Source organism: Sandaracinus amylolyticus, assembly GCF_000737325.1.
GTDB classification, from domain to species: Bacteria; Myxococcota_A; Polyangia; order Polyangiales; family Sandaracinaceae; genus Sandaracinus; species Sandaracinus amylolyticus.
In genome coordinates this window covers 3,046,992-3,103,502 of record NZ_CP011125.1, presented here as the reverse complement: position 1 = coordinate 3,103,502, position 56,511 = coordinate 3,046,992, and the positions used below count along the sequence as shown (strand labels likewise).

Here is a 56,511-nt window from a genome sequence, read left to right as displayed (position 1 = left end):
GATGGCGATGGGCGCCATGCTGTTCGGAACGGTGGCGGTGAGTGGACGCGATGGGCGCGGCGCGGAGGACATGCTTCCTCTGCTCAAGCGCCACGAGATCCAGGTCTTGCTCTCGGTCGCGATCCCGCTCGACGCGATCGCGGAGCGGACCGGTGTGTCGGTCGCGACGATCAAGCGCATTCGCGACGAGGCGCCCGTCGAGCACGTCGATGATCGCGCCGAGCATCGCAAGCGCGGGATCGGTCGGCCGTCGAAGGCCGCACCGTTCGCCGATGACGTGCGCGCTTGGCTCGAGGAGGAGCCGGATCTGCCGACGCAGGAGCTGCTTCGGCGCGCGCTGGAGAAGGGCTACGGCGGCGGCAAGAGCGCGTTCTATTCGCTCGTCGCGTCCGCTCGTCCTGCGCGTACCGCGCCCGTCGTTCGGTTCGAAGGACTGCCGGGCGAGTCCTCGCAGCACGACTTCGGGCACGTCGACGTTCGCTTCGTCGATGGCACGAAGAAGCGCGTTCACTTCTTCGCGTCGCGCCTGAAGTACTCGCGCTTCGTGGCAGTCACGCTCGTGCCGAACGAGCGCGTCGAGACGCTGGTGCGCACGCTCGTGAAGCACTTCAGGGAGTTCGGCGGCGTGCCGCTGCTCGCCGTGTTCGATCGACCGCGCACGATCGTGACCAAGAGCGGTCCCGGTCGCGAGGTCGAGCAGTTCAACACGACGTTCGCCGAGGTGATGCTCGAGCTCGGCGTGGGCGCCGAGATGTGCGCGCCGCGCAGCGGCAATCAGAAGGGCTCGGTCGAGCAGCTGGTGAAGTGGGTGAAGAGCTCGTTCTTCAAGTGGCGCATGTTCGCCGATGAACGAGACCTCGAGGCGCAGCTCGCCGCGTGGGTGCGTCAGGTGAATTTCGAGACGCCGAATCGCGCGACCGCAGAGATTCCGGAAGCGCGTCGGCAGCAGGAGCTGCCGCGTCTGCGGCCGGTGCGCCTGACTCCGGAAACTCTCGCGATGCGCGTACCGGTGTTCGTCGGGCCCACTGCGGAAGTCATGTTCGAAGGGCGCGCGTACTCGATGCCGCCGCAAGCCGCGAACGTGCCCGGCACTGCGTTCGTCTACGAAGATCGACTGCGCATTGTCGCCGGTCGCCACGAGGTCGAGCACGCGCGCGGCAAGCCTGGCGACCCGCCCGCGTCGCTGCCGGAGCATCGCGCCGACAAGCTCGCTGCAGTGCACGGCGCGCGAGCGCGCCTCTACGAAAAGCGCGAGCAGCTGCTTCGGCTCGGACCCGACGCGCTCGCCCTGCTCACGGCGCTCACGCATCGGGCGCCGACGCGCTCTGCCGAGCACGTCGAGCGCCTCTACGCGCTCTACGAAGAGCACGACGACGACGCGATGCGCGCTGCGATCTCTCGCGCCGTCGCACGAGGCACGCTGACCATCAGCGCGGTGGGTGAAGCACTTTCATCGAGCGACCGCGCGAAGGACGAGCGCGAGCTCGACCGCACGCGCGAGGCGCAACCGCGCGCTCCGCGAGCGCACGTCGCGAAGAAGCGAACGCCGCGCGCGGAACGCAAGCGAGGTGCGCGATGAGCAGCGACCTCGACCCGCTGCTCAAGCGTCTGTCGCTCGCGAACACGCGTCGCGTCTGGCGTGACCTCGTGCGCCGCGCCGAGACCGAAGAGTGGTCGTACGAGCAGCTGCTTCAGACGATCTTCAGCGAGGAGATCGCGCATCGTCGCGGCACGCGCTTGATGCGCGCGGTGCGCGCCGCGGAGCTGCCCTTCTTGCGCACCGTCGAGGAGTTCGACTTCTCGTATCAGTCGACGCTGCGCCTGACGACCATCGGCTCGCTGCTCTCGCCCGACTTCGTGACCGAGGGCAACTCGGTCATCCTCTTCGGCAAGACCGGACGCGGAAAGACGCACCTCGCGATCTCGCTCGCATACCGCGCGATGCAGAACGGCTTCGACGCGCTCTTCGCGAACTGCGCGGAGCTCATCGACGACCTCTCGTGCGCGAGCCGAGAGGGACGGCTGCGCGAGGCGCTCGCGCGCTACGTGAAGCCGCACGTGCTCGTCGTCGACGAGGTCGGCTATCTCGCGTACGGCGATGACGCCGCGAACGTGCTCTTCCACGTCGTCAACGAGCGACACATCAAGAAGCGCGCGATGGTCTTCACGACCAACAAGCACCCGAAGCGCTGGGGACCCGTGTTGCACGACGACGACCTCGCCGAGGCCATCGTCGATCGAATCCTCGACAGAGGCCGCCTGCTCAAGCTCGACGGCCCGTCGATCCGCACCAAGCACTTGGCGGAAGACAACGCCTTGGACGACGATCAGGACGAGACCGAGGCGCTCAGAGTTTCTGGAAAACCCGGCTCACAATTTCCGGAACCTGCACCCGCGCGCAGCGCGTTCCCATCTTCGCGCATCGCGCTCCCATTCCCGCGCGCAGCGCGCACACGCGCGGAGCGCGATGCTACCCGCGAGCGTCCGGGCCGCGGCGAAGCGCGGACCGGTCGCGAGCCATCTCACCCCAACCCAGCGAGGCGGCAGAACCGCGGTACCGGGCGGGGGGTGGAGGGTCCGACGCCCTCGTGCGACGGGGGCCGCCGGGGCCGACCAGAGACTGATCGAAGCATCGCGGCAGAGCGCGAAGCGCGCGCCGCGATGCGACCACCGCGTCCCGACGCTCGCGCCCTCTCATGACAGCAGCCCGGGAGCACACAGGGCGGCGGACCCTCCACCCCCCGCCTACGCCGAAGCGCTAGCTCGCGAGCGCCCGATCGATGATCACATCGCAGTGCGCGAGCGCGTGCCCCAGATCGAACTGCGCGCGGATCTCCTCCGCGCTCAGGTGCGCGCGGATGTCCGCGTCCGCCTCGAGCAGCGTCACGAACGGCGCCTCGCCCGCGAACGCGCGCATCGCGTTGCGCTGCACGAGCACGTACGCCGCCTGGCGCGCGAGCCCCTTGTGCACCAGCTCGAGCAGCACGCCCTCGCTCGCCCAGAGGCCGTTCGTCTTCTCGAGGTTGCGCTTCAGGTTCTCGGGATAGACCACGAGCCCTTCGATCAGGCGCTTGGTGCGATCGAGCATGAACGCGAGCGTCGCCGTCGCGTCGGGCATCATCATGCGCTCGACCGACGAGTGGCTGATGTCGCGCTCGTGCCAGAGCGCCACGTTCTCGAGCGCCGGGACCACCGCCGCGCGCACCACGCGCGCGAGGCCACAGAGGTTCTCGCTGAGGATCGGGTTGCGCTTGTGCGGCATCGCGCTCGAGCCCTTCTGGCCCTTCGCGAACGGCTCCTCCGCCTCGAGCACCTCGGTGCGCTGCCAGTGGCGCACGTTCGTCGCGAAGCGCTCGACGCTCGCGGCGACCACCGCCATCGCGCTCGCGAGCACCGCGTGGCGATCCCGCGGGACGATCTGCGTCGCGACGGTCTCCGGCGTGAGCCCGAGCTTGCCCAGCGCGTCCGCTTCGATCGCCGGCGTGAGGTGCGCGTACGTGCCGACCGCGCCCGCGATCTTCCCGAACGCGATCTCGCTGCGCGCCGCGACGAGCCGCGCACGACCGCGCGCGAGCTCCGCGTAGTGCCCCGCGAGCGCCACGCCGAACGTCGTCGGCTCCGCGTGGATGCCGTGCGAGCGCCCGATCATCGGCGTCTTGCGCTGCTCCTGCACGCGCGCGCGGAACGCGTCGAGCAGCGCGTCGGTGCGCGCGATCAGCTTGTCGGTCGCCTCGACGAGCAGGAGCGCGAACGAGCTGTCGAGCACGTCCGAGCTCGTCATCCCGCGGTGCAGCCAGCGCGCGGGCGGGCCCGCGAGCTCCTCGACGTGGGTGAGGAACGCGATCACGTCGTGCCGCGTCTCGAGCTCGATCGCGTCGATGCGATCGGGGTCGATGCGATCCGCGACCGGCCGCACCTGCGCCGCCGTCCCCGCGGGCACGATCCCCGCGCGCTCCATCGCCTCGCAGGCCGCGAGCTCGACGTCGAGCCAGGCGAGGTACTTGCGGCGGGGGCTCCAGAGCTGTTCGAAGTCGGCGGGCGTGTAGCGGGGAATCATGGCGGCGCGACCTTAGCGCCCCCCGGTCACCGCGCACGCCGCTGCTTGCTGGGCGCGCGGGACGACGGCAACCTCGCGCGATGTCGCAGCTCGAGCACGCCGCGCGGCTCCGCGAATTCGATGCGCCCGCGGAGATCACGGCGTGGGCCGCGAAGCAGCCGTCGTTCGACGAGGCGTGGGACGCGAGCCCGTCGTCGCGGCATCGCGTGTGGCTCGGCGCGGTGTCGGGCGTCGCGGTGGAGACGATCGCGGAGTCGGCGGCGGCCGCGTTCTTCGCGGTCGTCGAGAGCGCGCCGGAGACGCAGACGTTCGAGCACGCCGTCGAAGAGAGCGTCGCCGCGAGCGATGCCGAGACCGCCGCGAAGCTCGCCGAGCGATGCGAGCGCGCGGCGCACGCGCTCGGCAGCTATCGCGAGCGCGACCGGACGCGGGAGGCGATCATCGCGCGCGCCGCGGCGCACGTGTGCCGCGCGTTCGAGGCGCTGCGCGCGGCGGAGTCGTCGATGGAGTCGGATCGACTGCTCCGCGCCCGCACCACCGCGAGCTACATGGGCGGCGGCGTGCACGCGTTCCTGCCGGCGCACCCCGGCCCCGCGACGCTGCTCGTCACCGCCCCGTCGAGCGTCGAGCGTGGTCTGCTCGTCGACGCCGTGACGTCGGCGGGCGACGCGATCGCGCTGCTCGCGACGCTCGTGCTCGACACGGCGGCGCTCGACGAAGCGGTCTGGGACGCGCTCGCGCCGTCGTGAGCCCCGCCCGAGCCTCGCGACGGCACCGACGAGCCGCACGACCGCACCGACGAGCCGCACGACCGCACCGACGAGCGTCACGACCGCACCGGCGAGCCTCACGACCGCACCGACGAGCGTCACGACCGCACCGACGAGCGTCACGACCGCGCGCCCGAGCGTCACGACCGGACCAACGAGCCGTCCCATCAGTCCGACGGGCGCCCTCCCGACGCCGTCCGCGCCCTACCGACGCCCGGACGCGTCTGAGCGGAGCGTCCTCGATACGTACAGAATGCGCTGCGGTCCTGAGCGCATCAGCCGCGATAACGACAGAATCGATCAGCGACGCGCCCGCGGGTCCTCGGGTGGACGCCCCAGCAGGAGCCCGCTCAGCAGCTCGCTCGCGTCCTCGAGGCGCTCGCCCGTGTACATCTCGAGGTGCAGGTGCGCCGCGCTGCGCTGCATCCCGGTGCGGCCCACCGTGCCGATGCGCTGGCCGCGCGTGACGCGATCGCCGTAGCGCACCTCGACCGTCTCGAGGTGCATGGAGCACGAGCGCAGGCTCGCGTCGTCGCCCTCGCCGCGCCCGTGACGGATGCACACGTAGCGTCCACCGGCGCCGAGATCGCGACGCCCGTAGCGCTCGTACTCCTCGGCGCGCGCGACCTGCACGTGCGAGCGATGCCCCGGCAGATCGACGCCCGCGAACGTCACGAGCCCGTCGGCGATCGCGCGCACCGGCTCGCCGGGCAGCGAGTCCACGTCGATGCCGCGGTGCTCGCGCGCCCCGCCCTCGCGCTCCGCGCCGAGCCAGCTCAGCACGACGCGCGGACAGCCGTCGAGCGGACAGCCCATCTCGACGCCGCGCACGCGCAGCGGCGCCATGCCCTGGTGCGCGCCGTAGTACTCGAGCAGACGACGGCGATCGGCGAAGACGCGCTCTTCCTCCCAGTCGCTGCGCACCGCGTCGCCCCAGAGGAAGTGCGAGACCCAGTGGCGGTGCGCCTGCTGATCGAACTCGCCGTCGAGCGTCTCGTGCTGGTCCTTCCACATCGCGAGGATCGCGGCCGCGAAGTAGATGTTCGGCTCCGCCATCAAGAGCCGCGGCCCGGCGAACGGGAAGCGATCGACGCGGCGCTCGCGCTCGACCCAGCGATCGTTCTCGATCACGCGGTAGCGCAGCACGCCGTCGCGCAGCTGCTCGGCGTACATCTCGCGATGGATCTGGGTGAGCCCGAGCCCCGGGCCCTCGACGTTCTCGGCGTCGGGAAGACACCGGCTCTGCCGGTGGACGAGCGCGCCGATCAGGAAAGGATCGACGTCGAACTCCTGCGCGTACTGGGTGATCCACGTGGCCCAGCGCTCGTCGCGCCCGGGCGGCATGAACCCGCAGAGCTCGTGCAGCGCGCGAGCGAAGCGCGCGTGATCGATGCGCGCCGGCGTGCGCGGCTCGCTCGGCCAGTCCGCGGGCAGCACGCGCTCGGTCAGGATGTGGTTGGGACGCACGCCCGCGCGCCGCCGCGCGCGCCACGGACGTCCGGGCGCGAGCAGCAGGATCGACAGCGCGAGCACGAGGATCGCGGTGGTCCGGCGCACGTCCTCGACCATCGGCCCAACGCGCGCCGTGCGTCAAGGAACCGTCGCGGGGGCTGCACGAGCGGCGCCTCGGTGCGGCTCTCGAGCACGGGCGTGCGCGACGCGTCCTCGTTCTCGTCCCGGTCCGACGTGCACGTGCTCGTGCACGGTCGTGCCGGTCACACCACGAACGGGATCAGCGCGCGGCGCGAGGTCGGGTAGTCCGCGAACTTCTGGCGATACCACTCGTGGTGCTTGAGCGCGCGCGGCGCGAGGTTCGCGATCGTGTAGAGCGCGAACGCGAGCCCGGCGAGCGACCACGTCGCGATGGCCCATCCCGTCCACTCGAGGATCTCCCCGAAGTAGTTGGGGCACGAGATGAACCGATAGAGCCCGCCGTGCGGGATCTTGTACCCGGTCTCGCCCGGCTTCCGGAGGTTCATCAGCACCTGATCGGCGTGCTGGTTGATCGCGAACCCCGCGACGAAGAGCACGGCACCGATCACGAATCGCGCATCGTAGAGCCAGCTGATCGGATAGCTCCCGAGCTCCGAGACCCAGCGCGCGTTCACGTACGCATTGAGCGTGTTGAACACGATCGCGGTCGCGACGATCGAGACCGGCGTCGTCTTGCCCTCCGCCTTGATGCGGAACGGGAACACGAACGTGCGGTTCACGTAGTGGAGCTGCCAGAGCGCCATCAGCGCGAGCGGCGCGAGCTCGAGCGCGTGCGTGCCCGCGAAGTAGATGCCGAGCCAGAGCACGCACGCGGGCAGCTCCATCAGCACCCACCCGAGGCGCTGCGAGATCTCGGGACCCCACCCTTTGCGTCCGTGCCGCCCGTAGGGCGCGGTCACGAAGAAGAGCGACACGAACGTGAGCGCGGCGAGACCGATCTCGGTCCAGGTCGCGATGGAATGCAGCTCGGCCTCGGCCATGACGATGGCCGCGGAGCATACGCGCATTCCCCGACAGGAGTGCTCGCGAAGCAGACGGCGCGATTGAATCGAACGGGCCCGTCGAGCAGTCTAGGCTCGACTTCATGATGGCCCGACGTCTTGCCCTCTCGCTCTCGCTGGTGCTCGTGCTCGCCGTCGCGATCCCACATCGCGCGCAGACGCAGGACACGCCGCCTCCACAGCGCACCGAGGCCGAGCTGCGCACGTTGCTCGACGGCGCGTGGTTCCTCTCGACGCCCGAGCGCACCGGCCAGCAGCGCATCGACGCGGCGATCGAGCGCGCGGTCGGCGAGATGAACTTCTTCCTGCAGGGCGTGACGCGCGATCAGCTGCGCGAGAAGACGCCGCTCAACCGCCGCATCGACCTCGACTTCCTCGCCGACGGCCGCATCAGCTGCGTGTTCGACTCGCGCTTCACGTACACGACGCGCCCCGGCGTCGCGCAGCCGTTCACGCTGCCCGACGGCGCGGCGGTCGACGTGACGCAGCACTTCCGCGACGGCCGCCTCGAGCAGTACTTCGGGCACTCGCTCGGACGCCGCTGGAACCACTACGCGGTCTCGCCCGACGGGCGGACGATGACGGTCACCGCGACGCAGCAGGGCCCCATGATGCCGGTGCCGGTGCACTTCACGCTCGAGTACCAGAAGCGCAGCTGAGGGAGCACGACGGCGGCGCTCGCGCTCTGTGCACGCGCCGTCGCCGCCGCGATGCAGACGACGGCCGTCGAGGGCGCGCCCGAGATCGTCCTCGAGGCCGTCTCCGACGTCCTGTGGTCGACCGCGGCCGCAGGCGCGATCTTCTGTCTCGTGGTGCCGGTCGTCGCGGCCACCGCGGCGCTGCGCCTGCACGCGAGGACCTCGGTGCACCTCGTGGCGAGCGCCGGCGTCGCGATCGCGAGCGTCGGGACCGGCGTCCTCCTGCTACATCAGGTGAGCGGCGTCATCCACGGCGTCGAGGTGCTCGTGTCGACCGCGCCGGATCGACGCGCGCTCGCCTTCGCCGAGGAGGTGCGGCCGACCTCGTCGCTGCCGCTCCTGACGCTCTGGGCCGCTGCGCTCGTCGCCGTGCTCGCCGCGGTCGCAGTCGCCCGCCGCGCGCCGAGCACGGCGGGCGCCTGAGCGTCGCTCAGAGGTACGAGTCGGGCGGCTCGGGGCACTCGTCGCAGTCGCTCGGATCGAGCGCTTCGCCGTGCGCGTCCTGCTTGAGGCGCCCGTAGATCACGCCGAGGAACGTCTCGATGGTGGCGTGGTCGTCACGCGCGACCGCGTCGAGGTGGTACTGGTACTCGACCAGCGTCATCGACGGGTCTTCCTCGAACGGGCGCGCGACGAGCGAGCCCTCCATCACGCTGATCGCGCTGGTGCCCCACACCTTCTGCCAGCGCGTCGCGACGAGCGTCGGCGTCTCCGCGCCCGTGTCGTCGGTCTCGCTCTGGACCAGGTAGTGGCGCCACACCTGCTCCATCTCGAGATCGATGATGTCGTCGACGAAGAGGTACGTGCGGTAGCTGAAGTCGGGCGCGGGATCTTCGTCGCGCGCCACGTCCCACTCGAGCACGCGCCAGCGCGCCGTCGTCGTCGGATCACGCCCGGTCTGCGGGTTCCGGATCGCGCGCCACACGACGTCGAGCGGCTGGTGGATGCACGCGCGCGCGTGCACCGAGCGGGCGCTCAGCCAGCCGGTGCGATGGAACGTCAGCTCCTCCGCGCACGGCGTGCCTTCGTCCGCCGGCGGCATCGCGGCGAGGTTCTCCTCCCAGGGCTCCGCGCCCGCCGGGAACACCGTCGCCTCGTTGCCGTAGCAGCCCGCCTGCGCGAGCGACATCAGCGCGACGCACGCGCCACCGATCGCATGACGAATCGCGCTCACGTCGTCGCCTCCGCGTAGTCCTCGGCGATGATCCGCTCGATGCAGCGCTCGGCGTTCGCGCTCACCGTCCAGAACGGGTTCGAGAGCGGCGTCACGCCCGGGATGAGCGCGCCGTCGACCACGTAGAGGCCGTCCTGGTTGTTCACGCGGCCGTAGAGGTCCGTCGTCTGCCCGAGCACGCAGCCGCCGAGCGGATGGAACGTGACCGACTGATCGAGGTTCATGCGCGCCGTCGCGTCCTCGCCGGCGTTCATCTCGTTGAGGCGACGGATCACCTCGTCGGTGTTCGCGCGCGCCTCCGCGTCGAACGCGGGATCCCACACCGGCACGACGCGGCCGTCCGCCGCGTTCCAGATGAAGCGACCGCGCCCGCTCGGGATGCCCTGACCGGTCCCGATCAGCATCTGCATCTCGGAGCCGAGCGGCGCCGGCCCGTTCTCCATCGCGATCGGCGCGTCCTGATCGAACAACATGATGCACGCGGGACCGGCCTGGAACGCGCCGGTGTCGACGCCCACGCCGCGACGCGCGCGGATGTGCTGCCCGTTGTTGCCGAAGCCCTCGCCGAGCGAGTCGGGCAGATCCGGGATCGTGTCCTCGTCGCGAGCGCGGACGAGCAGTGCGTTCGTGTTCGCGGTGCCCGCGCAGACGAAGAGACGGCGCGCGGAGAACGCGATGCTCTCCTGCACCACGCCCATCTCGTCGATGACGTCGACCTCGACACGCCAGCGCGCGCCGTCGCGGATGATGCGCTGCGCCCAGTGCAGCGGGCGCACGTCGACGAGCCCGGTCGCCTCGGCCATGCCGAGATAGAGCTTGTCCAGCGTCGCCTTCGCGCCGTTGTTGAGGCCGAAGATGTACGAGCCGCGGATCAGCTGCGGCGGCAGCTCACCGCGCGCCTCGGCGCGCGCCTTGTCCCAGTCGAACCCGCAGAGCAGGCGCTGCACGTCGTAGCCCGCGCGCATGCCCTGCTCGATGAACGTGCGCGACGCGGCCCAGGGCTCGAGCTCGAGCAGATCGTCCGGGAGCGACGAGGGCTGCACCAGCTCGCGCACGCGCTCGTAGTACGGGTCCATCGAGCGCGCGGTGATCTCGCTCGGGAAGACCGACTCGAAGTGATCGTCGCGCGGCCGCACCATCATGCCGCTGTAGACGAGCGATCCGCCGCCGACGCCCGCGGCGCAGACGATGTCGATGCCGTCGCCCGGGATGCGCTCGAGCACGCCGGTGTACGGCACGAGCGGGCGCAGCGGAGGCAGGCCGGGCAGCGGCGCCGTCGTGCCGAGCCAGCGGCACCGATGATCGTAGCGATCGCCCTCGGTGAACCCCATGTCGCTGAAGACGTCGTCGCCGGGGTTCTGGACGGTCCAGCGACGGCCGCGCTCGAGCACGACCGAGGAGTGCCCCGCCTGCGCGAGGCGGTAGGCGCTGATCGAGCCGCCGAAGCCCGACCCGATGATGAGGTTGTCGACCTCCTCGGCCTCGGCGCCGGACGGGCCGCAGCCGACGAACGCGGCGGACGCGGCGCTCGCGGCGGCGAGCTTGACGAAGGTTCGGCGGGACAGTGGGAGGAACAGACGACGGCGTTGCTGCATGGCGAAGACGGGGCCGAGGGTGCTTCGGAGGAGCCCCGTTCGTCAAACTGACGCGCTCCGGAAACTATTGTGATGACAAGCATTTACGCCGATCGAAATCGTTGCGGCGACAAGCTTTCGGCCGCTTGGCCAAAGGTTGCCGAGAGGTCGTGAGGCGCGTGTCTGCGCGGACTGCCGCCCGTCCGTGAACAGCTCCATACTCGCCCGACCATGTCGACGAGCCGGACCTTCCCTTCGCTGCGCGTGCTCGAGGATCGTTTCGAGGCCGAGGGGGCCTTCGCCGAGGCGCAAGCCGAGTACCTCCAGCCCGATCCCGCGATCGTGCGCGAGCTCGACGCGCTGCTCGCCGAGAAGAAGATCGGCGTCGTCGCGCACTTCTACATGGACCCGCAGCTCCAGGGCGTGCTCGCGAGCTGCACGTGGCCGCACATCCACATCTCCGACTCGCTGGTGATGGCGGATCGCGCGGTCGCGATGGCCGAGGCGGGATGTCGATCGATCATCGTGCTCGGCGTCGACTTCATGAGCGAGAACGCGCGCGCGATGCTGGACAAGGCGGGGCTCCAGCACGTGCCCGTCTATCGCGTCGCCGCCGAGGCGATCGGCTGCTCGCTCGCCGCCGCGGCCGACACGATGACGTACCAGGCCTGGCTGACGAAGGCGGCGAAGACGCCGCGCGCGCTGCACGTCGTCTACATCAACACGTCGCTGCGCACGAAGGCGCGCGCCCACTCGGTGGTGCCGACGATCACGTGCACCTCGTCGAACGTCGTGCAGACCGTGCTCACCGCGTTCGCCGAGATCCCGGAGGTGCACGTGTTCTTCGGCCCCGACACGTACATGGGCCGAAACCTCGGTCAGCTCTTCGCGTCGATGAGCGAGATGAGCGACGAGGAGATCCGCAAGGTGCACCCCGCGCACTCGCGCGCGACGATCGCGAAGGTGCGAGAGCGCTTCGCGTGGTTCGAGCAGGGGCACTGCATCGTGCACCACATGTTCGGCGAGGACGTGGTGCGGCGCGTGCGCGAGGAGGAGAAGGGCTCGTTCGTGACCGCGCACCTCGAGGTGCCGGGCGAGATGTTCGAGCTCGCGCTCGAGGCGCGCGAAGCGGATCGCGGCGTCGTGGGATCGACCAGCGACATCCTCGGGTTCATCACGCGCAAGGTGAAGGGCGCGGTCGCGCGCGGCGGGAACGAGACGCTGCGCTTCGTGCTCGGCACCGAGGCGGGGATGATCACGTCGATCGTGCGCGAGGCGCAGAAGACGCTGCGCGCGCACGCGGGATCGGGCGTCGCGGTGGAGATCGCGTTCCCCGTCGCGAGCGAGGCGATCGCGGCGACGGGCGAGAGCGATCTCGCGATCGTGCCGGGCGTGTCGGGCGGCGAGGGATGCTCGACCGCGGGCGGCTGCGCGACGTGCCCGTACATGAAGATGAACTCGCTCGACGCGCTGATCGATCTCGTGCGCAGGCTCGACGTGGCGGACGACGACTCGCTCGCGTCGTTCCACCCGAAGAGCTACGTGGAGCTCGTGGAGGGCCGCACCGCGGCGGACATCGGCGGCGTGCCGATCCTGCACATGCGGCACTTCTCGAAGACCGGGCACCTGTCGCCCGAGCTCGTCGAGGACGTCACGACGCGCCACGAGCGTCGCGCGGCGCGCGCGGCGACGGCATGAGCATCGACGCGAGCGGTGGTCGGCCGAGCCACGACCACGACCACGCTCACGACCACGCTCACGACCACGTCCCGCTCGTCGGCGGTTGACGTGGAGGGGCGCGGGGAGTAGGCGCCTCTGTCCATGCAGCCGCTCGATCTCTCGCTCGTGCGCGCGGCGCTGCGAACGCAACCGCCGCACGAGATCGACGTCGGGACGCCGCAACCCGGCACGGAGATCCGCTACGCCGCGGTGTCCGCGATCCTGCGCCCCGGCGAGCTCGACGGGCCCGAGGTCCTGCTGATCCGCCGCGCCGAGCGTCCCTCCGATCCCTGGTCGGGCCACATGGCGTTCCCCGGCGGACGCCGCGAGCCCCACGACCCCGACCTGCAGGCCACCGCCGTGCGCGAGACGCGCGAGGAGGTCGGGCTCGATCTCGACGTGCACGGAGAGCTGCTCGGGCGCCTCGACGACGCGATCCCCGGCAGCGCGCGCGGGCTGATGACCGGGCTCGTGGTGAAGCCGTACGTGTGGCAGGTGCACGAGGTGCCCGAGCTCGTCCCGAACGGCGTCGAGGTCGACGAGATCCACTGGGCGCCGATCGCGCCGATGCTCCGCGGCGAGCGCGACGCGTCGCACGAGTACGTGTGGAAGGGCCAGTCCATGCGCTTCCCGGGGTTCCGCGTGGGCGACGGAGAGCACCCGCGCGTGGTGTGGGGGCTGACGCATCGCATGCTCACCACGCTCTTCGCGCGATTGCGCGCCGTGATGGAGTCGATGCGATAGAGTGCGAGAGGGCACCACGATGGACGAGTCGCGTTATCTCGATCTCGCGCACCGCACGTTCAAGCGAATCCTCGATGCGTTCGACGACGTCGACATCGAGGACGCGGACGCGGAGAGCGCCGGCGACGTGATCACGATCGCGTGGAAGGACGGATCGCGCTGCGTGGTCAACACGCAGCGCCCCGTGCGTCAGGTGTGGCTCGCGGGCGGCGATCGCGCGTGGCACTTCGACTGGGACGAGCGCAGCGAGCGCTGGCTCGACGACAAGGGCAGCGGGACCGAGCTCTGCGAGACGATCGAGACGATCGCGCGCACCAAGGGCGTCGAGATCGCGATCGCGAGGTGACGAGGTGAGCGAGCCGGCGGTCTATCGGATCCTCGAGGGCGCGCCGGGCGACGCGCTGGTGCGGCGACGCATCGTCGCGTGGCGTCGGCTCGAGCCGGGCGACGTGCGCTCGCAGGGCTCGGTCGACGTGCCCGAGAGCCCGTTCCTCGAGGCGAAGGTGTTCGAGATCGCGCTGCCCGCGCCGGTGCACGCCGAGATGAAGCGGCTCGCCGAGGCGAAGAGCAGCGCGCTCGCGCTCTCGAAGATCCCGCTGGTCGACTACGAGCCCGCGGGCGTGCTCATCTCCGCCGCGGGCGGCATGGCGATCGGCGTGTGGCTCGAGTACCTGCGGCCCGCGTCGTGGTTCCTCGCGACCGCCGCGGTGTGCTTCGTCGTCGGCGTGATCATCGCGGTCATCGCGAAGCGGCGTCGCGCCGTCGCCGAGGCGGCGGCCGAGGCGCGCTGGGCGAGCGCGCCGGAGCGCAAGGAGCACGACGCGCTCGCGCGCGAGATCGCGCAGGCGTGGCTGCAATTCGGTCAGCTGCTGAAGCGCGACACCGGGTTCCACGTGGAGATCCGCGTCGCGGAGGGCTCGAACGATCCGCTGCGCCTCGCGTCGATCGATCCGCGCCCGATGGAGGGCGCGAAGGGCTTCGACCCCGAGGACTGGCTGCCCACCGAGGGCGGCGGCGTCCGCTACGAGGCGCTCCACGCCGGCGGCGAGATCGCGACGCGCGCGATGCCGGGCACGACCGAGGTCGGCGGCGATCCCGCGCCGATCACGAAGAGCGACGTCGCGCCGAAGGGCGAGGTGGTCGCGGAGCACGGCGAAGTGGCCGACACGATCGACGAGCGCGCGGACGACGCGCCCTCGTCGATCGATCGCTCTGCGTGATCAGCCCCACCCGCGCAGGCGATTCTCCTGCGCCTGGTACAGGCGGATCGCCTCGCGGATCACGCGGTGCGCGTGCTCGGCGCCGAGCATGTCGTCGACCTGGACCTGCTTGTTCTCGAGGGTCTTGTAGTCCTCGAAGAAGCGCTTGATCTCGCGCCACGTGTGCCGCGGGATCTCGCTCAGATCCTTGTAGTCGGCGTACGCGGGATCGTGCGCGTGCACCGCGATGATCTTGTCGTCTTCCTTGCCCTCGTCGGCCATGCGCATCACGCCGATGGCGCGAGCACGCATGATCGAGAGCGGGTACACGCTCTCGTTTCCGAGCACCAGCACATCGAGCGGATCGCCGTCGTCGCAGTACGTGCGCGGCAGGAACCCATAGTTCGCGGGGTAGTGCACCGCGCTGTAGAGCACGCGATCGACGCGGACCATGCCCGAGGGCTTGTCGAGCTCGTACTTGACCTTCGAGCCCTTGGGAATCTCGATGACGACGTTGAAGCCGCGCTCGAGCTCGTGCTCGGGATTGGGGAGATCGTGCCAGGCGTGAACCATTGCGGGCCGAGTTGTAGCAGGCGCGGTCCGCCACGCCGGTCAGGGACGCTCTTGCGCCACCGCGTCGCCCTCGAGCTCGCGGCGCAGCGCCGCGTGATCGGTGATGTCGCGCCGCAGCGGCGTGACCGACACGAGGTCGTGCTCGACCGCCCACCGGTCCGTGCCCTCCTCGGTCGTCTCGACCGGGAGCGCCGCGAACCAGAAGAGCTCGCGGCCGTAGGGAGCGCGGTCGGGCACCACGCGTCCGTCGTAATGACGGAGCGACTGCCTCGTCCACTGGATCCCTCGCGGCGCGACGGGGAAGTTCACGTTCACCAGCTCGAGCGCGTGGTGGTGCGCCAACACCGCGAGCACACGCCGCACGTAAGGCGCGAGCGCATCGTAGTCGGCCGTGCCCTCGTCAGGCGCAGGCGCGCTCAGCGCGATGCCGCGGATGCCGAGCAGCGCTGCCTGGCGCGCCGCCGCGAGCGTGCCCGAGTGCCACATCCCGTTTCCCACGTTGAGCCCGAGGTTGATCCCGGAGAGCACGAGGTCCACCCGCTCCCACGCGTGCGCGCCGAGCGCGACGCAGTCCGCCGGCGTGCCGTTCACGCGATATGCGTCGAAGTCGCCGATCTGCGTCCGTTGCACGCGCATCGGCCGGGTCGCGGTGATCGCGTGCGCCACGGAAGACATCTCCGAGTCCGGCGCGACGATTCGCACCTCGCCGAGCTCCGACGCGAGCTCCGCGAGCGCTCGGATCCCCGGGCTGTAGATGCCGTCGTCGTTGCTCACGAGGATTCTCACGAGGCCTCCGGCGTGCTCGGGCGCAAGGCGTGCTTGCTCGTTGCGTCGCGCACCACGAGCGCGGGACGTTGCAAGGGGCGAGCACGCAGGAGCCAGCCGAATGCGCGCGCGGTTGATCCACAACACCACCGCCGGCGACGCGCAGCGCCCGTCGCAGGACCTCGTGGACGCGCTGCGGCACGCGGGATACGAGGTCTCGTGCGGGCGTCGTTATCGCCGGCGCAAGATCCCGCGTGGCTCGATCGCAAGCCGGACCTCGCGGTCGCCGCGGGGGGCGACGGCACGGTCGCTGCGACCGTGCGCGCGCTGGTGGGGCGCAACGTCCCGCTCGCGATCGTCCGCCTCGGCACGGCGAACAACATCGCGCTCACGCTCGGCCTGGACGGCAGCCCCGAGGAGCTGCTCGAGGGACTTCGTCATCCGATCCGGCGGCGCCTCGACGTGGGTATCGCGGGCGGCGCGTGGGGTGAGCGGCTCTTCGTGGAGAGCGCGGGCGTCGGGCTCTTCCAGCACGTGCTCGAGCACGAGGCGTCGAGCGCAGACAAGAGTCAGGAGCGCGGGCTCGGCGTGCTGCTCGACGAGCTGCGGCGACACCGGCCGCGCGCCTGGAGCATCACCGTCGACGGCGCCGATCGCTCGGGCGAGTACCTACTGGTCGAGGCCATGAACATCGCGTCGCTGGGCCCGCGCGTGCGGCTGGCGCCCGACGCCGATCCCTTCGACGGAGCGCTCGACGTGGTGCTCGTGCGCGAGCGTGACCGCCGCGCGCTGACCTCGTACCTCGCGGCGCTGCGCGCCGGCGATCACGGCGCGCGGCTCGAGGTCCCGACCGAGCGCGCGAGGCACGTGCACGTCCGCCTCGCGGGCGCGTCGGCGCGGCTCGACGACGACATCGTGTCGGGGCCGGGCCAACCCCCGTCCGAGCACCTCGACCTGCGCGTGCTCGCGGGCGCGGTCGAGCTCTGGCTACCCCGCCCTCGACGCGCGAGGCGCGACGGGTCACCTCGCTCACGCGCGAGCCCGTAGACTCGCTTTGCGGCGCGACGAGCGCTTGTTCGCAGGCGCCGAGGGCGGGAGCGACTCGCGGCAGAGCTGGCCGAGGCGCTCGATCAGCCAGGTCGCTGCGGGGCCGAGCGGAGTGTCCTGACGGTGCACCGCGGCCAGCGCGAGCTGGTGATCGGTGTCGCCCCATGCCTCGGGCCTCACGCGCACCAGCGTGCCGCGCTCGAGGTCCTCGGCCGCGACGTGGCCCGGCAGGCGGCCCCAGCCGAGGCCGGCGCGCAGGAGCGCGTGCTTCGTGTGCAGGTCCGCCACGCGCCACGTCAGCGGTGAGAGCACCGCGCGATCGGGCATGCCCTCGCGCGTGCGCTCGCTCGTGACGATCTGGACGTGCTCCGCGAGACGCTTCGTCGTGATGCGGCTCTTCTCGCGCGCGAGCGGGTGCGAGGGCGCCACCACCGGGATCATCAGGACGGTCGTGAGGTGATGGCGCTCGAGCCCGACCGCGGGCGCATCGGGGCCGACCACGCCGAGCTGACACGTTCCGTCGAGCACCAGCGCGCTCACGGCCGAGAGCGTCTCGGTGTGGATGCGCAGCGGCACCGTGGGATACGTGCCCGCGAACTCGCGACACGCGTTCGCGAGCGCATCCGTCGGGAAGATCGCGTCGACGGCGAGCCCCACCGACGGCTCGAGCCCACCGACCAGGCCCTGCGCGAGCGTGCGCAGATCTTCGGCGCTCGCGAGGACACGACGCGCGTGCGCGAGCACGAGGCGCCCCTGCTCCGTCAGCTTCGGCAGCCGCGCCGAGCGATCGAAGAGCTCGAGCCCGAGCTGATCTTCGAGCGTCGCGATCGCATGACTGATCGCCGATTGCACGCGGCGCAGCTTGCGCGCCGCAGCCGAGAAGCTGCCCTCGTCGGCGATGGTCACGAACGCGCGCAGCTGGTCGAGCGTGATGGGATCGATCACGCGCGATCCATGACACGAATCGATGGATGGCATCCACCTTTTGTCACTTCCTTCGATGGATCGCGCGACCTAACTTCGATGCTCGCGGAGGACGAAATGGGCACCAAGGTCGCGGTCATCTACTACTCGTCGACGGGCACCAACGAGGCGATGGCGAACGCCGTCGCGGAGGGCGCGAAGGCCGCCGGCGCCGAGGTTCGAGTGCGCCTCGTCGCGGAGAACGCGCCTGCGCAGGCGATCGCGTCGAACCCCGCTTGGCAGAAGTTCTACGACCGCACGAAGGATCAGCCCCGCGCGTCGCTCGACGATCTCGACTGGGCCGATGCGGTCGTGTTCGGCACGCCGACTCGCTTCGGCAACGTCGCGGCGCAGCTCAAGGCGTTCCTCGACACGACGGGCGGGCTCTGGTTCCACGGCAAGCTCGCCGACAAGGTCTACGGCGGCTTCACGTCCGCGATGAACGTGAACGGTGGACAGGAGTCCACGCTGCTCGCGCTCTACAACACGCTCTACCACTGGGGCGGCGTGATCGTGACGCCGGGCTACACGGACCAGAGCGTCTTCGCCGCGGGCGGCAACCCCTACGGTCCTTCGGTCACGACGGGCCAGGCGGGCAACGGACCGACCGATCAGGACGTCGCGCACGGACGCTATCTCGGCAAGCGCGTCACCGAGATCGCGGCGAAGGTCCGCGCGGGATCATGAAGCGACGAGACGCGATCACCACGGGCGTGATGGGAGCGACGGCCTTGCTCGCGGGCTGTCGTCCCGAGCCCACCACCACAGTCGCGAGCGGAAGAGAGATCGATCCGATGATCACGCTCCGAAGGGCCGACGATCGGTTCCACACCGACATGGGCTGGCTCGACAGCCGTCACACGTTCTCGTTCGGCGGGCACTACGATGCGCGCCACGTGGGCTTCCGCGCGCTGCGCGTGATCAACGACGATCGCGTGACCGCGGGCGCAGGGTTTCCGACCCACGGGCACCGCGACATGGAGATCCTGTCGTACGTGCTCGAGGGCGCGCTCGAGCACCGCGACAGCATGGGCACCGGCTCGGTCATCCGCCCCGGTGACGTGCAGCGCATGAGCGCGGGCAGCGGCGTGCTGCACAGCGAGTACAACCCGCAGGCCGACGCGGGCACGCGCTTCCTGCAGATCTGGATCGTGCCCGAGCGCGGCGGGCTCGCGCCCTCGTACGAGCAGAAGCGCTTCGACGAGGCGGAGCGACGCGGTCGCCTGCGCCTCGTCGCGTCGCGCGACGGACGCGAGGGCTCGATCCGCGTGCACCAGGACGTCGATCTGTACGCGTCGCTGCTCGGCGCGGGAGAGCGCGCGGAGCTCGCGCTGCGCCCCGGGCGTCACGCGTGGGTGCAGGTCGCGCGCGGCTCGGTCCAGCTCGGCGATCAAACGCTGCGCGAGGGCGACGGCGCGTCGCTCAGCGAGGAAACGCGGCTCGCGCTCGAAGGGCGCGAGGACAGCGAAGTGCTGGTGTTCGATCTCGCGTGAGCCGGGATACGATCGGGCCCATGACTCGACGGGTCGTGTGCTCGATGGCGCTCGTGGTGGCGATGGTGACCGGCTGCGGTGACGACGACGGGGCGACCGTCGACGACGCCGGAGCCGGCGCCGACGCGAGCACACCGATCGACGCCGGGCCGCGCGACGGGAGCACGCCGATCGACGCCGCGAGCGACGACGCGGGCAGCGACGACGCGGGCGCGATCGACTCGAGCATCGTCGACGCCGGCGACACGGACGCAGGCGCGGACGCGTCGACCGCCGACGCATCCACCGGCGACGACGGCGACACGTGCGAGGGCGCGATCGACGTCACCGAGGGCGCCACGCTGAGCGCGCAGAGCACGATGGACGCGACCGACGACTACGGCCCGATGGGCTCCGGCTGTCCGGCGGGCGGAGCGGCCTCGGGGCGCGACGTCGTCTACGTCGTGAGCCCGGCCGCGCAGACGACGTATCGCGTGCGCGTGACGCCGACCACGACCACGTTCGACCCGCTGCTCTACGCGGTGCGCACGTGCGGCGGCATCGGCTGCGTCGCGGGCACGACGCTCAACGACGCCGGCGAGCCGGAGGAGATCACGTTCACCGTCGACGCCGGCGCGACGGTGTACGTCGTCGTCGACGGCGAGCTCGCGTCGCGCGGCACGTTCGATCTCGCGGTGACGCTCGAGTGATCACTCGAGCGTCACCGGCGCGCTCACGCCATCCGAGACGCTGACGTCGAGCGCGTAGTCGCCCGCGACGACCTCGGTCGTCGTGAACGCCGTCACGTTCAGCAGCGTGTTCGAGCCGAGCGCTTCGGACGCGAGCAGCGCGGGGTCGACGGTGACCGAGCCGCGCGCGGCCGGGACGATGCAGCGCACTCCGGTGCCCGCGCCGACGAGCCCGACCTGCACCGACTCGGCGGTCGTCGCGCCCCACGTCAGCGTGAGCGGCGCGTCACGCGAGATCGTCGTGGGCAGCGTGATCGCGGGCGCGCTCGGCGCGATCACGTCCGCGGAGAACGCCGGCACGTCGGCGCCCGTCGCGGCGAAGCGCACGACGTCGCCGGCCTCGAAGGCCGCGCCCGTTCCGAGCGCCGAGTAGATGCCCGACGCGCCCGGCTCGCCTGCGACGAGCAGCTCGACGCCGTCGATCGAGGCGCTGAGCGCGCCGGCGTCGTGAGTCGCCGTCTCGCTGCCACCCGGGCACGTCAGCGCGATGCAGTCGCCGCGCTCGTCGTCGATCGTGCACTCCGCGAAGAGCAGGCCGGCGCGCAGATCCTCGATGGTGCCCGGCCCGAAGTACCCGAAGAGCACGTGGCTCCCGAGGTTCGTGTGGGTCAGCGACACGAGCCCGCTGCGCGGGGCGCCGGTCGTCGAGTCGGGCGCGGATGCGTCGGCGAGGGCCGAGGCATCGAGCTGGGAGGCATCGGTGCCTGCATCATCGCGCGCAGGCGCTGGATCCGAGCACGCAGCGAGCAGGAAGAGCGAGGCGAGCGGGGTGGTTCGCATGGGTCGCGCGACCCGATCACATGGCGTGCCGCGCGAAAGCGCCGCCGTTCGCGTCGACTCGCGCACGGCGTTGCGCGCCCGGTGTGCAGCGCGATGCACGCGTGACGACGGGCCGCGTGATCGCGTCGATCGTGGCGCGTCGTCGCGCACCGATCGTCTCTCTGTCCGAGGTCCGCGCGTCGGTACGACCGTTGCGGAGCCGACGCGCTGCGAAAGGAGAGACCGCATGGCGAACGCAACCGACAAGCCTCTCGCCGTCGTCACCGGCGCATCGAGCGGGATCGGGCTCGAGCTCGCGCGGCAGTGCGTGGCGAACGGGTTCGACGTCTTCCTCATCGCCGACGACGCGAAGATCGGCGATGCAGCGGCCGAGCTCGGCGGCAAGGGCGCGACCGTCTACGCGAGACAGATCGACCTCGCGACCTACGAGGGCGTCGAGGAGGCGTGGCGCGAGATCGCCGAGACCGGACGCCCGGTGGACGCGCTCCTCCTCAACGCGGGGGTCGGCGTCTCGGGTGACTTCGTGCGCGACACGAGCCTCGATCGCGAGCTGCGCATGATCGCGCTCAACTGCGACTCGATCGTGCACCTCGCGAAGCGCGTGCTGCCCGGCATGGTCGCGCGCAAGAAAGGCCGCGTGCTGATCACGTCGTCGGTCGCCGCGATCATCCCCGCGTCGGGCACGGCGGTGTACGGCGCGACGAAGGCGTTCGGCCTCGGGCTCGCGGAGGCGCTGCGCGACGAGCTGCGCGACACCGGCGTGACCGTCACCGCGCTGCAGCCTGGGCCCACCGAGACGCCGTTCTTCCGCCGCGCGGACATGGAGCACACGCGCGTCGGGCAGCAGAAGAAGGACGACGCGGCGCTCGTCGCGAAGCAGGGCTTCGACGCGATGATGCGCGGCAAGCACAAGCTCTACGGCGGCAGCCTCAAGACGCGCGTCATGGGCGCGATCTCGGAGCTGCTCCCCGAGCCCATCAAGGCGCGCGCGCACGGGAAGCTCGCCGAGCCGGTCTGATTCGCGTTGAACGCGGCGCGGACTGTCCCGTATCCCTCGCATGTCGCCGACGTCCGACGTCCGACGTCCGACGTGCGACGTGCGAGGGACATGTCCTTCGAGGAAAAGCGCACCTGGATCTACCTCGTCGTCACCGCGCTCTCGTACGCGGGGTACGTCGCGCTCGTGCTCGCGCGCGCGCAGGGCGTTCCGCTCGCCGACGTGCCCTACGCGGGCGCGATGCTCGGCGCGATCGGGATCGCGATCCTCGCCTCGATCGTGGGGACGATCGCGCTCTCGATCGCCACGCCGAAGGAGGCGCACCAGAAGGACGAGCGCGATCGCGCGATCGATCGTTACGGCGACGTCGTCGGCTACTTCGTGTCGTCGGTGGGCGTGGCCGGTGCGCTCGCGCTGACGATGGCCGAGGCGGATCACTTCTGGATCGCCAACGCGATCTATCTCGCGTTCGTGCTCGCGGCGCTGGTCAGCACGACGGTCAAGCTGGTCGCCCATCGGCGGGGCTTCGCGCCGTGGTGAAGCCGACGAAGGTCACGAACTCGATCCGCGCCCTGCGGTTCGCGCGCGGCGAGATGACGCAGGCGGAGCTCGCGGAGAGAGTCGGTGTCACGCGACAGACGCTGATCGCGATCGAGCAGGGGAAATACTCACCTTCGCTCGAAGTGGCGTTCAAGATCGCGCGCGTGCTCGGAGCCCCGCTCGATCAGGTGTTCCACTACCCCGACGCGGACTCGCAGTAGGCGCGCGCGCCCGGCTTCGCACGAGCGTCGCGCGGAGCGCGTGACTTTCGGTCGGCGACCAGGTGTGAGCGCGAGGGCCCGCGGCGATGTCCTCCGGACGATGCTTCCGGACGAGTGTGACGTCGTGGTGATCGGCGCCGGGATCGGAGGGCTCACGAGCGCAGCGCTGCTCGCGAAGTCCGGAGTCCGCGTCTGCGTGCTGGAGATGGCGGACACGCCCGGCGGATACCTCGCGGGGTTCCGCCGCGGGAAATTCGTCTTCGACACGGGGATCCACTGGCTGAATCAGTGCGGTCCAGAAGGCGCCGTGCGGCGAATCCTGCGCATCGTCGGGCCCGGCGCGCCGGAGACTCCGGCGCTGCGCCGCATCCGACGGTACAAGGGACAGAGCTTCGACTATCTGCTCACGGACGAGCCCGACGAGCTCCGCGATCGGATCGCGGCGGACGCGCCCGAGCAAGCAGAGGGAGTGCGGCGCTTCTTCGAGGCCTCGAAGGCGCTCGGCACGTCGATGAGCGGGTTCGCCGATCACATGCGGATCGCCGCGACGATGTCGCTCCTCGAGAAGGCCGCGCACGGCGTCGGGATGGCGGCTCGTGGCCTGCGCTCGAACTTGCTCGAGCACCTCAAGTGGTCCACCGAGGACGCGTTCGACGAGCTCTTCGAAGCGCGGGTGATGGCGCGGATCTTCTGCTCCGAAGAGCGCCTCTTGTCGTGCCTCTTGCCGCTCGGCTGGGCGTACACCCACGACTACCAGTCGGCGCCGCTCGGCGGCGCGCGCGAGCTCTGGCGCTTCTTGGTCCGCGCGATCCGCGCGTGGCGCGGACACGTCGCCTGCCGCACGCGCGTCGATCGGATCCACGTCGAGCGCGGGCGTGTGACCGGCGTCTCGTACACGAGGGGAGCGCGCGAGGGATCGATCCGCGCGAAGTACGTGCTCGCCGCCTGTGACCAAGCGAGCGTGTACGAGCACATGCTGCCGCCCGAGAGCGTCGATCGCGACTGGGTCGCGAAGCTGCGCGAGGCCGAGATCGGCCCTTCGCATCTCACGGTGTTCCTCGGCCTCGATCGTCCCGCCGAGGAGCTCGGCTTCGGCTCCGAGATCGTGATGCTCACGCGGGACGACGTCTCGCGGCGCGACCACAACGCGGGCGATCCGACGCGCGTCGCGATCACGGCGCTCGCGTCGTCGGTGCGCGATCCGAGCCTCGCGCCGCCGGGGATGGGCACGCTGAGGCTCACCGTGTCGGCCGACATCCGGGATCACGATCACTGGAAGACCGGGCCGAGCCTCGCGCGAGGATCCGAGTACGTCGCGTTCAAGAACGCCTATGCCGACATCCTGATCGCGCGCGTCGAAGCGGCGCTGTCGACGCGCATCCGCGAGCACGTCGTCGTGCGCGAGGTGGCCACTCCGATCACGCACCTTCGATATACGGGCAATCGCGACGGGAGCATCGTCGGCGCGAAGCCGAGCCGCGCCAACTTGTGGAGCGGAGCGGCGCACTACCTCACACCGATTCGACATCTGATCTTCAGCGGTCAGTGGGCCGAGCTCGGAGGCGGCGTCCCGATCGCGGTCAAAGCCGGTGTGAACGCGGCGCTGCTCGTGATGAAGCACGAGCGCAGCGCCGCGTTCCGCCATCTCGCCGAGGCGATCGACGGCAAGCGCGCCACCGACGCGCTCGACCCCGCCTGGCTGCAGACTCTGCCCGCGAGCGAGCCGCGCGACCGAGCCCGCCGTCCGGTGGTCGATGATCGCGGGTGTGCGCGTGATCGCGAGGCTCACGATCCCGCTCGCGTCGAGGAGCGCGTCGCCCGCGATCCGTGAGCCGCGCCACGCACGACCGAGCGCGCCCGTGCGCGCGAGGCGTGCTGCGCCGGAGCGCTCGCGGCTCGCCGCGCTGCGCCGCCCGGCGCGCCGCGCGGTGTGATCTCTCGCCCTCGGTCCGCAGCTCGCGAGCGCTTGGAACGCGGAGTGCGGAGCGTCCAGCGCGCTCTCGCGGGCGCAGGAGGACGTGGACCGATGCGGAGGATGTGGATCGTGGCGTCGGCGTGCGCCGCGTGGGCGGCGATGGCGCCGAGCGCGTCGGCGCAGGTCGAGGAAGAGACGCTGATCATCGAAGAGCGCGCCGGCGAGCCGCCGGTGATCGTCGAAGAGCGCGTCGTCGTCGAGCAAGAGGCACCGCCCGCACAGCTCGACGCCGAGGTGGCGCCGATGCACGAGGTCGAGGTCGACAGGCCCGACATGATCCGTCCGCGGCTCGGCGCGTCGATCAACGGTGGGTACACGTTCAACGAGCCCGAGGGCTGGATGCTCGGTGGGAGCCTCCGTCTCGGCATCCAGATCGGCGATCTGGTCGCGGCCTATTACCAGCCGACCGCGCAATACGCGTCGCTGGTCGCGCAGGGCGGCAGTGAGGAAGGCGCGTTCTCGCTCTGGAACTCGTTCATGTTCGAGCTCACTCCGGCGGACGTGATCTCGATCGCCGCGGGCCCGTCGATCGACGTGTGGACCGGCTGCGACGATGGAGCGCAGGGCGACGGACAAGTGGGCACCGCGCGCGATCGAGGCTGCGCGGGCTCGAACCCGTTCTTCGGCCTCCACGGGCGCGTGGCGCTGAACATCGGGAGCGACGGCCCGGGCAAGCGCCACGCGATCCAGGTCTCGTTCGAGGTGCACCCGACGTGGTTCGGCGACGACTTCCAGACCATCGCGCTGCTGGGCGGCCTCGGCTACGACATGTACTGACGCGCTCGCGCGGAGCGTGAGGAGCCGGGCGACGGGGTGTTGAAATCGCGTCCCTCGCTCGGCACGCTCGCGCACGTGGTGCGGTCCGACGATCACGAGTCTCCCTTCGCGCGCGACGACGACGACGACGCGGCGCGTCCAGCGCCCGGCGCGCCTCCCGACGGCGCTTGGAAGATCGCGATCGTCGACGACGAGCAGGAGGTGCACGACGTCACCGTGCTCGCCCTGCGGAGCGTCTCGTTCTCCGAGCGACGCCTCGAATTCCTGAGCGCCCGCTCCGCGGACGAAGCGCGCGCGCTGCTCGCCGACCATCCCGACCTCGCGCTCGTCCTGCTCGACGTCGTGATGGAGACCGACGACGCGGGGCTCGACCTCGTGCGCCACATCCGCGAGGCGCTCGGCAACCGCAACGTGCGCGTGGTGCTGCGCACCGGTCAGCCGGGACAAGCGCCCGAGTCGACGGTGATCCGCGACTTCGACATCAGCGACTACCGCACCAAGACCGAGCTCACCTCGACGCGGCTCCTCACCACCGTCATCGCGGCGCTGCGCACCTATCAGCAGCTCCTCGAGGTCACCGCGCAGCGCGAGGAGCTCGAGCGCGCGTACGCGGCGCAGACCGCGGCGCTCGACGAGATCGCGCAGCTCAAGCGGAGGCTCGAGCGCGAGCGCGACTACCTGCGCGAAGAAGTGTCCGAGGCGGGCGGCGGCGCGGAGATCATCGCGGCGTCCGCGACGCTGCAGCGCATCCTGAGCGAGGTGGACGCCGTCGCGGCGACCGACGCCACGGTGCTCGTGCTCGGCGAGTCCGGCGTGGGCAAGGAGCTCGTCGCGCGCGCCATCCACGCGCGCAGCGAGCGCGCGTCGGGGCCGCTCGTGAAGGTCAATTGCGCGAGCGTCCCGCGCGAGATCTTCGAGAGCGAGTTCTTCGGCCACGTGAAGGGCGCGTACACCGGCGCGCACAAGGATCGCGTCGGGCGCTTCCAGCTCGCCGACGGAGGGACGCTCTTCCTCGACGAGGTCGGCGAGATCCCGCTCGAGCTGCAGAGCAAGCTCCTGCGCGCGCTGCAGGAGCGCGAGGTCGAGCGCGTCGGCGACACCCGCGCCCAGCGCGTCGACGTGCGCGTCGTCGCCGCGACGAACCGCGACCTCAAGGCGTGCGTCGAGGCCGGCACGTTCCGCGCGGATCTCTACTACCGCCTCCACGTCTTCCCGATCACCGTGCCGCCGCTGCGCGCGCGACGCGCCGACATCGCGCCGCTCTTCGAGCACTTCGTCGCGAAGGCGTGCGCGCGTCTGCGCCGGCCGTTCGTGCCGCCCTCCCCGGCGCTGCTCCGCGCGATCGAGGCCTACCCCTGGCCCGGCAACGTGCGCGAGCTCGAGAACGTGGTGGAGCGCGCCGTGATCCTCGCGGTCGACGGAGTGCTGCGGCTCGAGACCATCCTGCCGGACAGCGCGAGCAGCGTGGCCGACGACGTGCTCGCCGAGCCCGCGCGCTCGTCCGCGGTGCCCGCGGAGCCGCGCGGCGCCTCGCGCTGGCCGACCCGCGGCTTCTACACCGCCGACGAGCTGCGCGACCTCGAGCGCGAGAACCTGCTCGCGGTGATGACCGCCGCCGACGGCAAGGTCGCGGGCCCCGGCGGCGCCGCGGACCTCCTCGGCGTGAAGCCCTCGACGCTCTCGTACCAGCTCAAGAGCTTCGGCATCACGCGCCGCTGATCGCGCGATCGACGGGGAACACCACGGTGAGCGTGGTCCCCGCGCCGAGCTCGCTCTCGAGCGTCACCCTGCCGCCGAGCGTGTCGGCCACCAGCGACTGCACGACGTAGAGGCCGAGGCCGGTCCCTCCCGTGCCGCGCGTCGTGGTGAAGAACGGCTGGAACGCGCGCGCGCGCGTCGCCTCGCTCATCCCGCGCCCGGCGTCGCGGTAGACGAGCGAGACGGTGCGCGCGGTCGGGCGCGTGATCGTGATCTCGACCGCGGTGCGCGACCCGTCGCCGCGCACGCCGTGCATGATCGTATTGGTCACGAAGTTCGTGACGATCTGCGCGAGCGCGCCCGGACAGGTGACGCAGCCGAGGTCGCCGCCGGTGCGGACGCGGACGTCGAGCCCCGCGCGGCGCACCAGCGGTCGCAGGCTGTCGAGCGTCTGCTGCACGTACTCGCCGACGTCGATGCGGCGCGGCTCCTCGCTCGAGTGATCGACCGACACGCGCTTGAACTTCGTGATCTCCGCGGCCGCGCGGTCGAGGTTGGAGCGCACCATCTCGGCCGCTTGTCCGCCGCGCTCGAGGAACGCGCGCAGCGAGCCCTTGGTGAGCTCGCCGTGCTCGAAGAGCGTGCGCAGCGCGCTCATCTCCTCGCCGACGACGCCCATCGCGGTGACCGCGACGCCGAGCGGCGTGTTCACCTCGTGCGCCACGCCCGAGACGAGCAGGCCGACGGTCGCGAGCCGCTCCTTCCGCACCAGCTCTTCCTGCGCCTCGCGCAGCCGCTCGATCGACCGATGCAGCTCTTCCTCGACGCGCTTGCGCTCGAAGTAGGTGGGGATGTCGATCGCGCTCTCGCGCATCGCGCCGCCGCGATCGCCGCCGCCGAAGCGCGCGCGGATCTGATCGGCGATGCGGTGCGGCGGCGCCATCACGAAGAGGCACTCCTCGTCGCCGCGCGCCTTGCACGCGACCTCGACCGCCGTGAGCTCGAGGCCGAAGCTCGCCTCGCACCACCCCGACGAGTAACCCGCGCCCATGATGCACACGGGCACGTCGGAGCTGCGCCCGGACGCGATGAAGCTCGCCGCTTCGAACGAGTACGGGTGCGCGTGGAGCAGGAAGAAGTCGTCGTCGGCGATCGGCCTGCTCTCGGGTCGGATCTCGACCTGGCCCCACCCCGTGTACGCGAAGCGGATCGGCCCGCCGGCGAGCTTCTCGAGCGGCTCGCGCGAGCGGAGCTGCTCGTGCATCGAGCGCGCGTCGTGCAGGCCGATCGTGTGCGCGATGTCGAACAGGAACCCGCGCGCGATCGACAGCGCCTCGCGCTCGCCGCGATCGGCGTAGAGCTGCACGAGCGTGTCGAGGAAGTCGGTCGCCAGCGACGACGCGCGCACGAGCAGATAGCGCTCTCCCGCGATGCCGATCATCGCGCGCGCCGGGTCGATGTCGATCTGTCGGAAGCGCTCGCGCATCGTCGCGCCGACCTGCGCGAAGAGCGGCGCGAGGTCGCCCGGGGTGCGCACGACCTCGGGTGTGCTCGGCTCGAACACGCCCGCACGCAGGCGCGCGTTCTCGCGCTCCAGCTCGGCGATGCGGGCGCGCAGCGAAGCGAGATCGGCGTCGTTGGACATCGGCGAGCGAGGATAGCGCGCGCGGCGTCGCGCGACGGACGGACAGGTCTCGGCGCGCCGCCTCCAACACCTCTTCGAGAGCCACCCGGCTCTCTGGGGGGACGCCTGGATGCCAGTCGCGAATCTTCGCGACTGGCGCTCTCGGAAGCTCGCGACTCGCAGATTCCCGCGACCCGCATGCTCGGGAAATCGCCCGAAATCGAGGCAATCCGACGCGGCACGTGCGCTGCAATGAGAGCCCGTCGGGCAGGGGGCGCGACGAGGTCGCGGTCGTCCTTCCGCTCTTCTTCGACACGTGGAGACAGACGACATGAAGCGCTACGTCCTATCGATGCTGATCGTGACGCTCGCGGGCTGCGCCGCCCGCGGCAACGACGCCGCGCCCGAGCCAGAGCTCGACGCCCCCGCCGTCACCCCCGTCGAGGTCGTCCTTCCCGAGGACCTCGAGCCCGACGAGGCGCTCACCGCGGACATCGCATCCCTGCGCGACTCGCTGGGCGAGATGACGACCGAGCTCGGCTTCGGCGACGACGCCGACTCGCGCATCGTCGTGCGCTATCGCGGTCGCGGCGAGGTCGTCTCGGGCGACGACGCGCCGTTCGAGGTCGAGTACGGCGACTCCGACGACGACGCGACCGTCGCCGACGACCCCGACTTCGCGACGTGGGTGGCAGTCCACCTGCAGACCGGGAACGAGTTCGAAGTCCGATTCCCGCGCGACGTCCTGCACGCCGCCGACGATCGCGCGCACGAGCGCGGCATCGATCGCGGCACGCGCGAGCCCGTCTCCGAAGCGTCGGAGCGCCCGACCGTGCCGTTCGTCGAGGACGACGCCGCGCTCGATCCCACGACGCGCAAGGGCTGGTCGAACGCGCAGGACACTCGCACGCTGCGCGGGACGATCGGAGTCGCGCACACCGACTCTGCGCATCGACGTCTCGTGTCGCTCGGCACGAACGGTGGTTGTTCGGGCACGCTCGTCGGGCCGAAGCACATCGTGACCGCCGCGCACTGCATCCGGAACTTCACCAACGGCACCTGGCGCGGGACCACCGCGTACGCCGGGCGCAGCGGTCCGAGCGCGTGGCGCTCGTCGGCGCCGTACAACCCGAATCCCGACGTCGCGGCGACCTGGTACTGGGTGCCCGGCAACTTCATGGCGCTCTCGGACGGGCTCGCGGACATGCCCTACTCCGCGACGCCGTGGGACATCGGCGTGATCGTCACGCACGCCTCGCGCCTCGGTGAGACCGTCGGCTGGATGGGCTGGTACTGGTGGGGCGACAACGGCGAGTTCGCCAATCGCACTCGGTTCAACCGCGGATATCCGGTGTGCGGCGCCGTGAACGCGCCGGCCTCGTGCCAGCGACTCGGGCTCTACGGAGACACGCAGGCGTGCAACGTCGGTGAGCACTCGTCGACGGACGCCGATGGAATCGAGCGTCGATTCCGATTCAGCTGCGACATGTCCGGAGGTCACAGCGGCTCTTCGCTCTACAGCTATCTCGACTCCGACACCGTCGCGGTCACCGGCGTCGTGAGCTGGGAGCACTGCTTCACGTGCGGTGGCGACGACGACCGCCCGAACACCGGCGTGCGCATCACCCGCGAGTACTCGGGGATCATCGCGTCGCTCCGCCAGAGCATGCCGTGACGTGATGCGAGGCCCGCGACGGCGGGCGAAAAAGAGAAACGAGGAGCCGCGCGCGCAGCGCGGCTCCTCGTTCTCGTCTCGCGTGATCAGCTGGCGACGGCGGGGTCTGACCCGCGGCGGTGCCTCGCGTCGATCGACGACATCGGAGAACGCGCCTGTCTTCACGTCTCGGAGAGGAACGGCCCGTTCGGCCCCGTCGGATCGATCACCGGCGTCTTGGGCTCGCTCGGATCCGACGGCTCGCTCGGATCCGTCGGCTCGACCTCGCCGTCGTCCTCGCGCGTCGTGCGCGTCGAGCGGTAGCGATCGACGGGGACCGCGACCGCCTTGCGGAAGCGCTCGACGCTGCGCGGGTCCTCCTCGTCGACCTTCGCGAGCATCAGGCGGCTGTAGCGGCCGACCGCGCGCTGGAATTTGCCGAGCAGGTTCTGCACCGCGGTCGGGTCGGGGATCTCGATCGGCGTGCGGCCTGCGCCGATGAGCTCACCGAGCGCGCTCGTGACCTTCTTCGCCGCCTTGAGGTGATCGGGGCCGATCAGCTCGTCGATCTGACGATCGGCGCCGCTCTCCGCGATGCGCGACAGCAGGCGGTCACCGTGTGCCCACGCCTGCGGCGCCGCGAAGCGCGTGAACCCGAGCGCGTCGGGGAACGTGCTCGCGACGAGCTTCGCCGCCCGCGCGCCCTTGGTGCTCGCCGACGCCGGGATGCGGCTCACCGCGTCGAGCGCGCCGTACACCGCGCTCCAGCCGTTCACGAAGTCGAGGAAGGCGTCGCGCACGCCGCCCATCCCGTCGCGCTGCTTGAGCGCGGCCTCGAGCTGCGCCGCATGACCGCCCACACGGTCGAGGAGCTCGCGCTCTTCGCGGGTGAGGTCGGAGGGCGCCTGGTTGACGAGAAGACGCCAGAGCGGCTTCGCGTTCTGCGCGGGCACCTTCGGAGGCCCGCCGTGCTGGTTGAAGATGATCTCGGACACGGGAACGCCTCGACTTTTTCTCCCGGAGAGCCCGGGCTGAGAGCGCGACCGCTCGGGAGGCGCGTCGCGCGGACGAGGTGCTCATCGGAGCCTCGATCAAGGCGTTGCGTCGAAGACGTGTTGTTCGCGATCGAGAGCGAGCGCGAGCCGCGGAGAGCGGGCAGTGGAGGCACCGTCAGCCGTAGCGTTCTCGGAGAGGCCGGTGTCCAGCGACGCTGACGATGTCGCCGACCGAGAGCCGGAGGTCGCGGAACCGGTATCGCTGTCGAAGCGGGACCTCGCGACGTGCGGGAGGGCGTAACGTTGTCGCTGGGCAACAGAGATCTGTTCCGGATCGCTAACGTTAGCGATCGGCAACAGAGATCTGTTGTCCAGCGACTGCAATGGGGGCAATGGGGCCGTGGACGTGGGCGCCGTCGCGAGAACGCACGGTCTTTGGGTCGTGCTGACCGCGCGGCTTCGGTGTGCGCTCGCTCCAGGTTCGCGCCTTCGGCGCGAACGTCGCTCCGCTGGTTCGTTTGGCTCTCGTCGAGCGGGCCGCTCGCGGTGGGGTTGCTTCGCGGTGGGCGCGATCTCGGTCCCGCAGAGTCTCTTTCGGGGGCGTGTTGCCGAGTCCCCGCAGCATCGCTCGCGACCGCGGCGTGCCGAGTCCCCGCAGCATCGCTCACGGTGACGCTCTCGCGAGAACGCACGGTCTCTGGGTCGTGCTGACCGTCCGGCTTCGGTGTGCGCTCGCTCCAGGTTCGCGCCTTCGGCGCGAACGTCGCTCCGCTGTTTCGTTTGAGTCTCGGCAAGCGGGCCGCTCGTGGTGGGGTTGCTTCGCGGTGGGCGCGATCTCGAGTCCCCGCAGAGGCTCTTTCGGCGGCGTGTTGCCGAGTCCCCGCAGCGTCGCTCGCGATGGCGGTCTGCCGAGTCCTGGCAGCATCAAGAGCGCGTGTCCTCGAGATCACGCCCACCGAGAACGACTCCGCGGAGACTCGAGATCGCGCCCCCGAGAGAGACTCCGCGGGGACTCGGCACACCGCGCTCGCGAAGCAACCCCACCACGAGCGGCCCGAAGGTCGAGACCCTTTGAAACCAGCAGAGCGACGTTCGCGCCAACGGCGCGAACCTGGAGCGAGTGCACACCGAAGCCACACGGTCAGTACGACGCAAAGACCGTGCGTCCTCGAGACCAACTCCACCGCAAGCGACGCCGCGGGGACTCGGCACGAGCTACCGAGAGAGACTCCGCGGGGACTGAGAAGGCGCCCACCGCAAAGCAACCCCACCACGAGCGGCCCGAACGCCGAGACCCTTGGAAGCCAGCAGAGCGACGTTCGCGCCGAAGGCGCGAACCTGGAGCGAGTGCACACCGAAGAGCGCAGGTCAGTACAACCCAGAGACCGTGTGGCCTCGAGACATGCCGCCCGCCGCGAGCCCTGGGCGTCAGCGCGCCGGGCGCGTGATCTCGATCGGCAGCACGACGTTCGCGCCGGCGCCCGGGCTCTCGTAGGTCCAGCCGCGCATCGTCTCGGCGACACAGCTCGTCAGCGCCGCGCTCTCGACGTCGCTGCGCACGATGTCGATCGACGGCGCGCCGCTCGCGCTCGGGAACGTGACGCGCACCCACACGCGTCCCGGTGCTTGCACCGCGGCGCGGCGCGCGCACGCGCCGAGCGCGTCGGGGTGCGCGGCGAGCGCGGCCTGCACGCTGGCGAGCGCGCGCGCGTGCAGCTCTTCCTCGGTCGGCGGCTGCGAGGGCGCCGCGACCGGAGGAGACGGCGTGGGTGTCGGCGCCGCAGGCTCGGTCGCGCCCGCGATCCTCGGCGTCGGCGTGCCGACCAGCGCGTGCACCACGGCGCGCGTGCTCGCGTCGCGCTCGGGGAAGCGCGCCGCACCGAACGCGCGCGTGAGGCACCGCGCGAACCGGCGCTGGCTGCTCGTGAGCTCGCTCGTGATGCGCGGCGTCGCGCGCCCGCGCGCGCTCACGTCGACCGCGACGACGATGTCCGCCGGATCGGTCGGCCGCTCCCGCAGGCACGCGCTGATCGGCGCGAGGAGCACGCGCAGCCCGGTCTCGAGCTCGTCCGCGCCGAGCGCGCCCGAGGGCGCCTCGATCGCGATCACCGCGTCGGCGACGTCGGGGTCGCGCACCGTGCGTGGCTGTGCGTGGGCGACGAAGGGCGCCGCCGTGGCGACGACCGCGAGCACGATGGGTGCGACGACGCGGGTCACGTACTGGTTGTACCCGATCGTCGATCCACGCGCGGAAATCCGCGCTCGCCGGAGCGTTCCGCTCGGGTTGACGTCGCCCTCACGGGGCGAAGCGACAGGTCCCCTCCGGGCTGCACTCGAGCCCGGGCCCGCACGCGAGCGGCGGATCGCAGCAGAACGTGTCGAGCTGACCGCAGCGCACGCACTGCCCCTCGGGCACGCACACCAAGCCGGGCGCGCACTCGACGTCTCCGTCGCAGCACGCGCCGCCCTCGGCGCCGCACGTCGGCCCGGACAGGCATCGTTCCTCGCCCGCGATCGGACGGCAGCCCGAGCCGGACGCGCATCGCGGCTCCTCGTCGCAGCAGAGCGCGCCGATCTCGCCGCACGGCGGAGGCGGACCGCAGAACGCGCCGAGGCACTCGAGCCCGTCGTCGCAGCCGCGCTCGGGACAGCACGCCTGTCCCGACGCGCCGCACGGATCACAGGTGCCGTCGATGCACTCGAGCGTGCCCTCGCACGCGGGATCGGCCTCGCAGCACGCCGCGCCCGCGACGACGCCGCACGGCGCGATCACGCACGTCCCCTCCTCGCACACCGCGCCGCGCGAGCAGAGGTCGCGCTCGCAGCACGGCGCGTCGATCGCGCCGCATCCGCGGAGCGTGCACATGCCCGCCTCGCAGCGGAGGTTGCCGCCGCAGCGTCCGTCGGCGCAGCACGCCTCGCCGTCCTCGTCGCATCGCGCGCGCGAGATCGGCGCGTCGACGGGCGCGGCGTCGGGCGGTCCCGCATCGCTCGTCGCGGCGTCGACGCCCGCGTCGTCGTCGAGCGAGGGATCACGCGTCGTGCACGCCGAGGCGAGCACGACGAGCACGAGCATCGCGCGCGTGATCATTCCGGCCCCCGCGGGCGGCAGAAGCCGTCGTGGCACTCCTCGCCGTCGGGGCAGTCGGCGTCGGTCTCGCACGGCTGCCGCCTCACCGAGAGCGCCCACTGCGCGATGAAGTTGCCGACGCCGTACGTCTGCGCCGGGATGCGGAACGCAGGGCGCGACGGGTCCTCGGGATCGGCCTCGGGATCGAACGCGGCCATCCAGATCTGCCGGTTCGCGTCGGAGAGCAGGCCGTAGTCGCGGCGGCTCGAGAACGTGAGCCAGAAGATGCGCCGGCCGCGGTGCGAGTACGGGTTCGGGTTCCATCGCGCGAACGTGACGTCGTCGTCGACGGCGGCGCGGCGCAGGTGCACGACCTGCTCGTCCGCGACGTGCAGCACCGCGAGCAGCGAGCGCGTCGGGTTCGCGGTGTCGGTGCCGACGTACGAGATCCAGTGCGCGTCGGGCGCGAACGCGGGGAACGCCTCGGCGTCGGTGGTCGGCGTCGGGATCACGCGCGGCTCGCTCCACGCGTCACCGTCGCGCGTGACGAGGTGGAGCTCGGACGGGCCCGACAGCAAGTGCGCGGCGTACACGGCGTGCTCGCCGTCCGCCGACCAGTCGCCGCCGCGACCGACGACGCCGAGGTCGTGCAGGAGCGCGCCGTCGGCGGAGAAGAAGCGGACCGGCGCGTCGGTCATCGCGCCGCTCACGAGCATGTCGCCGGTCGGGCCGTACGAGACGAGATCGCCGGGCACCGGCGCATCGAGCACCATCGTGCGCGACGCGACGTCGTAGATGCGCGAGCCCGGCTCGCCGCTCGGCCCCGCGACGCCGACCGCGATGCGCGAGCCGTCGCGCGAGAGCGCGTGACAGCCGATGCAGCTGCCCTCCTCGGCGCCGCTCAGGAAGAGCTCGGAGCTGCGGCGCGCGAGGCCGAACTCGTAGCGACGGATCGACGGAGGCTCGACGGTCCAGAAGTAGATCCCGCCGAGGATCGGCTCGTCGGCGAGCTCGACGTGGATCGGCTCCGACGGCGTGCTCGCGAGGTCCCCGGCGAGGCCGCGGATGCGCACCTCGAACGGGCCGTCGGGGCGGCGGCGCGCGAGCTCCTCCCAGATCTCGGTGCCGGGCTGGAACGTGCACCCGGTGCCCATCGGCGTGCACCACGTGTACACGACGACGGCGGGCTCGCCGTGCTGTGAGAGCGTGATCTCGAAGGTCTGGAACCCGCTCGGATGGAAGTGGAAGTCGACGCCACGGAGGTTCGGCGGGATGAGCGTGCCGTCCTCGGGGTAGACGAGCGACGGAGGCGCGGCGGGGCTCGCGCCCGCCTCGTCGAAGCGACGCTCGATGTCCGGGTCGATGCCGTCGTCGACGAAGACGCGACGCGACGGGCCGGCGTCGGGCGGCGGCGCGAAGGCATCGGGGCCGTCGCCGCCGTCGGGATCGAAGACGCGGACGCCCTGTGTGCACGCGCCGACGGCGACGCACAGCAGGCACGAGAGCATCGAGATCGAGCGAACGCGGTGCATCTCGTTGTGGACCATCAGCCGCGCGGGACGGCTCACGTGGAACATCGTGAGCCGATCCACGAGGCTGGTGGTCCCGAATGAACATGGTGTGGAGCGCATGAAGCCGTCGCGCCTGCGCGCGCCGCGCGTCGTCACGCTGCGGACGGCGGACGCGCTCAGCGATCGCGAGCTCGTGCAGCGCGCGCGAGGCGGCGATCGTTGGGCCGAGGACGCGCTGGTCCGCCGCCACTTCGCCGACGTCGCGGCGACGGTCGCGCGCCTGCTCGGTGATCGGCTCGACGCCGAGGACGTGGTGCAGGACACGATCGAGGCGACGCTCGCGGAGCTCCCGCACCTGCGCGATCCCGACGCGGTGCGCTCCTGGATGATGCAGATCGCGGTGCGCAAGGTGCACCGACGGTTTCGCCGGCGGACGCTGCTGCGCGCGCTCGGGCTCGCGTCGGGAGAGCCCGAAGGCGGCCTCGCATCGCTCGCGAGCGACGCGTGCTCGCCGGACCAGCGCGCCGAGCTCGCGCTGCTCGACCGCGCGCTCGCGAAGCTCGCGGCCGCCGATCGCATCGCGTGGTCGCTGCGGTACGTCGAGGACATGCCGCTCGAAGACGTCGCGCGGAGCTGCGGGTGCTCGCTCGCGACGGTGAAGCGGCGCATCGCGCGCGCGGACGAGCACGTGCGCGCCCACGTGTCGTTCGAGCCGGAGGAGGACTGAGCGTGGCGAAGCGACTTCCTCTCCCGGTGAAGCGCGTGCTCCGCGATCCGTTCGAGGATCACGAGGTCGCGGCGATGGTGCGCCGCGCGAGCGCACCGCGGCCGCGACGGCGCGTCGCAGCGGCGAGCGCGGTGGTGGTGGCGGCGATCGCGCTGCTGGCGATCGTCACGATGCCGCGCGGCGAGGTGCACGAAGCGCGCGCGCCGCTGCCGCTGCGCCTCGAGGGCGGCGGGCCCTTGCCGGCGCTGCTCGCGGGTGTGACCCGCCTCGACGACGGATCGATCATCACGGTCGAAGCGTCGGCGCGGCTTCGCCGGCTGCAGAACGACGATCGTGATCTCGTGCTGCTCCTCGAGCGGGGCACCGCGCGCTTCGACGTGGTGCCGGGCGGACCGCGTCGCTGGACGATCGAATGCGGGCTCGCGACCGTCGTCGTGGTCGGGACGCGCTTCACGATCGCGCGCGCCGAGGAGCGCGTCGTGGTCGAGGTCGAGCGCGGCGCGGTGCTGGTGCGCGGTGAGCACGTCCCGGATCGCGCGCGCACGCTCGGCGCGGGCGAGCGCATCGAGGTCGCCGCGCCGGCGCCGATTCCACCGCCGCGATTCGAGCCGGAGCGCGAAGCAGCGCCTCCGCCCGAGGCCGCGGCACCGCGCGCGACCACCCCTGCGCGGCCGCGGTGGCGCGAGGCCGCCGAGCGCGGCGCGTGGGACGACGCGTATGCGGCGATCGGCGAGCGGCTCGAGAGCACGTGCGAGCGCGCGAGCGTCGACGATCTCTTCCTGATCGCCGACGTCGCGCGCCTGTCGGGTCACACCGCCGACGCGATGGTGCCGCTCGAGCACGTCGTGCGCCGTCACCGGCGCGATCCGCGCGCCGCGCTCGCGGCGTTCACGCTCGGTCGTCTCGCGGCGAACCTCGGTCAGTACGAGCGCGCGGAGCGCGCGTTCGAGACCGCGCTCGCGCTCGACGTGCCCGACGCGCTGCGTGCCGACGCGCTCGCTCGCCTCGCGCATGCGCGTCGCGCGCTGGGCGATCTCGACGGCGCGCGGGCCGTCGCTGCACAGTACGTCGTGGAGTATCCGAGCGGCCGCGAGATCGATGCCATGCGGCGCATCGGAACGACGGAGTGATCGCCACACGGTCTCGGTGCATCGCTGGTGTGAGCATCGCGCTCGCGATCACGCTCGGCGCGCCCTTCGCGAGCGCGCAGGCGCCGCGGGCGTTGTTGCTCGACGTGGAGCCGTGCGCCGACGCGCCGATCGAGACCGATGCGCTGATCGCGCGGCTCGAGGTCGAGCTCCACGACGACGGCATCGAGGAGGTGCGTCTCGCCGGACGCGGCGCGCCGATCTCGCGTGCCCCCACGGAAGAAGTGCGGGTGGTGCAGCTCGCGCTCGAGCGCTGCGAGATCGGCGCGGCGGCATTCGCGGTGAGCGTCGAGGACCTCGCGGGGAACGTGCTCGTCGCGCAGCGCATCGACGTGAGCGGCACCGCGGAGAGCGCGCGCCTGCGTGCCCTGGCCCTCGCGCTCGCCGAGCTGCTGCGATCCGCGCCGAGCGCCGCACCCGAGCCGATCGAGGAGGCCCCGCAGGACGACGCCCCGATCGTGCAGCACGCGCCGATCGAGCCTGCGCCGCCCGTCGCGCCCGCCGAGCCCGAGACGCGCGCGGCGAGCACCGCCGTCGCAGCGGCGTTCGTGGTGCGCGCGTTCCCGAGCGGAGGGATCGCGCCGCTCGGAGGTCGGCTCTCGGTCGACGTCGCGGCGCTCGCGCCGCTCGTGGTGCGCATCGACGCGGAGGTGGTGGCCGGCGTCGCGCTCGATCCCCTCGGCGAGATCGACGTGGGACTCGCGACGGCGGGCATCGCGCTCGCGTGGGCCGGAGCGCTCGGGCGCGACGTGCTGCTGACGCTCGGCGGTCGCGTCGCGGCAGGCGTCGCGTGGGCGGAGGGACGACCGTACGACCCGGCGACGCCGGCCGGCGACGGCGCGGGCCCGGTGGTCGCGCTGGGCGGCGTGTGCGAGCTCGACGTGCGCGTCGTGGGCCCGCTCTCGTTGCGCTTCGGCGTCGAGGTGGGCGCAGCGGTGCTCGGCTTCGAAGCGCGCGTCGGCGCGATCCCGGTCGCAGCGGTGAGCGGTGGCTCGCTCGCCGGCTGGGCGGGTCTCGCGATCACCGAGTGACGAAAAGGAACGAGCCGCCTCGCTGCGTTCGGCAGCGGGCGGCTCGTCCTCGTGCGCGGAGCGCTACGGAATCAGCAGCGAAGACGTGTCGCGCCGACGGGCGCGACGCGTCGAGAGCGCTTCGGGCGGGTGGGGGACCCGGGCCGGCTTCGCAGAAGGACTGATTGCAGCGCGCTCGCGCCGAAGAGCGCGAGCGAGCGTCGCAATCAGTAGCGGTACCACTCGCTCTTGAACGGACCCTGCACGGGCACGCCGAGGTACTCGGCCTGCTTGCTCGTGAGCTTCGTGAGCTTCACGCCGAGCTTGTCGAGGTGCAGGCGCGCGACCTTCTCGTCGAGCTCCTTCGGGAGCACGTAGACCTTGCCGCGCTCGTACTTCTTCGGCTCGGTCCAGAGCGCGAGCTGCGCGAGCACCTGGTTGGTGAAGCTCGCGCTCATCACGAAGCTCGGGTGACCCGTGGCGCAGCCGAGGTTCACGAGGCGGCCGCGCGCGAGCACGATGATCTTCTTCCCGTCGGGGAAGACGAAGTGATCGACCTGCGCCTTGATGTTCTCCTCACGCACGCCGTTCTTCGCGTCCGTGAGCGAGGCGATCTGGATCTCGCTGTCGAAGTGACCGATGTTGCACACGATCGCGTTGTTCTTCATCCGCTTCATGTGCTCGAACGTGATGACGTCGGCGCACCCGGTCGCGGTCACGAAGATGTCGGCCTTGTCCGCCGCCTCGTCCATCGTGACGACGTCGTAGCCCTCCATCGCCGCCTGCAGCGCGCAGATCGGATCGACCTCGGTGATCCACACGCGCGCGCCCTGGCCGCGCAGCGACTGCGCCGAGCCCTTGCCCACGTCGCCGTAGCCCGCGACGACCGCGATCTTGCCGCTCAGCATCACGTCGGTCGCGCGCATGATCGAGTCGACCAGCGAGTGACGGCAGCCGTAGAGGTTGTCGAACTTCGACTTCGTGACCGAGTCGTTGACGTTGATCGCGGGCAGCGCGAGCGTGCCCTTCTTCATCATCTCGTAGAGGCGGTGCACGCCGGTCGTCGTCTCCTCCGAGAGGCCGACGATCTGCGGGAGCAGGTCCTTGCGCTTCTCGTGGACGAGGATCGTGAGGTCACCACCGTCGTCGAGGATCATGTTCGGGCCCTTGCCCGTCTCGAAGCAATCGAGCTGCTGCTCGATGCACCACCAGTACTCCTCCTCGGTCTCGCCCTTCCACGCGAACACCGGGACGCCCGCCGCCGCGATCGCCGCCGCCGCGTGATCCTGCGTCGAGAAGATGTTGCAGCTGGTCCAGGTGACCTCGGCGCCGAGCTCCTTGAGGGTCTCGATCAGCACCGCGGTCTGGATCGTCATGTGGAGGCAGCCCGCGATGCGCGCGCCCTTGAGCGGCTGCTTGCCCTTGTGCTCGGCGCGGATCGCCATGAGGCCGGGCATCTCGGTCTCGGCGATCTCGATCTCCTTGCGACCCCACGCCGCGAGGCTGATGTCGGCGACCTTGTACTTCGCGGTCTGGTTCGGCTTCTGCGTCATCTGTCCGGTCTCCTCGTTCTCTTCGATCGTTCGAATGCGCTCACGCGCGGCGCGCGACGAGCACCTGCCATCCGACGTGGGCGTCGGGCCCGCGTCCTCGCACGCCGCTCGGCACGCCGCGCACCACTGCGCGCGCGAGACCGGCGTCGTGCGCCATCGAGACGAGCTCGCGCTCGTCGAAGCCGAGCCACAGGTCGGCCTGCTGCTCGCGCAGCCGCTCGTCCTCGTGGGTCTGGTAGTCGAGCACCACCACCGCGCCGCCGTCGCAGCCGTCCTTCGCGGGACGCGCGAGCGCGGCGAGCGCCTCGAGCAGCTTCACCGGCTTGGGCGCGTGGTGGAGGATGCGCGACGCGAACACGACGTCGGCACCGCCGAGCGCGCGCACGCGACGTCGCACCGCCGCGTCGTCGACCTCGCCCTCGACGAGCTCGACGTTCGCGTAGCCGCGACGCGACACGCGCTGCGCCGCGCGCGCGAGGCGCGCCGAGCTGCGATCGAGACCGACCACGCGATCGAAGAGCGGCGCGAGCACGTCGAGCAGACGACCGTCGCCGGTGCCCGCGTCCACGGCGAGCTGGCGTCGCTCGATCAGCGGCGCGAGCGCGGCGAGGTACGCGGGGAGCTCGGGCGGGAGCGCGTCGGGCTCGAGCTCGCCCTCGCTCTGACCACCGCGCGCGAAGAAGTCACGCGCGGCCGCGTCGCGCTTGCGCACGATCTCGGCGACACGCGCGAGGCTTCCGTCCTGCTCGCAGAGCGCACGACCGGCACGCAGCGCGTCGGCGACCACGGCGTCCTCGGGCGCGCCCTCGGCGACGCGCACGAAGACGCGCGTGCCCTGCTTGCGATCGACGAGCAGCCCGGCGCGACGGAGCGCGGCGACGTGCTTGCTGACGTTCGGCTGCGACTCGTGGAGGAGCTCCGCGAGCTCACCGACCGAGAGCTCGTCCTCCGACGCGAGGACGAGCAGACGGATGCGGAACGGCTCTCCGAGCAGTCGGTAGAGCTCCCAGCGCGCCTCGGCGAGGAGGGCCGACGAGAGGGCGTTCGCCGCGTCCACGGCGGACGATATATGCGACGATGCGCATGGACGCAAGCAACGAGTTTTGTCTCAGGAATTGGGGTGATTCACTGGAAGTTCTGGACCGCCCAGACCTCGCCGTCGGGCGTCGTGAAGAACCCGCAGGCCACCTCGCCGAAGTCCGGGTTCGTCATGTTCAGGTAGTGGCCGTGCGCTGCGAAGTCCTCGCCCGGGCCTTCGTCCCACATGAGCTGGAGGCACCCGCTGATCGTGTCGTCGACGCTGCCCCACCCCGGGCACTCGTTCTGTCCGAACCCGCCCGGCGAGCAGATGCCGTCGCCGAAGCCGGCGTGCGGCGAGCGCGTGCTGTCGTGCTCGGCGTGCATCGATGCGCACGACTCGCCCTCGGTCCAGCGCGCGAGCGGCGGCAGGCACTGGCACTCCCAGCGCAGCTGGTTGATGCGCGCGACGCAGTCCGCGGCAGGGTCGCCGGTGCTCGGAAGCGGAGCGGGCGAGCAGTCGGGGATCGGCGCGGCGAGCGGGCCGTCCTCGCAGTCGCCGCGCGTACCGCCGTCACCGCCGCCCGAGCCTCCGTCGTCGTCGCCGCACGCGACGAGCGAGAGCACGAGCAGCGAGAGCACCACGGATCGAGATGCGCGCACGGGACCTCCGCAGGAGGCCCCCATCGTACTCTCACGCGATCACAACGACGACGCGGCGAACGTGTCGCACGCGGCGGGATCGCCCGCCGAGAGCCCCTGACGGAACCAGCGCACGCGCTGCTCCGAGCTGCCGTGCGTGAACGACTCCGGCACCGCGTAGCCGCGGGCGCGCGCCTGCAGTCGATCGTCTCCGATCGCCGCGGCGGCGCGCAGGCCTTCTTCGACGTCGCCCGGCTCGAGCAGGCCGCGCTGCGCCGCGTGATGTCCCCACACGCCGGCGTAGCAGTCGGCCTGCAGCTCCTGTCGCACCGACAGCGCGTTCGCCTGCGCCTCGGGCAGCGCGCGCATGCGCGCGTCGACCTGCGACGACGTGCCGAGCACGTTCTGCACGTGATGACCGACCTCGTGCGCGATCACGTACGCCTGCGCGAAGTCGCCGGGCGCGCCGAACTCGCGATCGAGCTCGCGGAAGAACGAGAGGTCGAGGTACACGCGCGAGTCGGGCGGACAGTAGAACGGACCCACCGCGGCCGACTGGAAGCCGCACGCGGAGCGCACCTGCCCATCGAACAACACGAGCTCGGGCTGCGGGTACTGCACGCCGTGGCGCGCGAGCAGCGCGGGCCACGTGTCCTCGGTGCTGCCGAGCACGACCGACACGAACTGCGCGGTCGCGTCGCTCGCGGGCGGCGCGACGGCGGGCGCGTCGCTCGGGTACGAAGCGTCGCCACCGCCGGTGAGCATGCTCGGATCGACACCGAGGAAGAGCGAGATCGCGAGCACCGCGAGCGCGACCAGACCGCCGCCGGCGCGCATCGGGATGGGGAGGCGCATTGCACCACCTCCGCCACCGCTGCCACGGAGATCTCGGACGTTCGTGCTTCGTCGACCTTGCTGCCAGCGCACGACGAGGGATGTAGTCCCGCGCCTTCGATCAACGACGCTTCGCGAGCAGCACCACGCCGAAGATCACGCCGAGCGTGAGGATGATCGTCGCGCCGCTCGCGACGTTGAGGTGGTAGCTGAGCAAGAGACCGAGCGCGGCGCCGCCGGTCCCGAGCGCGAGCGCGTACGCAGCGACGCCCGGCAGCGTGCGGCCGAGCATGCGCGCGGTCGCGGCGGGGATGACGATGAACGAGCTCACGAGCGCGATGCCGACCGTCTTCACCGCGACGACGATCACGACCGCGACGAGCGCGAGCAGCATCGAGTCGAGCGCGGCGACGGGCACGCCTGCGATCGCGGCGAGCTCGGCGTCGAACGTCGCGAACGCGAGGCGCGACCACGTCGCGGCGAGCACGAGCCCGGACGCGACCGCGACACCGGCGACCACCCAGAGATCGTTGTTCGAGATCGCGAGGATCGATCCGAAGAGCACCGACTCGACGTTCACCGGCGGCGCATCGTTGGGGCGCAGCCCGAGGAAGAGCACGCCGAGCGCGAACGACACCGAGAAGAACACGCCGACCGCGACGTCGCCGCGCAGCTTTCCGCGGCGCAGCACCCACGCGATCCCGAGCGCGATCGCGACGGTGAACGGCAGCGCGACCCACGTCGCGCGGTCGACCGCGACGCCGATCAGCAAGCCGAGCGCGATGCCGCCGAACGCCGCGTGCGCGAGACCGTCGCCGAGGAACGAGAGGCCGCGCTGCACGACGAACACACCGAGCGTCGCGCAGAGACCGCCGACGATCGTCCCCGCGATCAGCGCGCGGATCATGAAGCTCTGCGAGAGCGGCTCGAGCAGCCAGTCCATTCAGTCCTCGTCGGGAAACGCGCTCTCGCTGCCGAGCGCGCGCGCCGAGGCTCCGTCGTGCAGCGCCTCGAACGAGCGTCGGCCGAGCAGCTCGTGCGGAAGGCCCCACGCGGTGAGGTGTCCGTCCGTGAGATACACGACGCGCTCGGCGGTGCGCGCGATCGCGGCGAGGTTGTGGGTCACGAGGATCGCGGCGAGCTCGTCGGACGCCGAGACTTCCGCGAGCACGTCGAGGAACTCGCCGCGCCCCTTCACGTCGACGCCCGCGGTGGGCTCGTCGAGGATCAACAGCGCGGGGTCGTTCACCAGCGCGCGCGCGAGGAACACGCGCTGGGTCTCGCCACCGCTGAGTCCCGCGATCGGCTTGTCGAGCAGCGGCTCACCACCGACGCGACGCAGCACCTTGCGCGCACGCTCGCGCTCCTGGTCCGTGATGCGGAAGGGCCAGGTGCCGCGCATCGACGCGACGATCAGATCGATCGCGCGCGCCGGGAAGTCGCGATCGAAGCTCTTTCGCTGCGGCACGTAGCCGACCGCGTGGCGCCCTTCGTGGGCCGGCTTGCCGAGGATCTCGATCGTGCCCGACGTCGGCTTCAAGAGGCCGAGCACCGTCTTGAGGAACGTGCTCTTGCCCGCGCCGTTCGGGCCGCAGAGACACACGAACTCGCCCTTCGGGATCCAGAAGCTCACGTCGTGCAGGATCACGCGCGACTCGATCACGACGCTGACCTGCTTCGCGTCGAGCACGATCGGCAGCGACGTGCGATCGGGGATCGTGAGCTGTCGCGAAGACGTCGTCATCGCAGCGCGCGCTCGAGCACGTCGGTGTTCGCGCGGAGCAGCGCTTCGTAGCTCGTGCTGGTGCCGCTGCCGCCGATCGGATCGAGCTCGAAGAGCGGCACGTTCGCTTGCTGCGCGACGACGCGCGCCGGGCGCGGATCGAGCTGCGGCTCCGAGAAGAGCGCGGCCGCGCCGCTCGCGCGGATCGCGCCGAGCACGTCCTGCATGTAGCGCGGCGTCGGCTCGCGACCGGGGAACGGCTCGATCACCGCGGCGATGTTCAAGCCGTAGCGCTCGGCGTAGTAGCCGAACGAGCCATGGAACGTGACGATCGTGCGGCGCGTCCAGGCGCGCGCGCGTGCGTCGATCTCGTCGTGGAGGCGACCGAGCTCGGCCTCGACCTGCGCGCCGCGCTCGCGGAAGCCGGCCGCGCCCTCGGCGTCGATGCGCGAGAACGCCTCGACGAGGAGCGGCACCGCGCGCCGCATGCGCACCGGATCGAGCCAGAAGTGCGGGTCGATCCCGCCGTGGTGATGATGGTGCTCGTCCTCGTGCGCGCCGTCGTCGTGGTGCTCTTCGTCTTCGTGCTCGTCGAGCTCGTCGCCGACCTCGTGCGCGGTGAGACGACGCGGCTCGAGCCGCGGACCGAGCTCGAGCATCTCGGGCTCGGCGTCGCTCGCGCCGCGCACGATGCGCTCGGCCCACTCGTCCATCTCGAGCCCGACGAGCACCGCGAGGCGCGCATCGGCCACCCGCGCGACCTCGCGCGGCGTCGGATCGTAGCCGTGCTCCGAGCGCCCGGGCGGGAGCACGCAGACGACGTCGAGGCGATCCCCCGCGACACGACGCGCGACGTCGTAGAGCGGGAAGATCGACACCGCGACGCGCGGTCGCCCTCCCCCGCTCTGCTCCCCACCGCCGCTGCCGCACGCGATCACGAGCGCGGCGAGCGCAGCGCTCACGAACCGCCCCACCCTGAGCCTCATCGCCGCGAGCCTAACACCGGGCGCGCAGCGACTCAGCTCACGTCGTCGCGAGGCCCGCCTTCACGCGCAGCGCCTGGAACTCCGGGAGCGCGCGCAGCGGCGCGAGATCCCCATCGCGATCGATCACCGAGGGATCGGAGAGCCCCGCGTCGATCGCCTTCTCGAGCCACCCGAGCGCGTCCGCGCCGCGCCCCAGCTGACCGAGCGCGCACGCGACGTTGAACGCGTCGCTCGCCTGCCCGAAGCGCGCGAAGAGTCGCTCGCCGAGCTTCGCCGCGGGCTCGTGGTGCCCCGCGTAGAACGCCTCGTTCACGACGATCTGGAGCGCACGCACGCCGACCGCTTCGCTCTTACCTGCGTCGTCGAGGATCGCGAGCACGTCGTCGTAGCGCGCCGATCCCGCTGCGGCGCGCGCGAGACGCTTCGCGACGAAGTCGTCCGCGCGGCCGACGATCGCCTCCGCGAGCGGCTTCACCGCCTGCGCGGGACGGCCGAGCTCGAGCTGGATCACGCCCTCGAGCAGCGCGTCGGGAAGACGACCGCGCGGCAGCATGCGGAGCGCCTGCGCGGCGCCCTCGGGATCGTTGGTGAGCGCGCGGCCCCACGCGAGCAGGTGCGCGACGTCGAAGCGATCGTCGTCGCTCCGAGCGCGCGACACGAGCGCCTCCGCGATGCGATGCACGCGCGGCGCATCGCCGGCCTCGAGCGCCGACCAACCTTCGCGCAGCGGCGCCTCGAGCGACTCGGACTGCGGTGCGGGCGCGCGCGGACGCATGCGCGCCTGGCTCTGAAGTCGATCGGCGAACTGCGAGCTCGCCTGCCACTCGCGGTAGTTCTGCCAGGCGAGCATCCCGATCACGAACACCATGAAGAGGTTCTGCACCGCGAGCGCCAGCGCGATCAGCGCAGCCGCGACGACGATCGAGAACAGACGTGCGAAACGCTGACCGCGCGCACCGAAGAAGCGATCTAGCGCGGCGGCCATGATGTTCCCGCCGTCGAGACCGACGATCGGAACCAGGTTGAAGATCGCCCACCAGAAGTTGGTGAGGAAGATGTCACGCGCGATCATCGTCGCGACACGCGGCATCGCCACCGACGTGAGCGCGAAGTAGGCCGCGCCTCCGATGACGAGCCCGACGAGCGGCCCGGCGAAGCTGACCCAGATGCTCCGCGCGTGCGTGAGCCTGCCTGCGGCCATGCGCGTCACGCCGCCGAACGCGAGCAGGTGCACCTCGGGGTTCAACCCGTAGCGCCGCGCAGCGAGCGCATGCCCCATCTCGTGCAGGAGGATCGCGACGAAGACGATCGGGATCCACCACGTGAGCCCGATCGGCTCGTCCCGGTACCACGGCATGCCGAGGAACACGGCGGAGAGCCAGAAGAACCCGTGGACGCGCACGGGGATGCCGAGGAACGAGAAGGTCACGTTGAGCCCGAAACTCTGGAGCCAGGCGCCGGCACACGCCACCCCGCGAGCGCCTTGCCCACGAAGTCGAGCCGGTCCTGCCCCCAGAACAGCTGATTCCCGACCACGAAACACGGGGCGCCCGGCGCACCGATCTCCATCGCGCGTGTCGTCGCGTCGAAGAGCGTCTGCTTCGCGTCGCCTGCTCGATCGAGCAGCGCGGGATCGAGCGACGCCTCGCGCAAGCACGCGCGCAGCACGTCCGGATCGGCAGGGTCACGATCCTCGACCCAGCACGCACGCATGATCGCGTGCACGAGCGACGCGCGCCTGTCTCCCTCGAGCGACAGAGCGTCGTCGAGCAGCAGCGTCACGCGCAGCGCGTCGACGGTGCGCAGCGGGAAGCGCGACGTGAAGCGGAACGGCACGCCCCAGTGATCCGCCCAGCGCTCGAGATCGATCCGCGCGTGACGGCGCTTCGCTTCACCGAAGCTCTCGAGCGGCACGAGCGGCGTCCCGATCTGCTTGAACAGCGCGCCGAGCAGGAACGGCCGCCACGCGACGCGCGCACCGTGCTCGCGCGCGACGCGCTCGATCTGCGTCGTCCCGAGGTACGCGAACGGGCTCGAGTAGTCGAACCAGCACTCGACGGTCTTGGAGTTGAGATCGATCACGCGCCACGAGCATACCGCCGCGGTTCCCGGTGCGGATCCGCACTTCCGGCTCCACGGCGATCACGACGCTCGCGTATCGTGCCCGGTCACCATGACCATCTCGTTCGACACGCACCCGAGCCGCTACAAGCACTGGAAGCTCTCGTTCGACGGAGAGATCGCGACGCTCGCGATGCAGGTCGATCCGAACGGCGGATTGAAGGAAGGCTACGAGCTCAAGCTCAACTCGTACGACCTCGGCGTCGACATCGAGCTCGCCGACGCGATCCAGCGCGTGCGCTTCGAGCACCCCGAGGTGAAGTGCGTGGTCGTCACGAGCGGCACCGATCGCGTGTTCTGCTCGGGCGCGAACATCTACATGCTCGGCTCGAGCACCCACGCGTGGAAGGTCAACTTCTGCAAGTTCACCAACGAGACGCGCCTGTACCTCGAGGACGCGTCGAAGCACAGCGGCATCAAGTTCCTGTGCGCGGTGAACGGTGCCTGCGCCGGCGGTGGCTACGAGCTCGCGCTCGCGTGCGACGAGATCCTCCTCGTCGACGACGGCTCGAGCGCGGTGAGCCTGCCCGAGGTGCCGCTGCTCGCCGTGCTCCCGGGCACCGGCGGCCTCACGCGCGTCGTCGACAAGCGCAAGGTGCGCCGTGACCTCGCCGACGTGTTCTGCACGACCAGCGAGGGCGTGCGCGGCAAGCGCGCGGTCGAGTGGGGCCTCGTCGACGCGATCGCGCCGCGCAGCCGGTTCGCGGACGCGGTGAAGGAGCGCGCGGCATCGCTCGCGAAGAAGGCGGGCGACGCGAGGAAGGGCGCGGGCATCGAGCTCGACGCGCTCGCGCCCGAGATCGACGGCGGCACCTATCGTTATCGCTTCGTCACGCTCGCGATCGACGCGACGACGCGCGTCGCGACGCTGACGATGAAGGCGCCGACGGGATCGACCCCCGAGGGCGGCGATGCGATCCAAGCGGCGGGCGCGTCGCAGTGGTCGCTGCGTGCGTTCCGCGAGCTCGACGACGCGCTGCTGCGCCTGCGCATCGATCACCTCGACGTCGGCATGCTCGTGCTGCGCACCGAGGGTGACGCGGCGAAGGTCGTCGCGACCGATCGCGCGCTGCACGCGGCGAAGGATCACTGGCTGGCGAACGAGATCCTGCGCCTGCAGGCGCGCGTGCTGCGCCGCCTCGATCTCACGTCGCGATCGATCTTCGCGCTGATCGAGAAGAGCTCGGCGTTCGGTGGCTCGCTGCTCGAGCTCGCGCTCGCGTCGGACCGCATCTACATGCTCGCGGACGACGACGAGGAGGTCGCCATCGCGGTGTCTCCGGCGAACGCGGGCGCGCTCCCGATGAGCCACGGCCTCTCGCGCCTCGAGGCGCGCTTCCAGCGCGAGCCCGAGCGCGTGCAGAAGGTCCTCGCGACCGAAGGCGCGATCACGACCGAGGACGCGAACGCGCTCGGTCTCGTCACCGTCGCGCCCGACGAGATCGACTGGGACGACGACGTGCGCATCGCGATCGAAGAGCGCGCGAGCCTCTCGCCCGACGCGCTCACGGGCATGGAAGCGAGCCTCCGCTTCGCGGGCCCCGAGACGATGGAGACGAAGATCTTCGCGCGCCTCAGCGCGTGGCAGAACTGGATCTTCCAGCGACCCAATGCGGTCGGTCCGCAGGGCGCGCTCACGAAGTACGGGCAGCCCGATCGTGCCGTCTTCGCGTGGACGCGCTGCTAATCGCGCAGCGGCACACGACGCACGAGTTAACACGCGTGTTCACACCGCGGCGAGGTGCTACGAAGCACCTCGCCGTGCGCGTTTTCACGCGCGTCGGGTCATGCGTTTCCGTGAGTGATCACAGCGCCTTTCCACGCGCAGAAAGACGCGGGTGAGCCACCGCACGCGCGGGGTTCGCGAGTGAGCCACCGCACGACGGCCGAAGTGCGCAGCAACCTATCCTGCCACCCGAGATACGCACTCATGTCGCTCACCGACTCGATCCCGAACAACGTCGATCTCGGCTCGGACAAGAAGCTGCTCCGAGCGCTCGAGAAGTGGCAGCCCGACTTCATCAACTGGTGGATGGAGATGGGCCCCGACGGGTTCCAGAAGGACGAGATCTACCTGCGCACTGCGATCTCCGTCGATCCGAAGGGCTGGGCGAATTACGAGTACGTGAAGATGCCCGACTACCGCTGGGGCATCTTCCTCACGCCGCGCGAAGGCGAGCGCGACATCGGCTTCGGTGATCACGCGGGCGACAAGGCGTGGAACGAAGTGCCCGGTGAGCTGCGGTCGATCCTTCGTCGCATCATCGTCACGCAGGCGGACACGGAGCCCGCGTCGGTCGAGCAGCAGCGTCAGCTCGGCAAGACCGCTCCGTCGATGTACGACCTCCGCAATCTCTTCCAGGTGAACGTCGAAGAGGGCCGGCACCTCTGGGCGATGGTGCACCTGCTCCACCAGTACTTCGGTCGTGACGGTCGCGAAGAGGCCGAGGCGCTCCTGCAGCGCCGCAGCGGTCATCCCGACACGCCGCGCATCCTGCAGACGTTCAACGAGAAGACCGACGACTGGCTGTCGTTCTTCATGTTCACGATGTTCACGGACCGCGACGGCAAGTACCAGCTCGCGGCCCTGAGCGAGAGCGGCTTCGATCCGCTCGCGCGTGCGACGCAGTTCATGCTCACCGAGGAGAGCTTCCATCTCTTCACGGGCGAGACCGGCGTCGAGCGCATCGTGCAGCGCGCGGCGGAGCTGACGAAGCTCGATCCGAACGGCGATGCGCGCGCGCAGGGCGGCATCGATCTCGCGACGATCCAGAAGTGGATCAACTTCTGGTTCTCGAGCGCGGTCGAGCTCTTCGGCGGCGAGATCTCGAGCAACGCGGCGGACTACTTCGCGACGGGCCTCAAGGGCCGCTTCCGCGAGCGCGAGAAGTACACCGAGCACAAGGCGCTCGAGGGCGTGTACTCGATGGTCGTGCCGGGCGAGCAGGGTCGCCTCGCGACGCGCGACGTGCCGCTGCGCAACGCGATGAACGAGATCCTGCGCGACGAGTACGTGGCGGACTGCGAGCGCGCCTGTCGCAAGTGGAACCACGTCATCAAGAAGAGCGGGCTCGACGTGGAGCTCTACATCCCGAGCCGCCGCTTCAATCGCTCGATGGGCATGTACGCGGGCCAGTCGTTCGCGCCGAACGGCGAGCCGATCTCGAAGGAGCACTTCGAGTCGATGCGCACGAAGTGGCTGCCCACGCCGGAAGACCGCGAGTACGTGCGCTCGCTGATGACCGCGGTGCACGAGCGCGGGAAGATCGCGAACTGGATCGCGCCGCCGAAGCAGGGCGTCGACGGCAAGCCGTTCGACTGGGAGTACGTGCGCTTCGCGCAGTGATCCCGATCGCGACGTGACGAGCGCGCGCGGCGTGGTGGACGCCGCGCGCGACGCAGTGTGTGCAGTGAGCCGTGATGCGCGACGCGCGCGTCGACGAGCTAGGGGAGACGCGTCGACAATGCAGGCGGGTGAGCGCATCGAGGCGCTGACGCGGCGGTGGATCGCTGCGGGCAAGAACGTCTACGTCGCCAAGGAGCCGCCCTTCGATCCCGACGACGGCGGCGTGCCGCCGGCGATGTGGGACGGAGAGCCGGATCCTTCGGGCTGGGTGCGCTGGCGCGCGACGGAGCCGCGTGTCGCGCCGGGCGACCTGCAGCGCGTGGAGGAGCGCATCGGCGCGAAGCTACCGCCGCTCGTGCGCGCGTGGCTCTCGACGAGCTCGATCGGGCCGCTCGAGAGCGAGCGGCTGCGCCTGCCGGCGTTGTGGTCGGACTCGCCGCTGCGCGACCTCGAGAGCCTGCTCGACGCGTGGTCCCCGCTCGAGCGCGCGGGCTTCGTCGTGATCGGCGAGGACGGGAACGACGCGGGCCCGCTGTGCATCGATCTGGCGGCGCGCGACGAGTGGGGTGACGCGCGCGTGGTCGCGTTCGATCACGAGGCGCTCATCGCGCTCGGTCCGGTCGCGTGCGCGCGACGCGAGATGGTCGCGCCGCTCGCGCAGGCGCGGTTCTCGTCGTTCGCCGCGCTGCTCGACGCGCTCGATCGGAGCTGATCCGGAACACACGCGCGCTCGCGTTGTCGAACGCGCGTGCGCTGGGGGATCGTCGCGCTCATCGTGCATCTCGTGGCGCTCGCGCCGAGGGCGAGCCGGGCGCCTATTCGTTCGGGCTCGGTGTGGCGCCCGATGGTCGCGTGCTCGCGCTGATGAAGCTGGATGCGTCGCGCGAAGGAGAGCCGCGCCTCGAGTGCCTCGCACGGGCGCTCTCGACCAGCACGTATCCGCTCGCCGCCGACGTCTCGCGCATCCGCCTCGTGATCACGATGCGGCGGTGATCACGGCGCGAAGCTCTCGACCACGTCGACTGCTGCGAACGTCGGACGATCTCCGCCCCCGACGACCCATATGCGCCCCGCGGCCGCGAGCACGACGTGCCCGTGGCGCGGCGTCGGTACCGACTCGATCTCCGACCACGTCTCGCGCGCGAGATCGAGCGCCTCCACCGAGTCGAGCGCGCGATCCGGCTGCTCGCCGCCGACCGCGTACGCCGTGCCGTCGAGCACCGCGATCCCGAAGCCACCACGACGCGTCGGGATGCTCGGCCCGGGACGCCACGTGTCGGCGATCGGATCGTAGAGCTCGACCACGTCGGTGTTCGTCGACAGCGAGTTGCGACGCCCCGCGATCACCCACAGCTGTCCGTCGTGCACGAAGCCGCCGAGGTGCTCGCGCTCCGTCGGGATCGCAGCGCCTGCATCCCAGCGATCGTTCGCGACGTCGTAGCGCAGCGTGCTCGTCGCGAGCCCGCCCCGCGTGGCGTTGCCGCCCGCGACCACGATCCGATCGCCGATCACGCCGGCGATCCCCGCGCCGCGACCCTCGGGCAGCGGTGCGATCTCCTCCCACGCGCTCGCTCCCTCGCGCAGCACCCACGCCGTCTCGAGCGGATCGAACTCGAGCGTCTCCATCCCGCCGATCACGTAGAGGTCCTCGCCGGTCGACACCATCATCGCGTGATGGCGCGGGCGCGGGAGCGGCGGGCCCTCGCTCCACGTGCTCGTGTCGGGATCGAAGATGCGCACCACGCTCGAGGTCGCGCCCGAGGCATCGAGCCCTCCTGCGATCCAGAGGCGCCCTCCGTGCACCGCGCCCGTGATCTCCTGGATGCGCTCCGGCACCGCGGGCTCGCTGCGCCACGCGCTCGACGTCGCGGCATCGACGACGCTCGCGTCGATCTGCGAGGCGTCGACGTCCGGCGCGTCGCGTGTGTCGCCGCACGCACCGATCACGAGCACCGCCCACGCGCCCACCATCACGTCGCTGCGCATCGCCCACCCCGCTGCGAATGAATCTACACTCCGCGCTGCATGAGGAACGAGGACTCTCCCCGCGCCCGCCTCGCCGCGCTCTCGACGGGCTTCCGCCGCGACTACCTCGATCACGCCGCGCTCACCGCGCAGCTCCGCGCGTGGGCCGACACGTTCCCCGAGATCGTACGTCTGCGCTCGATCGGCACGACGCCCGAAGGCCGCGAGCTCTGGGTGATCACGATCGGCCCCGAGCCCGATCGCGTGCGGCCCGGCGTGTGGATCGACGCGAACATGCACGCGTCGGAGCTCTCGGGATCGAGCGTCGCGCTCGCGATCGCCGAGGACGTGATCGCGCTGCACCTCGACGACGAGACCGTCTCCGGTGTCGGCCTTCCGCGGCACCTCCGCCGCATCGTGAAGGACGTGCTCTTCCACGTGATGCCGCGCGTCTCGCCCGATGGCGCCGAGGCCGTGCTCACGACCGGTCGCTACGTGCGCTCGGTGCCGCGCGACTCGCGCCTCAATCGCGCGCATCCGCGGTGGATCCCCGAGGACATCGATGGCGACGGGCTCGCGCTCTACATGCGCAAGGAGGACCCCGCGGGCGACTTCGTCGAGGTCGCGGAGCATCCCGGGCTGCTCGTGCCGCGCACGATCGACGACCCGCCGCCCTACTTCAAGCTCTTCCCCGAGGGACGCATCGAGCACTTCGACGGCGTCACGGTGCCCGCGCCCGACTTCCTCTCGGACACCGACGTCGATCTCAACCGCAACTTCCCGTTCCGCTGGGCCGCCGAGCCGCAGCAGCGCGGCGCGGGCGCGTTCCCGACGAGCGAGCCCGAGGTGCGCGCGATGGTCGAGCACGCGACGCGCACGCCGAGCCTCTACGCGTGGCTGAACCTGCACACCTTCGGTGGCGTGTTCATCCGTCCGCCCGGCGACGTGCCCGACGATCGTATGAGCTCATACGATCTCGCGGTCTATCGACAGGTCGGGCAGTGGGCCGAGGAGCTCACGGGATATCCGATGGTCAGCGGCCACGAGGAGTTCCTCTACGAGCCCGGCAAGCCGCTCTACGGCGCGCTCAGCGAGTGGGCGTACGAGCAGCGCGGCGCGCTCTCCTACGTGTGCGAGCTCTGGGATCTGATGGCGCGGCTCGGCATGCCGCGACCGAAGAAGTTCGTCGACTACTACACGCGGTTCCGCCGCGAGGACTGGGTCGCGCTCGCGCGCTGGGACGCGGATCACAACCGCGGGCGCATCTTCCGGCCGTGGAAGCGCGTGCGTCATCCGCAGCTCGGCGACGTCGAGGTGGGCGGCATCGATCGCCGCGTCGGGCTCTCGAACCCGTCGTACGAGGAGCTCCCCGCGATCTGCGAGAAGCAGAGCGCGCTGATGCTGCGCGTCGCGTCGCTCGTGCCGCGCGTCGTCGTGAGCCGCGTCGAGGTCGCTCCGCTGCGCGAGGACGTCACCGAGCTCACCGTCGTCGTCGAGAACCACGGCTACCTGCCGACGTACGGCATGCAGCACGCGAAGGATCTTCCGCACAACGAGGCGCTCTGGGCCGACGTGATCTGCGACGGAGGGTGCGTGCTCGAGGAGCGCGGCACGTCGCACCGGTCGGTCGGGCATCTCGAGGGCTGGGGTCGCGGCATCGGTGACGCGGGGCACTCGATCTTCTTCCCCGCGAGCCAGGGGTCGGCGACGAGCCGCACGCTTTGCTGGGTGGTGCGTGGGCGCGGCACCGCGACGGTGCGCATCGGGAGCTGCCGCACGGGCCACGTCGAGCGTCGCGTCGGGATCGGCGGCGGCCTCTAGCGGACGATCACGCGCATCGAGCGGCCGTAGAGCGCGGCGAGCGCCGGCTCGAGCTTCGATGCATCCACGCGCGCGCCGATCACGTCGATCTCGCGCGCGCCGATCTCGAGCTCACCGCCCGCGAGCGCACGCGCGCTCTCGTCGTCGCCGCTCGCGCGGAGGAAGCCGACGAGCGCGCGCTTCACGTCGTCGCCGAACCCGCGATCGAGCGGCTCGCCCCCGTCGTCGCGATAGCCCGCCTCGACGCTGCGCTCGCGAACGCCCCACACGATCGCGAGCTCGACCACGCTCGCGCCGAGCACGCGCGGCGCCTCCGCGGTGATCGTCGCGATCACCGCATCGCGCACCGAAGGGAACGTCTCGCACAGCCCGAGCGCGTGACCGTCGACCGCGAGGCGCACGTCGATCGCGCGCACCGTTCCGTCGCTCGACTCCCACGCATCGCCGGCGCGCTCGAACACTTGCGGGATCGATCTCCGGAGCACCTCGGCGACCCGTCCGTCGCGCATCGACGACGCACGAGCGAGCGCGGCGCGCCGCAGCTCGGGGACCGCGCTCACACCTTGCGCCGGATGCGTGCCGCGAGGCCGGGCTCGTCCTCCGCGAGGCCCGGCTCGTCCTCGGCGACGCGCACGTCGGCTGCCGGGCGCGCGTCCTCCGCCATCGCCGCGGCGAGCGCCGCCGCCTGCGCGCGATCGTCGGCGCCGCTCGGCTTCGCGAGGTCGAACACGATCTTCGTGTTGCCCGTTCCGCTGATGCCCTGCAGCGCCTCGAGGCGCCGCAGCTCGAGCGCGCCCGGCTGCGCGGTGAGCACGCGCGCGGCCTCGGCGAAGTTCTTCGCGCTCTCGAGGTCCGCCTGCGACTTGATGATGACGACCTGCTTGTCGCGCTCCGCGATCGCCTTGCGCGCGATCGCGTCCGAGATGTTGCTCGGCAGCTGGATGTCCTGGAGCGCGATCAGCTCGAGGTGCAGGCCCCACTGCGAGACGAACTGCTCGACCTGCGCGCGCACGCGCGCCGCGACTTCGTCGCGGTTCGCGAGGAGCTCGTCGAGCGTGATCTCGCCGACGACGTCGCGCAGCACGACCTTCGCGCGATCCTTCACCGCGAGCTCGTAGTTCTCGACGTTGAGCACGGCCTTCTGCGGATCGACGACCTTGAAGTAGACGACCGCGTCGATCAGCGCGGTGACGTTGTCCCTCGTGATCACGACCTGGCGCGGCAGATCACGATTGCGGATGCGCTTGTCGATCCGCGCGAAGCGCTGCACGAGCGGGAACACCAGGCGGATGCCCGGCTCGAGGCGGCCCGAGAGACGGCCGAGCGTGAACTTCAGCCCGACCTCCCACTCGTTGATCTGCTTGACCGACGAGGCGAGCACGGCGGCGCCGACCAGACCGAGCATCAGAAGGAGCGGGACCATCGAGCGACCTCCGGTGCGTGGGAACGACCGAGCGTCGGCGGATCATCCGATCACCACTTCCGCTTCGGCGGCGGAGGCGGCGAGCTCGGCTTGGGGATCGGCGGCGGCGCGGACGAAGAGCGCGGCGGCTCGACCATCACCTCGATGTCGACGTGCGACATCGGCGGCGCGACCGACTGCGGGTGCGCGCGCGTCTGCGGCAGCGGCAGGAACGACAACCGCTGGTACAGCTGGATCGCCTCGGGCGGCAGATCCGCGACCATCTGCACGAGGTCGCTCTTGCGCAGATAGAGCTCCTCGCGGCGACCGTCCTCGCGCTCGAGCTTGAGCGAGAGCTCGTGCGGGTTCGGGCTG

At 71.1% G+C, this 56,511-nt stretch carries 55 protein-coding genes (2 of these 55 running past the window's edge); 28 read left to right on the top strand and 27 right to left on the bottom strand.

The window, feature by feature from the left end; genetic code table 11:
- Both istA and istB read left to right on the top strand, forming a co-directional pair.
- Positions 1 to 1,579 carry the 3' portion of an IS21 family transposase gene (istA, locus tag DB32_RS13025; RefSeq protein WP_053232753.1) on the top strand. It extends 14 nt beyond the left edge of the window, so the window shows 1,579 of its 1,593 coding nt (coding positions 15–1,593); the start codon falls outside the window, past its left edge; the stop codon is at positions 1,577 to 1,579.
- Entirely contained in the window at positions 1,576 to 2,700 is a 1,125-nt protein-coding gene (istB, locus tag DB32_RS13020) for an IS21-like element helper ATPase IstB (RefSeq protein WP_053232752.1), read from the top strand. Before istA ends, istB begins: the two co-directional genes overlap by 4 nt.
- A gap of 58 nt (positions 2,701 to 2,758) precedes the next feature.
- Here istB and purB read toward each other — a convergent pair whose 3' ends face one another.
- The gene (gene purB, locus DB32_RS13015; protein WP_053232751.1) at positions 2,759 to 4,057 is read right to left on the bottom strand and encodes an adenylosuccinate lyase; all 1,299 of its coding nucleotides are present in this window, start codon (positions 4,055 to 4,057) and stop codon (positions 2,759 to 2,761) included.
- Between the two features lie 80 nt (positions 4,058 to 4,137).
- Between purB and DB32_RS13010 the strand changes: the two genes are divergently transcribed.
- Entirely contained in the window at positions 4,138 to 4,806 is a 669-nt protein-coding gene (locus DB32_RS13010) for a hypothetical protein (RefSeq protein WP_053232750.1), read from the top strand.
- A 321-nt stretch (positions 4,807 to 5,127) separates the two neighbouring features.
- On the opposite strand, the gene DB32_RS13005 is transcribed toward DB32_RS13010, so the two are convergent.
- Both DB32_RS13005 and DB32_RS13000 read right to left on the bottom strand, forming a co-directional pair.
- A complete protein-coding gene (locus tag DB32_RS13005) occupies positions 5,128 to 6,384 on the bottom strand; it encodes a peptidoglycan DD-metalloendopeptidase family protein (protein ID WP_169791434.1) in 1,257 nt (418 codons plus the stop codon).
- Positions 6,385 to 6,542: 158 nt separating this feature from the next.
- On the bottom strand, positions 6,543 to 7,328 hold the full coding sequence (locus DB32_RS13000; protein WP_240481194.1) for a DUF1295 domain-containing protein: 786 nt from the start codon (positions 7,326 to 7,328) through the stop codon (positions 6,543 to 6,545).
- Between the two features lie 80 nt (positions 7,329 to 7,408).
- Between DB32_RS13000 and DB32_RS12995 the strand changes: the two genes are divergently transcribed.
- Together DB32_RS12995 and DB32_RS12990 are read left to right on the top strand one after the other, a co-directional pair.
- Positions 7,409 to 7,981, top strand: coding sequence for a hypothetical protein (locus DB32_RS12995; RefSeq protein WP_169791433.1), 573 nt, complete (start codon positions 7,409 to 7,411; stop codon positions 7,979 to 7,981).
- A 51-nt stretch (positions 7,982 to 8,032) separates the two neighbouring features.
- Positions 8,033 to 8,443: a hypothetical protein gene (locus DB32_RS12990; protein ID WP_053232747.1), complete on the top strand. Its 411-nt coding sequence runs from the start codon at positions 8,033 to 8,035 to the stop codon at positions 8,441 to 8,443.
- Positions 8,444 to 8,450: 7 nt separating this feature from the next.
- Here the strand turns inward: DB32_RS12990 and DB32_RS12985 are convergent, their stop codons facing one another.
- Positions 8,451 to 9,194, bottom strand: coding sequence for a hypothetical protein (locus DB32_RS12985; RefSeq protein ID WP_053232746.1), 744 nt, complete (start codon positions 9,192 to 9,194; stop codon positions 8,451 to 8,453).
- The gene (locus DB32_RS12980; protein WP_053232745.1) at positions 9,191 to 10,789 is read right to left on the bottom strand and encodes a GMC oxidoreductase; all 1,599 of its coding nucleotides are present in this window, start codon (positions 10,787 to 10,789) and stop codon (positions 9,191 to 9,193) included. Before DB32_RS12980 ends, DB32_RS12985 begins: the two co-directional genes overlap by 4 nt.
- Before the next feature lie 210 nt (positions 10,790 to 10,999).
- Between DB32_RS12980 and nadA the strand changes: the two genes are divergently transcribed.
- The 4 genes from nadA (at position 11,000) to DB32_RS12960 (ending at position 14,451) form a co-directional block, all read left to right on the top strand.
- Entirely contained in the window at positions 11,000 to 12,466 is a 1,467-nt protein-coding gene (gene nadA, locus DB32_RS12975) for a quinolinate synthase NadA (protein WP_053232744.1), read from the top strand.
- Between the two features lie 123 nt (positions 12,467 to 12,589).
- Positions 12,590 to 13,231 (top strand): NUDIX hydrolase, encoded by a 642-nt coding sequence (locus tag DB32_RS12970; protein ID WP_053232743.1) that lies wholly within the window; start codon positions 12,590 to 12,592, stop codon positions 13,229 to 13,231.
- 19 nt (positions 13,232 to 13,250) lie between these two features.
- Positions 13,251 to 13,577, top strand: a complete 327-nt coding sequence (gene cyaY, locus DB32_RS12965; protein WP_075097896.1) for an iron donor protein CyaY — start codon at positions 13,251 to 13,253, stop codon at positions 13,575 to 13,577.
- A 4-nt stretch (positions 13,578 to 13,581) separates the two neighbouring features.
- Positions 13,582 to 14,451 (top strand): hypothetical protein, encoded by an 870-nt coding sequence (locus tag DB32_RS12960; RefSeq protein WP_053232741.1) that lies wholly within the window; start codon positions 13,582 to 13,584, stop codon positions 14,449 to 14,451.
- On the opposite strand, the gene DB32_RS12955 is transcribed toward DB32_RS12960, so the two are convergent.
- Entirely contained in the window at positions 14,452 to 15,003 is a 552-nt protein-coding gene (locus tag DB32_RS12955; protein WP_053232740.1) for an inorganic diphosphatase, read from the bottom strand.
- A 39-nt stretch (positions 15,004 to 15,042) separates the two neighbouring features.
- Positions 15,043 to 15,777 carry a 5'/3'-nucleotidase SurE gene (gene surE, locus DB32_RS12950; RefSeq protein WP_205627048.1) on the bottom strand — a complete coding sequence of 245 codons (735 nt, stop codon included), beginning with the start codon at positions 15,775 to 15,777 and terminating at the stop codon, positions 15,043 to 15,045.
- A 210-nt stretch (positions 15,778 to 15,987) separates the two neighbouring features.
- On the opposite strand from surE, the gene DB32_RS12945 reads away from it, so the two are divergent.
- Positions 15,988 to 16,815, top strand: a complete 828-nt coding sequence (locus DB32_RS12945) for a diacylglycerol/lipid kinase family protein (RefSeq protein WP_053232738.1) — start codon at positions 15,988 to 15,990, stop codon at positions 16,813 to 16,815.
- Here DB32_RS12945 and DB32_RS12940 read toward each other — a convergent pair.
- A complete protein-coding gene (locus tag DB32_RS12940) occupies positions 16,798 to 17,760 on the bottom strand; it encodes a LysR family transcriptional regulator (RefSeq protein ID WP_053232737.1) in 963 nt (320 codons plus the stop codon). The two genes, DB32_RS12945 and DB32_RS12940, sit on opposite strands and share 18 nt — an antisense overlap.
- Positions 17,761 to 17,856: 96 nt before the next feature.
- On the opposite strand from DB32_RS12940, the gene wrbA reads away from it, so the two are divergent.
- The 3 genes from wrbA (at position 17,857) to DB32_RS12925 (ending at position 19,960) form a co-directional block, all read left to right on the top strand.
- Complete coding sequence (gene wrbA / locus DB32_RS12935) at positions 17,857 to 18,465, top strand: NAD(P)H:quinone oxidoreductase (protein WP_053238788.1); 609 nt, start codon at positions 17,857 to 17,859, stop codon at positions 18,463 to 18,465.
- A gap of 107 nt (positions 18,466 to 18,572) precedes the next feature.
- Entirely contained in the window at positions 18,573 to 19,271 is a 699-nt protein-coding gene (locus DB32_RS12930) for a pirin family protein (RefSeq protein ID WP_053238787.1), read from the top strand.
- 20 nt (positions 19,272 to 19,291) lie between these two features.
- Complete coding sequence (locus DB32_RS12925) at positions 19,292 to 19,960, top strand: hypothetical protein (protein ID WP_157069002.1); 669 nt, start codon at positions 19,292 to 19,294, stop codon at positions 19,958 to 19,960.
- On the opposite strand, the gene DB32_RS12920 is transcribed toward DB32_RS12925, so the two are convergent.
- Entirely contained in the window at positions 19,961 to 20,779 is an 819-nt protein-coding gene (locus DB32_RS12920) for a hypothetical protein (RefSeq protein WP_053232735.1), read from the bottom strand.
- A 226-nt stretch (positions 20,780 to 21,005) separates the two neighbouring features.
- Here DB32_RS12920 and DB32_RS12915 point away from each other — a divergent pair, with 226 nt between their 5' ends.
- From DB32_RS12915 to DB32_RS12890, 6 genes are all read left to right on the top strand, one after another.
- The gene (locus DB32_RS12915) at positions 21,006 to 21,797 is read left to right on the top strand and encodes an SDR family NAD(P)-dependent oxidoreductase (RefSeq protein WP_053232734.1); all 792 of its coding nucleotides are present in this window, start codon (positions 21,006 to 21,008) and stop codon (positions 21,795 to 21,797) included.
- Between the two features lie 90 nt (positions 21,798 to 21,887).
- Positions 21,888 to 22,316: a hypothetical protein gene (locus DB32_RS12910; protein ID WP_053232733.1), complete on the top strand. Its 429-nt coding sequence runs from the start codon at positions 21,888 to 21,890 to the stop codon at positions 22,314 to 22,316.
- Positions 22,310 to 22,537 carry a helix-turn-helix transcriptional regulator gene (locus DB32_RS12905; RefSeq protein WP_053232732.1) on the top strand — a complete coding sequence of 76 codons (228 nt, stop codon included), beginning with the start codon at positions 22,310 to 22,312 and terminating at the stop codon, positions 22,535 to 22,537. The genes DB32_RS12910 and DB32_RS12905 overlap by 7 nt, the downstream gene beginning before the upstream one ends.
- Before the next feature lie 100 nt (positions 22,538 to 22,637).
- Positions 22,638 to 24,368 (top strand): phytoene desaturase family protein, encoded by a 1,731-nt coding sequence (locus tag DB32_RS12900; RefSeq protein WP_053232731.1) that lies wholly within the window; start codon positions 22,638 to 22,640, stop codon positions 24,366 to 24,368.
- A 195-nt stretch (positions 24,369 to 24,563) separates the two neighbouring features.
- A complete protein-coding gene (locus DB32_RS12895) occupies positions 24,564 to 25,289 on the top strand; it encodes a hypothetical protein (RefSeq protein WP_157069001.1) in 726 nt (241 codons plus the stop codon).
- Between the two features lie 36 nt (positions 25,290 to 25,325).
- The gene (locus DB32_RS12890; RefSeq protein ID WP_240481192.1) at positions 25,326 to 27,008 is read left to right on the top strand and encodes a sigma-54-dependent transcriptional regulator; all 1,683 of its coding nucleotides are present in this window, start codon (positions 25,326 to 25,328) and stop codon (positions 27,006 to 27,008) included.
- Here the strand turns inward: DB32_RS12890 and DB32_RS12885 are convergent.
- Positions 26,995 to 28,632 carry an ATP-binding protein gene (locus DB32_RS12885; RefSeq protein ID WP_053232728.1) on the bottom strand — a complete coding sequence of 546 codons (1,638 nt, stop codon included), beginning with the start codon at positions 28,630 to 28,632 and terminating at the stop codon, positions 26,995 to 26,997. The genes DB32_RS12890 and DB32_RS12885 overlap by 14 nt on opposite strands.
- A 310-nt stretch (positions 28,633 to 28,942) precedes the next feature.
- Between DB32_RS12885 and DB32_RS12880 the strand changes: the two genes are divergently transcribed.
- Positions 28,943 to 30,286 carry a trypsin-like serine peptidase gene (locus tag DB32_RS12880; RefSeq protein ID WP_157069000.1) on the top strand — a complete coding sequence of 448 codons (1,344 nt, stop codon included), beginning with the start codon at positions 28,943 to 28,945 and terminating at the stop codon, positions 30,284 to 30,286.
- Between the two features lie 161 nt (positions 30,287 to 30,447).
- Here the strand turns inward: DB32_RS12880 and DB32_RS12875 are convergent, their stop codons facing one another.
- From DB32_RS12875 to DB32_RS46660, 4 genes are all read right to left on the bottom strand, one after another.
- Entirely contained in the window at positions 30,448 to 31,260 is an 813-nt protein-coding gene (locus DB32_RS12875; protein ID WP_053232726.1) for a hypothetical protein, read from the bottom strand.
- 1,428 nt (positions 31,261 to 32,688) lie between these two features.
- The gene (locus DB32_RS12870) at positions 32,689 to 33,477 is read right to left on the bottom strand and encodes a hypothetical protein (RefSeq protein WP_053232725.1); all 789 of its coding nucleotides are present in this window, start codon (positions 33,475 to 33,477) and stop codon (positions 32,689 to 32,691) included.
- A gap of 79 nt (positions 33,478 to 33,556) precedes the next feature.
- Entirely contained in the window at positions 33,557 to 34,351 is a 795-nt protein-coding gene (locus tag DB32_RS12865; protein WP_053232724.1) for a hypothetical protein, read from the bottom strand.
- A complete protein-coding gene (locus tag DB32_RS46660; RefSeq protein WP_053232723.1) occupies positions 34,348 to 35,922 on the bottom strand; it encodes an EB domain-containing protein in 1,575 nt (524 codons plus the stop codon). The genes DB32_RS12865 and DB32_RS46660 overlap by 4 nt, the downstream gene beginning before the upstream one ends.
- Positions 35,923 to 35,959: 37 nt before the next feature.
- Here DB32_RS46660 and DB32_RS12855 point away from each other — a divergent pair, with 37 nt between their 5' ends.
- The 3 genes from DB32_RS12855 to DB32_RS12845 are packed head-to-tail and all read left to right on the top strand — an operon-like array spanning position 35,960 to position 38,747.
- Positions 35,960 to 36,568 carry an RNA polymerase sigma factor gene (locus tag DB32_RS12855; RefSeq protein WP_157068998.1) on the top strand — a complete coding sequence of 203 codons (609 nt, stop codon included), beginning with the start codon at positions 35,960 to 35,962 and terminating at the stop codon, positions 36,566 to 36,568.
- 2 nt (positions 36,569 to 36,570) lie between these two features.
- Positions 36,571 to 37,698: a FecR domain-containing protein gene (locus DB32_RS12850; RefSeq protein ID WP_053232721.1), complete on the top strand. Its 1,128-nt coding sequence runs from the start codon at positions 36,571 to 36,573 to the stop codon at positions 37,696 to 37,698.
- Positions 37,699 to 37,727: 29 nt separating this feature from the next.
- Entirely contained in the window at positions 37,728 to 38,747 is a 1,020-nt protein-coding gene (locus DB32_RS12845) for a hypothetical protein (protein WP_053232720.1), read from the top strand.
- Positions 38,748 to 38,953: 206 nt separating this feature from the next.
- Here the strand turns inward: DB32_RS12845 and ahcY are convergent, their stop codons facing one another.
- The 9 genes from ahcY to DB32_RS12800 all read right to left on the bottom strand — a co-directional run bounded on the left by ahcY (position 38,954) and on the right by DB32_RS12800 (position 47,563).
- Positions 38,954 to 40,306 (bottom strand): adenosylhomocysteinase, encoded by a 1,353-nt coding sequence (gene ahcY, locus DB32_RS12840; protein ID WP_420820939.1) that lies wholly within the window; start codon positions 40,304 to 40,306, stop codon positions 38,954 to 38,956.
- A gap of 13 nt (positions 40,307 to 40,319) precedes the next feature.
- Complete coding sequence (locus DB32_RS12835; protein ID WP_053232718.1) at positions 40,320 to 41,336, bottom strand: ArsR/SmtB family transcription factor; 1,017 nt, start codon at positions 41,334 to 41,336, stop codon at positions 40,320 to 40,322.
- Between the two features lie 68 nt (positions 41,337 to 41,404).
- Positions 41,405 to 41,938: a CAP domain-containing protein gene (locus tag DB32_RS12830; protein ID WP_157068997.1), complete on the bottom strand. Its 534-nt coding sequence runs from the start codon at positions 41,936 to 41,938 to the stop codon at positions 41,405 to 41,407.
- A gap of 60 nt (positions 41,939 to 41,998) precedes the next feature.
- Positions 41,999 to 42,865 carry a KPN_02809 family neutral zinc metallopeptidase gene (ypfJ, locus tag DB32_RS12825; RefSeq protein WP_053232716.1) on the bottom strand — a complete coding sequence of 289 codons (867 nt, stop codon included), beginning with the start codon at positions 42,863 to 42,865 and terminating at the stop codon, positions 41,999 to 42,001.
- A gap of 28 nt (positions 42,866 to 42,893) precedes the next feature.
- Positions 42,894 to 43,715 (bottom strand): metal ABC transporter permease, encoded by an 822-nt coding sequence (locus DB32_RS12820; RefSeq protein WP_205627047.1) that lies wholly within the window; start codon positions 43,713 to 43,715, stop codon positions 42,894 to 42,896.
- A complete protein-coding gene (locus DB32_RS12815; protein ID WP_053232715.1) occupies positions 43,716 to 44,516 on the bottom strand; it encodes a metal ABC transporter ATP-binding protein in 801 nt (266 codons plus the stop codon). It lies immediately after the preceding gene.
- Positions 44,513 to 45,481 carry a metal ABC transporter substrate-binding protein gene (locus DB32_RS12810; RefSeq protein ID WP_083457347.1) on the bottom strand — a complete coding sequence of 323 codons (969 nt, stop codon included), beginning with the start codon at positions 45,479 to 45,481 and terminating at the stop codon, positions 44,513 to 44,515. Before DB32_RS12810 ends, DB32_RS12815 begins: the two co-directional genes overlap by 4 nt.
- 37 nt (positions 45,482 to 45,518) lie before the next feature.
- Positions 45,519 to 46,952 (bottom strand): site-2 protease family protein, encoded by a 1,434-nt coding sequence (locus DB32_RS12805; protein WP_053232713.1) that lies wholly within the window; start codon positions 46,950 to 46,952, stop codon positions 45,519 to 45,521.
- On the bottom strand, positions 46,907 to 47,563 hold the full coding sequence (locus DB32_RS12800) for a 2-hydroxychromene-2-carboxylate isomerase (RefSeq protein ID WP_053232712.1): 657 nt from the start codon (positions 47,561 to 47,563) through the stop codon (positions 46,907 to 46,909). The genes DB32_RS12805 and DB32_RS12800 overlap by 46 nt, the downstream gene beginning before the upstream one ends.
- 91 nt (positions 47,564 to 47,654) lie before the next feature.
- Here DB32_RS12800 and boxC point away from each other — a divergent pair, with 91 nt between their 5' ends.
- The 4 genes from boxC (at position 47,655) to DB32_RS12780 (ending at position 51,941) form a co-directional block, all read left to right on the top strand.
- Positions 47,655 to 49,289: a 2,3-epoxybenzoyl-CoA dihydrolase gene (boxC, locus tag DB32_RS12795; protein ID WP_053232711.1), complete on the top strand. Its 1,635-nt coding sequence runs from the start codon at positions 47,655 to 47,657 to the stop codon at positions 49,287 to 49,289.
- 243 nt (positions 49,290 to 49,532) lie between these two features.
- Entirely contained in the window at positions 49,533 to 50,948 is a 1,416-nt protein-coding gene (gene boxB, locus DB32_RS12790) for a benzoyl-CoA 2,3-epoxidase subunit BoxB (RefSeq protein ID WP_053232710.1), read from the top strand.
- Between the two features lie 118 nt (positions 50,949 to 51,066).
- Positions 51,067 to 51,660: an SMI1/KNR4 family protein gene (locus DB32_RS12785; RefSeq protein ID WP_053232709.1), complete on the top strand. Its 594-nt coding sequence runs from the start codon at positions 51,067 to 51,069 to the stop codon at positions 51,658 to 51,660.
- A 23-nt stretch (positions 51,661 to 51,683) separates the two neighbouring features.
- Positions 51,684 to 51,941, top strand: a complete 258-nt coding sequence (locus DB32_RS12780; protein WP_053232708.1) for a hypothetical protein — start codon at positions 51,684 to 51,686, stop codon at positions 51,939 to 51,941.
- Here DB32_RS12780 and DB32_RS12775 read toward each other — a convergent pair whose 3' ends face one another.
- Positions 51,942 to 52,934, bottom strand: coding sequence for a Kelch repeat-containing protein (locus tag DB32_RS12775; RefSeq protein ID WP_053232707.1), 993 nt, complete (start codon positions 52,932 to 52,934; stop codon positions 51,942 to 51,944). It lies immediately after the preceding gene.
- Positions 52,935 to 52,973: 39 nt separating this feature from the next.
- Between DB32_RS12775 and DB32_RS12770 the strand changes: the two genes are divergently transcribed.
- Positions 52,974 to 54,734, top strand: a complete 1,761-nt coding sequence (locus DB32_RS12770; RefSeq protein ID WP_053232706.1) for a M14 family metallopeptidase — start codon at positions 52,974 to 52,976, stop codon at positions 54,732 to 54,734.
- Here DB32_RS12770 and DB32_RS12765 read toward each other — a convergent pair.
- The 3 genes in view from DB32_RS12765 to DB32_RS12755 are tightly spaced (at most 50 nt apart) and all read right to left on the bottom strand, a layout consistent with a single transcriptional unit that may run on beyond the window.
- Positions 54,731 to 55,294 (bottom strand): hypothetical protein, encoded by a 564-nt coding sequence (locus DB32_RS12765; RefSeq protein WP_053232705.1) that lies wholly within the window; start codon positions 55,292 to 55,294, stop codon positions 54,731 to 54,733. The genes DB32_RS12770 and DB32_RS12765 overlap by 4 nt on opposite strands.
- The gene (locus tag DB32_RS12760) at positions 55,291 to 56,157 is read right to left on the bottom strand and encodes an SPFH domain-containing protein (protein ID WP_053232704.1); all 867 of its coding nucleotides are present in this window, start codon (positions 56,155 to 56,157) and stop codon (positions 55,291 to 55,293) included. Before DB32_RS12760 ends, DB32_RS12765 begins: the two co-directional genes overlap by 4 nt.
- Before the next feature lie 50 nt (positions 56,158 to 56,207).
- Positions 56,208 to 56,511: the 3' portion of a hypothetical protein gene (locus DB32_RS12755; protein ID WP_053232703.1), read on the bottom strand. Its footprint extends 1,040 nt past the window's final position; only the last 304 of its 1,344 coding nucleotides appear in the window; the start codon falls outside the window, past its right edge; the stop codon is at positions 56,208 to 56,210.

Excerpts from the sequence above, each read along its gene's own strand:
- DB32_RS12810 (WP_083457347.1), bottom strand. The coding sequence starts at position 45,481 with ATGAGGCTCAGGGTGGGGCGGTTCGTGAGCGCTGCGCTCGCCGCGCTC.
- DB32_RS12785 (WP_053232709.1), top strand. The coding sequence starts at position 51,067 with ATGCAGGCGGGTGAGCGCATCGAGGCGCTGACGCGGCGGTGGATCGCT.
- DB32_RS12970 (WP_053232743.1), top strand. The coding sequence starts at position 12,590 with ATGCAGCCGCTCGATCTCTCGCTCGTGCGCGCGGCGCTGCGAACGCAA.
- DB32_RS12910 (WP_053232733.1), top strand. The coding sequence starts at position 21,888 with ATGTCCTTCGAGGAAAAGCGCACCTGGATCTACCTCGTCGTCACCGCG.
- DB32_RS13010 (WP_053232750.1), top strand. The coding sequence starts at position 4,138 with ATGTCGCAGCTCGAGCACGCCGCGCGGCTCCGCGAATTCGATGCGCCC.
- DB32_RS12760 (WP_053232704.1), bottom strand. The coding sequence starts at position 56,157 with ATGGTCCCGCTCCTTCTGATGCTCGGTCTGGTCGGCGCCGCCGTGCTC.
- DB32_RS12815 (WP_053232715.1), bottom strand. The coding sequence starts at position 44,516 with ATGACGACGTCTTCGCGACAGCTCACGATCCCCGATCGCACGTCGCTG.
- DB32_RS12980 (WP_053232745.1), bottom strand. The coding sequence starts at position 10,789 with ATGCAGCAACGCCGTCGTCTGTTCCTCCCACTGTCCCGCCGAACCTTC.
- DB32_RS12920 (WP_053232735.1), bottom strand. The coding sequence starts at position 20,779 with ATGCGAACCACCCCGCTCGCCTCGCTCTTCCTGCTCGCTGCGTGCTCG.
- DB32_RS12915 (WP_053232734.1), top strand. The coding sequence starts at position 21,006 with ATGGCGAACGCAACCGACAAGCCTCTCGCCGTCGTCACCGGCGCATCG.
- DB32_RS12955 (WP_053232740.1), bottom strand. The coding sequence starts at position 15,003 with ATGGTTCACGCCTGGCACGATCTCCCCAATCCCGAGCACGAGCTCGAG.
- DB32_RS13000 (WP_240481194.1), bottom strand. The coding sequence starts at position 7,328 with ATGCGCGTATGCTCCGCGGCCATCGTCATGGCCGAGGCCGAGCTGCAT.
- DB32_RS12865 (WP_053232724.1), bottom strand. The coding sequence starts at position 34,351 with ATGATCACGCGCGCGATGCTCGTGCTCGTCGTGCTCGCCTCGGCGTGC.
- istB (WP_053232752.1), top strand. The coding sequence starts at position 1,576 with ATGAGCAGCGACCTCGACCCGCTGCTCAAGCGTCTGTCGCTCGCGAAC.
- DB32_RS12900 (WP_053232731.1), top strand. The coding sequence starts at position 22,638 with ATGCTTCCGGACGAGTGTGACGTCGTGGTGATCGGCGCCGGGATCGGA.
- DB32_RS12930 (WP_053238787.1), top strand. The coding sequence starts at position 18,573 with ATGATCACGCTCCGAAGGGCCGACGATCGGTTCCACACCGACATGGGC.
- boxC (WP_053232711.1), top strand. The coding sequence starts at position 47,655 with ATGACCATCTCGTTCGACACGCACCCGAGCCGCTACAAGCACTGGAAG.
- cyaY (WP_075097896.1), top strand. The coding sequence starts at position 13,251 with ATGGACGAGTCGCGTTATCTCGATCTCGCGCACCGCACGTTCAAGCGA.
- DB32_RS12770 (WP_053232706.1), top strand. The coding sequence starts at position 52,974 with ATGAGGAACGAGGACTCTCCCCGCGCCCGCCTCGCCGCGCTCTCGACG.
- DB32_RS12775 (WP_053232707.1), bottom strand. The coding sequence starts at position 52,934 with ATGCGCAGCGACGTGATGGTGGGCGCGTGGGCGGTGCTCGTGATCGGT.
- DB32_RS12990 (WP_053232747.1), top strand. The coding sequence starts at position 8,033 with ATGCAGACGACGGCCGTCGAGGGCGCGCCCGAGATCGTCCTCGAGGCC.
- DB32_RS12885 (WP_053232728.1), bottom strand. The coding sequence starts at position 28,632 with ATGTCCAACGACGCCGATCTCGCTTCGCTGCGCGCCCGCATCGCCGAG.
- DB32_RS12925 (WP_157069002.1), top strand. The coding sequence starts at position 19,292 with ATGACTCGACGGGTCGTGTGCTCGATGGCGCTCGTGGTGGCGATGGTG.
- DB32_RS12895 (WP_157069001.1), top strand. The coding sequence starts at position 24,564 with ATGCGGAGGATGTGGATCGTGGCGTCGGCGTGCGCCGCGTGGGCGGCG.
- DB32_RS12820 (WP_205627047.1), bottom strand. The coding sequence starts at position 43,715 with ATGGACTGGCTGCTCGAGCCGCTCTCGCAGAGCTTCATGATCCGCGCG.
- DB32_RS12855 (WP_157068998.1), top strand. The coding sequence starts at position 35,960 with ATGAAGCCGTCGCGCCTGCGCGCGCCGCGCGTCGTCACGCTGCGGACG.
- nadA (WP_053232744.1), top strand. The coding sequence starts at position 11,000 with ATGTCGACGAGCCGGACCTTCCCTTCGCTGCGCGTGCTCGAGGATCGT.
- DB32_RS12995 (WP_169791433.1), top strand. The coding sequence starts at position 7,409 with ATGGCCCGACGTCTTGCCCTCTCGCTCTCGCTGGTGCTCGTGCTCGCC.
- wrbA (WP_053238788.1), top strand. The coding sequence starts at position 17,857 with ATGGGCACCAAGGTCGCGGTCATCTACTACTCGTCGACGGGCACCAAC.
- purB (WP_053232751.1), bottom strand. The coding sequence starts at position 4,057 with ATGATTCCCCGCTACACGCCCGCCGACTTCGAACAGCTCTGGAGCCCC.
- boxB (WP_053232710.1), top strand. The coding sequence starts at position 49,533 with ATGTCGCTCACCGACTCGATCCCGAACAACGTCGATCTCGGCTCGGAC.
- DB32_RS12880 (WP_157069000.1), top strand. The coding sequence starts at position 28,943 with ATGAAGCGCTACGTCCTATCGATGCTGATCGTGACGCTCGCGGGCTGC.